The organism is Roseovarius sp. MBR-154 (assembly GCF_053628595.1).
On sequence record NZ_JBRJGR010000010.1, the window covers coordinates 53,728 to 109,466 of the forward strand.

Here is a 55,739-nt window from a genome sequence, read left to right on the forward strand (position 1 = left end):
TTTCATGCCCTCGTATTCCACCTCGATGCCGCCATCCTCGATCGCCGTCACTTCGACGGTGATGATCGAGCCGCGCTTCACACCACCCACGGCCTCGGCGAACTTGTCACCGCCAAGCGCCTTGATCGAGAGCGAGATGCGCTCTTTCTCGATATCGACCTCGGAGACGACCGCCTGAACCACATCGCCTTTCTTGTAGTTCTGGATCGCTTCCTCGCCGCGCTCGTCCCAGCTCAGGTCGCTGAGATGGACCATGCCGTCGATTTCGCCTTCGAGACCGATGAACAGACCGAATTCGGTGATGTTCTTGACCTCGCCCTCGACCTCGGTACCGGCGGGATGGGTCTCGGCAAAGACTTCCCACGGGTTGCGCATGGTCTGCTTGAGGCCAAGGCTGACACGACGCTTGGCGCTGTCGATTTCCAGCACCATGACTTCGACCTCTTGCGAGGTGGAGACGATCTTGCCGGGATGCACGTTCTTCTTGGTCCAGGACATTTCCGAGACGTGAACGAGGCCCTCGACACCGGGCTCCAGTTCGACGAAGGCACCGTAATCGGTGATGTTGGTCACGCGGCCGGTATGCACGGAATCGAGCGGGTATTTGGCAGCCACCAGATCCCACGGATCTTCCTGCAATTGCTTCATGCCGAGGCTGATGCGGTGCGTGTCCTTGTTGATCTTGATGACCTGAACCTTGACGGTCTCGCCAATCGACAGGATTTCCGAGGGATGGTTGACGCGGCGCCAGGCCATGTCGGTGACGTGCAGCAGGCCGTCGACACCGCCGAGATCCACAAACGCCCCGTATTCGGTGATATTCTTGACCACGCCGTCCACGGTCTGCCCCTCGGTGAGGTTGGCGATCACCTCGGCGCGCTGTTCGGCGCGGCTCTCTTCCAGGATGGCGCGGCGCGACACGACGATATTGCCGCGGCGGCGATCCATCTTGAGGATCTGGAAGGGCTGCTTGAGACCCATGAGCGGGCCTGCGTCACGCACCGGGCGGACATCGACCTGAGAGCCGGGCAGGAAGGCCACGGCACCGCCGAGATCGACGGTAAAGCCACCCTTGACGCGGCCAAAGATCGCGCCTTCAACGCGCTCTTCCTCGGCATAGGCCTTTTCGAGACGGTCCCATGCCTCTTCGCGGCGGGCCATCTCGCGGCTGATCACGGCTTCGCCGCGGGCGTTCTCTGCGGAGCGCAGGAAGACCTCGACCTCGTCGCCGACGGAAATGTCGGGCTGCTCGCCGGGATTCGCGAATTCCTTGAGATCGACGCGGCCTTCCATCTTGTAGCCGACGTCGATGATGGCTTGTCCCGCCTCGATGGCGATGACCTTGCCTTTGACAACCGTGCCCTCGTCGGGCGTGTCCATTTCGAAGCTTTCTTCAAGAAGGGCTTCGAAGTCCTCCATAGATACGTTTTGAGCCATGTGGTCTCTGGTTTCCTTTGAACGGTTTTCTGGCCGTGCGGTTGTCTCCGCCGGTCTTTGGGGGTTTCATTGGTCAGGCGGGTCACAAAACAAAGAGGGCCGGTGGTGCCGACCCTGCTCGATCTCAATGCTTCGTGGCGGTTTCCGCCTTGTTGACGCGCCGCGTATAGCGGGGGCAGGCGCGTAAATCAAGCGTCTAAAGGGCTATATACGTGCGGCCAGGCGGATTGACCTGCGAATTGGCATCCACGTGGCGCGTAAGGCTTGCTTGCGTGCCGGGCGTTCAACTAGTCTAAACCGGAAGGGCGAGCCTGCGGACAACCGGCGCACGCCCATCGCAGGGCGTGACCCTTGATGGAACTTGGCGGAAAGGACATCCCGGCATCATGACTCAGAGCGGTTTGCAGACGCATGATTTGAGGTGCGTATTCTGTTTCGGCCCGGTCGCCAGAGCGCAAGACGGATTGTCCTGCAAGGGCTGCAACACGTTTTTCCCGAAGTTTCGAAACGCCTTCTTTATCGGGGCATATGCTCCGGACGATGCGTTGGGTCTCATGGAGGTCGCGTCGAAAGTGACCTTCGAGATGGATATCGAGCAAACCAGGCGAAACCGTCAGAAAGCAGAAACGAATCTGGAGAAAAAGTATCGCGAGCAGCGTGAAGCGGCCGCTGCACCGAAACCGCAGGCTGCCGCCGGGAGCAGCGACATGGCGCAATCGGTTCGGTTCAACGAGTGGGTGGCATTTCATCTATTGACCGAGAACGTCGATCTGGCCGGAAAGAAAGTGCTCGATAACGGCGCGGGGCTGGGCGGCGACACGATCAGGCTGACGAATCGGGGGGCACATGTCACCTGTCTCGACTTCAATCCGGTGGCCGTGGATGTCGGGCAACAACTGGTGCCCGAGGCGCGGTGGCTGATCGCCACATCCAACACCCTGCCGTTCGAAGACGATGCGTTCGATGTCTCGGTGGCGAACGCCGCCTTGCACCACATGCACGATTTCCGCAGGTCCTTCAGAGAGATGCTGCGGGTCACCAGACCGGGCGGAACGATACTTCTCGTTTCCGATCCGTTCATGGACAGAAAGGATGCGCCGGACCAGCGCGAACAGGAAGAACTCAGGATTTTCGCGGAACATCCCATGGTTCTCAACGGCGTGAACGAGGGGGTCTTGCCGATCAACGAATATTACGAATGCGTGAGCCTTCTCGAAGACGCGCGCATTCTTACCTCGCGGATCAATGACCCCGCGATTGGCAACACCCCGACATTCTGGAGTGTGAGCGACGCGACACGGGACAAGCTGTATCGCAGCCGTGGCAATATCAGCGCGATCGGCACTGTTCCGCATGACAAGTCCTGCGGCAGACGGCCCGCCGATGACCTGATCGACGCTCGGGCGTTTTTCGAGACCATCGGCAGCCCGATCGAGAGTGCGGGCTTCCTGGTCAGATACATGGACAATGCCAATCTCGACCGCGCACCAAAAGCCGATATCTCGAAATTCGACCTCTTGAACGGGTGGATGCCCGCCGAGACGGGACCGAACACCTGGCGGGCCTATAACAGGGGCAGGTTGTTCTATTCCGCCGAGGCGCTGCGCGGCATGACGTCGATAAGGATCAAGCGACATGACAACGGCGCCGATCATGCCGCTCAGGTCGCCGTGCTGCTGAATGGCAAGGAGGTCAAATCCGAACCTGTCACCAATTCCAGGTGGATGCAGGTCATCCCGCAGGAGCTTGGTCAGCTGCAGGACAGGAACGTTCTGGAAATCGCCATCAAGGACGACAAGTTCAACAAGGGTGCGATCTGGGGCGAGTTGAACAGAAACCGGATCCTTGAGGTCGAATTCAAATGACGCCCGGTCGGGAACGGTCGTGATGACCGGCCGAGTGGTGCCGCAGTTGCCCCTGTTCCGATCTGCCCGACATCAGCGCCGCGCCATATCCACGATGGCGATGGCCTTCGCGGTTGCGTCTTCGATTGACATCGACGACGTGTCCAGCAGATGTGCATCCTCTGCCGGTTTCAGCGGGGCCGCCGCGCGGGCGCTGTCGCGGGCGTCGCGTTGGCGCAGGTCGTCCATGACCTCGTCGAGCGTGGCCGCGTGGCCGCCCTCGGTCAGTTCCTTGTGCCGCCGCCGGGCACGTTCGGCGTCCGAGGCGGTGACGAAGAGCTTCACCTCGGCCTCCGGGCAGATCACCGTGCCGATATCGCGGCCATCGAGCACAGCCCCGCCCGCGCGCCGGGCGAAGGCGCGCTGGAAATCCAGGAGCGCCTGCCGCACCTCGGGGATTGCGGCGACGCGGCTCGCGGCCTGGCTGACATCGGGCGTGCGCAGGTCGTCCGCCTCGAGATCCTCGGCGCGCAGGCTTTGCGCCGCCTCGACCGGATCGAGCCCGGTCAGCATACGCCGCCCGGTGGCCCTGTAGAGCAGCCCGGTATCGAGATGCGCAAAGCCGAAATGCGCGGCCAGTGCCCGCCCGATGGTGCCCTTGCCCGCCGCTGCCGGTCCGTCGATCGCTATGGTGAACGCCATGCCTGCCCTCGTCTTCTTTGGATCATCTTGCTAGCCGATCCGGGCCCGCGCCTCAAGCATCGCTTGACGCAGCGGCCCGGGCGCGGCATCACCCGGATATGCTGATCTACAAGATATTCCGTGGTCCCGAATGGGCCGATCTGCGCGAAACGGGCGAAAGCGCCGGCGCGCCGGTCGATCTCGCCGATGGCTATGTGCATTTCTCGACCGCCGAGCAGGCCGCCGAGACAGCCGCCAAGCACTTCGCGGGCGAACGCGGGCTGATGCTGCTGGCCATCGAGACCGAGCGTCTGGGCGAGGCCCTCAAATGGGAACCGTCGCGCGGTGGCGCGCTCTTCCCGCATCTCTATCGCGAGTTGCGGCTGTCCGATGTGGCATGGGCGCAGCCGCTGCCGTTGGAGAATGGCGTGCATCAGTTCCCGGCAGGTCTGGAATGACACCGCTGGAGCGGCTCGGTCTTGGCCTGCTGCATCGCTGTGACCCCGAAACCGCGCATGGTCTGGCGCTGCGGGCACTGCGCATGGGGCTGACACCCACCCCCGGCCCGGTCACCAGCACGCGACTCAGGACCGATCTGGCAGGGCTGTCGCTGCCCAACCCGGTGGGCCTTGCGGCAGGCTTCGACAAGAACGCCGAGGCGCTCGGGCCGCTGAGCGGCGCTGGGTTCGGGTTCATCGAGGTGGGGGCGGTCACGCCGCGCCCGCAGCCCGGCAACCCGCGCCCGCGTCTTTTCAGGCTGAGTGAGGACCGCGGCGTGATCAACCGTTTCGGGTTCAACAATCAGGGGATGGAGGCCGCTGCCGTGCGGCTGGCCAACCGCCCGCGCGACGCGGTGATCGGCCTCAATCTGGGGGCCAACAAGGACAGTGCCGACCGGGCCGAGGATTTCGCCCGGGTGCTGGCGCATTGCGGCGCGCATCTGGATTTCGCGACGGTCAATGTCAGCAGCCCCAACACCGAGAAACTGCGCGACCTGCAAGGGGCCGAGGCGCTGATGGGTCTGTTGAAAGGTGTCATGGAGGCGCGCGACTGGCTGCCGCGCCCGATCCCGGTTTTCCTCAAGGTCGCGCCGGATCTGAGTGATACGGAACTGTCGGCGATCGCCGATGTGGCGCGTGGCTCCGGCCTTGCCGGCATCATCGCCACCAACACCACGCTGGATCGCGAGGGGCTGCTAAGCCCGGAGGGCGATCAGGCGGGGGGGCTGTCGGGCCGGCCACTGTTCGAGAAATCGACCCGGGTGCTGGCGCGGCTGTCGCAGTTGACGGGGGGCGAGATGCCGCTGATTGGCGTGGGCGGTGTAGGCTCCGCCGAGGACGCCTATGCCAAGATCCGCGCCGGGGCGCATGCCGTGCAGCTTTACTCGGCGCTGGTTTATGAGGGGCTGTCCCTTGTCTCTGACATCGCCAAGGGCCTCGATGCGCTGCTCGAGCGCGACGGGTTCGCTACCGTGGCCGAGGCTGTGGGCACGAGGCGGGAGGATTGGCTGTGATCACCTATTGGCACAATCCGCGCTGTTCCAAATCGCGCGCCGGGCTGAAGCTGCTGGAAGAGCGCGGGGCCGAGGTGAGCGTGCGGCGCTACCTGGATGACGCGCCAAGTGAGGCGGAGCTACGCGATGTTCTGACGCGGTTGGACGTGACGCCCATCGAGATGATGCGCGCGGGCGAGGCGCGGTTCAAGGGGCTGGGTCTGAGCCGTGACAGCGCGCCCGACACATTGATCGCGGCAATGGCCGAACACCCGATCCTGATCGAGCGGCCCATCGGTCTTACCGACGATCAGGCGGTGATCGGACGCCCGCCGGAGCGGCTTTTGTCGCTGTTGTGATCGCGCGGGCGCGGCCCCCGTCCTGTCCGCCGTTACAGCACCCCGATATCGGCCAGTGCCGCCGAGAGTTCCGGTGGCAGGCTGTCATCGCCCGCCCGCGCCGGGCCGATATCTGCGGGCGCATCCGCCGCCGGCAGGTAGCGCCAGCCCTGAAACGGGCGGCGTTGCGCCGTGGTGGTGCGGACCAGCACCGGGTCGAGCACGATGGCGCAGCGGCGAACGCCGTCGCCGCCCGTGACCTCGTCCAGCCGCAGGATGCGCTGACGGCATTGCACAAGGCCCTGAATGACCCAGTAGATCGACCCGCCGTCGAGCAGCTCGGCCTCGCGCTTGGGCCACATCCGGGTGACATGGCAGGGATGGCCGTCCGGGGCCTTGGCACGCGGGGTCTGCTGCCAGTCCATCAGCCCTTCGACCGATTTGGTGCCGACGCTGAGTTTGATGAGATGCAGAGCCACGCGCGAATCCCTTGAGTTTCTCCATATATCGTAGCGGTCTCACCGGGCAGGGCAAGAGATGGTGGAAATCTCAAGGCGGGGGGGCTATTGTATCGGTCTGCCTCTGACGCAAGGGAATCGCCGCTCATGACCCGTTTTGCCGCCCCCATCGCGGAACAGATCTGGACTATGAAATACCGCTACATCGCTGAGGATGGCGGGGATGCCAGCGTCGAGGATACCTGGCGGCGCATCGCGCGGTCACTGGCAAAGGTCGAGGCCGAGCCGGAGATCTGGGAAGAGCGGTTCTATGATGCCCTCGAGGATTTCAGGTTCCTGCCTGCGGGCCGGATCACCGCCGGGGTGGGCACCGGGCGCAAGGTGACGCTGTTCAACTGTTTCGTGATGGGCACGATCCCCGACGATATGGGCGGCATCTTCGACAATCTGCGCGAGGCTGCGCTGACCATGCAGCAGGGCGGCGGCATCGGCTATGATTTCTCGACGATCCGGCCCAAGGGGGCGGTGGTCAAGGGTGTGTCGGCGGATGCCAGCGGGCCGCTCAGTTTCATGGATGTGTGGGACGCGATGTGCCGCACGATCATGAGCGCGGGCAGTCGGCGCGGCGCGATGATGGCGACGATGCGCTGCGACCATCCCGACATCGAGGATTTCATCGCCGCCAAGTCCGACGCCGCACGGCTGCGCATGTTCAACCTCAGCGTCCTCGTGACGGATGCCTTCATGGAGGCGGTCAAGGCCGATGGCAGTTGGGAATTGCAATTCGATGGCCGGGTCTATCATACCGTGCAGGCGCGCGACCTGTGGAACCGGATCATGCAGGCCACCTATGACTATGCCGAGCCGGGGGTGATCTTCATCGACCGGATCAATCAGGCCAACAATCTGGCCTATTGCGAGGAGATCGCGGCGACCAATCCCTGCGTCACCGCAGAGACCTGGGTCTCGACCGAGGAGGGCGCGCGGCAAGTTTGTGACCTGATCGGTCGCCGGTTCCGGGCGCTGGTCGATGGTATGGCGTATGATACCGGGCCCGAAGGCTTCTTTTCCACCGGGGTCAAACCCGTCCTGCGGCTGTCCACTGCGTGCGGGCGCAGCCTGAGACTGACCGCCGACCACCGCGTGCGCAAGGTCGTGGACAAGACCCGCTGGCGGCTCAAGAGCGATTGGGTCGCGGCGGGCGATCTGCGGCCCGGTGACGAGGTGATGCTGCACGATCACCGGTCTGCGGCACCTGTCGCGCAGCCCGAAGACGCGCGCGGCTATCTGCTGGGCGTGCTGATCGGCGATGGTGCGATCCGCGCCGACAAGACCCTCATCTCGGTCTGGCCCCGTGCCGCGTGTGGCAATGGCACGCCCCCGCCGAACCCGGTTATGGAGCACGTCGAGACGCTGCTGCGCACTCTGCCGCACCGCGCCGATTTCGCAGGCTGGCAAGAGGTGTTGGGCCGGGGCGAGCATCGCATCGGCACCGCCGCGCTCACCGCACTGGCGCGCGACTACGGGCTGCGTCAGGGGCACAAGACCCTGACCCCTGAAATCGAGGCCGCGGCCCCCGGCTTTTGTGCCGCCGTGCTGCGCGGGCTGTTCGATGCCGACGGCTCGGTGCAGGGCAGCCAGGCCAAGGGCGTCTCGGTGCGCCTTGCGCAAAGCGATACAGGTCTTCTCGAGGCGGCGCAGCGGATGCTGGCGCGGCTCGGGGTGCAATCAACCCTCTACCGCGACCGCCGTGCGGCAGGCGAGAGCACCCTGCCGGATGGCAAGGGCGGGCAGCGCGCCTATGCGGTCCGTGCGCAGCACGAGTTGGTGATTTCCGGCGGCAACCTGCCGGTCTATGCCGACAAGGTCGGCTTTGCAGATCTGGAGAAAGCACGGCGGCTGGAGGTCGCAATCAGCGGCTATCGCCGCGCGCTGAACCGTGAGCGTTTCACGGCCCAGGTGACCGAGGTGGCAGAGGATGGCGAGGCCGAGGTCTTTGACGTGTCGGTGCCCGGGGTCAATGCCTTTGATGCCAACGGGCTTTATGTCCACAATTGCGGCGAACAGCCCCTGCCGCCCTATGGCGCCTGCCTGCTGGGGTCGATCAACCTGGCGCGACTGGTGCGTGATCCGTTCGGCGATGGTGCGTCGATCGACGAGGAGGAACTGGCACGCCTGGTTGGGCTGGCCGTGCGGATGATGGACAACGTGGTGGATGCGTCGAACTTTCCGCTCGAGGCGCAGGCGCGCGAGGCGCAGGCCAAGCGGCGGATCGGGCTGGGGGTCACCGGGCTCGCCGATGCGCTGCTGATGTGCGGGCTGCGCTACGGGGCCGAGGATGCCGTGGCGCAGACCGAAAGCTGGCTGCGCGCGATTGCGCGGGCGGCCTATCTGGCAAGCACCGATCTGGCGCGTGAGAAGGGGGCCTTTCCGCTCTTCGACCGCGATGCGTTCCTGGCCTCGGGCACGATGCAGGCGATGGACGAGGACGTGCGCGCGGCGGTGGCCGAGCAGGGTATCCGCAACGCGCTGCTGACCTCGATCGCCCCCACCGGCACGATCAGCCTCTATGCCGGCAATGTCAGCAGCGGGATCGAGCCGGTCTTTGCCTATTCCTACACCCGCAAGGTCCTGCAAAAGGACGGCTCGCGCAGCGAGGAAGAGGTGGTCGATTACGCCGTGCAGATGTGGCGCGACCGGATGGGCGACGCGCCGCTGCCCGATCATTTCGTGAACGCGCAGACCCTCGCCCCCGAGGATCACGTCAAGATGCAGGCGGCGGCGCAGAAATGGGTGGATTCGAGCATTTCCAAGACCATCAACTGCCCCGAGGATATCGGTTTCGAGGCGTTCAAGAATGTCTACATGCAGGCCTATGAGACCGGCTGCAAGGGCTGTACCACCTACCGGCCCAATGACGTGACCGGCTCGGTTCTCAGCGTGAGCGAGAGCGCCGACAAGGTGCCCGGCGAGGGCGCGATGTCTGGCGAGGGCGGTGAGGTGATCTACATGTCCGACCCGCTCGACCGGCCCACCGAACTGGAAGGCGCGACCTACAAGCTGAAATGGCCCGACAGCAACCATGCGATCTATGTGACGGTGAACGATATCGTGCTGAACGGGCACCGGCGGCCCTTCGAGGTGTTCATCAATTCCAAGAACATGGAACATTACGCCTGGACCGTGGCGCTGACGCGGATGATTTCGGCAGTGTTCCGGCGCGGCGGCGATGTGTCATTTGTGGTCGAGGAGCTGAAGGCGGTGTTCGATCCGCGCGGCGGCGCGTGGATGAACGGCAAATACATCCCCTCGATTCTCGCCGCCATCGGCGGGGTGCTGGAACGTCACATGGTACAGATCGGCTTTCTCGCGGGCGAGGGGCTGGGTCTCAAGGCTGACCCGACTGCGCAGGTCGTCGGCTTCGACGCCCCGAAAGGCCCCGCCTGTCCCGCCTGCGGCAGCTACGACATGCGCATGATCGAAGGCTGCCGGACCTGCGCAAGCTGCGGACACAGCAAATGCGCGTGAGGGGCCGGGGCGGATGTTGAAATTGAAAGGACTAATTGTCCTTTTTGGATGGTTTTTTGGCCATTCTGATAAGCACAACGTGACCACCGAGACCACAAGCTTGGTCTCGTCTGTTCTTCGAAATAGACGACCATTTCACCCATTCAGCGGGAGCATTGAGTGAACCCGTGGTCTGCCCTGGGCACTGCGGGCTTTGACTTGCCGTTCAGGGCTGCCAGCGGATTTCAGAGCGTAATCCCGCCCGTGAAATAGAAGTGGCAAGCTGAATGTCCTGGACGTCTCCGTTATCGTTTGACTCCTCGTGGTGGCAGTTCGACTCTTGCTGAGTACATAGGTTCGCATTCACAGCGCGAAAAACGCTGTCGGCGCATTTCTTTCGACTTTTTGGACAGGCATGGGCTGTTAGGACTTGTCCGAAGACGATCAATCCCGCCAATACGGTGCCGCTCTGACAGGACTGCGACATCAGGCTTGTGCGATGCCGAAACGATCGCGTCTTTGTGCGCGCGACCTCCTTGGCCGCCTCGGCGTTGATGATCGCACGAAAAAAGCCGCGGTCCGAGAGACCGCGGCTTGTACGAGGATATCGTAGAGATTTACCGGAAGGCGACCAGCAAGTCGCTGATTCGCGCTCCGTACCACCGGACAGATGTGTCCACGCAGTAGCCTTTTCTGACGCTCAGGGCGTCATTGGCGTGGGTTGAGCGCGCCGCGAGCGCTGCGCGAATTGACCTCAGTGACCGCCGAATGCGGCGAACATCCGGAAGATCGGATCCGGATTGCCCGTGCAGATCGCAGAGCGCGTCGAACGCGGTCTCCTCGGCCAGAAGCCCGAGGAGATCGCAAAGCCCGGCACCGTGACGGCGCAGGAAGTCAAGCGCGTCGAGCGCGGCCTCGATGGCCTTGGTGGTCCCGTCATTGTCCGTGACGGGGGCTGAAGTGATGTGCATGTTTGCACTCCCGACATCCAGCCCGTGGCGTATGCCACGCGTTTCCTGCTGGTGTCAGATCGGCCTATGTCGGGGCGTGCGGCAGGTTGGTGTCGCGGCTCGGATGTTCTCCTCGGTGGTTGATGTCTCGGGGCTCGGCGCTGGTAATCTGGACATTGGCTCTTTCAGCCGAAGCAGAAGCAGAAATCCGTGGTCTTCCGGATTTTTTATGAAAGGGGTCGCACGCTTTCTGTTAGGACGTAGCGCGCCCGGAATTCTCAATATGCCGGGCGCGCAAGATCGCTCAGCCTACGTTGGCTTCTGCCTCCCGGGCCGCACGCAAGCCGTCGAGCAACTGACAACTCTCCTCGACGGCCGGATCGAGCGGATCGATCTTGCTGAATTGCGCGGCCTCGACGCGGTCGAAATCGTGGACATGGCGCAGGGCCAACAGGTCCTCCAGCGCGTCGAGTTCCCGGTTCAGCCGCCGTGTCAATGGCGGTGCGAGGGAGAAGTCCTCGATCAGACGCTGGGCGCGCTTGAGAGCTGCTTGCCCGCCGAGCAGACGGGCGGCACAGGCCAGTGCAGCGCAGTTGGCAACGATGAATCCCGCGCAGGGCGAGGGGCTGGCTATATCCTTGGGCATTTCAGATGGTCCTTCTCATCCGTGCCAACCCCCTGTGGGTCGGCGTCAGAACGCCGCCGCGCTGCCCATTTGCGCCGCGTCGGGGATGAGTTTGGCCATTGTTCGGTCAGACGAAGGAAGAACTTTTGCCGACCCATATGCGCGTGTCGTTCGGGACCTCTTGAGCGCCATCATCGGCATTGCCTAGCTTCGTGCAGCCAAGCGCCCGATTCCTTAGTTGCCGGGCAAACCGGCCCGGATTCTGTGGCGTCGACTAGACACCCATCTGACAAAACTCACCGCACCGGCAGTCCGGATCGCTGTTCGGGCACCTGATCAGGCCCCAAGCATGCCCGCGCCCGGAACGCAGAGTGACCGTCCACCCCAAGGCTTCCAGCTCACGCAAGACCGCCTCGATCTCCTTGGACTTGTGCGGTTTACGAGGCATTACATAGGCCTTTCGACTTAAGTTGTCAGTCGACAACTTTGAAATATGATGGCTGGCATGCTGAATTTACGACTGCTACTCCTCCGGAGAAGCCCCACAGCGCAGCGCTTTAAAGACCATGACGGGCTTGTGCAGACGATCCTTGCCGAGAAGGCCGAGACTCCGACAGCGGCAAACAACCTGCGCAAGCGGCTGATCCAGTTGATGGATTTCGCGATCACGCTGGACTGGCGCGGCGACAACCCGGCGCGGGCAACGAAGCCGTTCCGTGTGGGCGGTGACGGCTTCCACACGTGGGACGAGGACGAGTTGGCGCAATTCTTCAAGGTCCACAAGCCTGGCACGCTGGCGCATACGGCGGTGACGCTGATGCTCTACACAGGTGCGGCGCGGGTCGATGCGGTGAAGCTGGGGCCAAAGAACATCCGCAATGGCAAGATCGAGTACCGGCGGCAGAAGACGCAGCGCTCAGGCGGTGTGCTGGTGTCCGTGCCGATCCATCCAGACTTGGCCGAGGTGCTGGACAGATTGCCGAAGGACCGCCCGTTCTTGGCCACCCAGAAGGGCACCATGCGCTCTGCCGGAGGTCTGGGCAATCTCATGCAGCGTTGGACCGAAGACGCGAAACTGCCCCAGTGTTCCGCTCACGGACTTCGCAAGGCCTGTGCGCGCCGCTTGGCCGAGGCCGGGGCGACTGCGCACGAGATCGGCGCGGTCACCGGGCACATAACGCTGGCCCTCGTGCAGCGCTACACCGAGGCCGCTGGCCGTGAAGGTATGGCCGATTCCGCGATTGAGAAACTGATCGCCCGCCCGAATGGCGAGCGCAATTTGGCGGACCTTCCCAAGAGGTTCGTCAATTCTGACACCAACCCCAAGCAGGGAAAGGAAATTTGATTATCAGTGGTGAGCCGTGCAGGATTCGAACCTGCGACCCACTGATTAAAAGTCAGTTGCTCTACCAACTGAGCTAACGGCCCACTGAGGGCGGTATCTAGAAAGAGCGGGCCGGGGGGTCAACCCCGAAAGTGAGGCTTATTCAAAGGATCGTATGGATTCATCCCGAGCGCGGGTTTATATGCCCGGACATGAACGATATGCGCGAAACAGGGCTGGCTTTCATGAAGATGCACGGATTGGGCAACGACTTTGTCGTGCTCGATGCGCGCGAGCGTGTTCTGGTGCTGTCTGCGGCGCTTGTCGCGGGGATCGCGGACCGGCATCGTGGCATCGGATTCGATCAGCTTGCGGTGATAGGGGCGGGCGACGGGGTTGCGCATCTGACCTTCTACAATGCCGATGGCTCCACCTCTGCCGCCTGTGGCAATGCCACGCGCTGCATCGCGCGGCATCTGATGGCGGAGACCGGCCAGACCGCGCTGACGCTGAGCACGGCGCGCGGGGCGTTGCAGGCGGTCGATGCGGGAGGTGGGCTGACCTCGGTCAACATGGGGCAGCCACAGCTGGACTGGGCCGAGATCCCTCTGGCGGAGGCAATGGACACGCTGGAACTGCCCATAGAGGGCGGCCCCACCGCCACCGGCATGGGCAACCCGCATTGCACGTTTTTTGTCGAGGATGCCTGTGCCGTGCCGCTCGACCGGTTCGGGCCGCGCTATGAGCATCACCCGCTTTATCCCGAGCGCACCAATGTGCAGGTGGCGAGCATTGTCGCCCCCGATCATCTGCGCATGCGGGTCTGGGAGCGGGGCGTGGGGGTCACGCTGGCCTCCGGCTCCTCCTCTTGTGCCGTGGCCGTGGCCGCCGCGCGGCGCGGTCTGACCGGGCGGCATGTGCGGATCACCCTTGATGGCGGCACGCTCGAGGTCGAGTGGCGCGAGGATGGGGTTTGGATGACCGGCGAGACGGCGCATGTCGCGAGCGGCCATCTGACGCCCGAGTTTCTGGCGGGATTCCAATGACGGGCGCGCCACGATTCACCACATTGGGCTGTCGTTTGAACGCCTATGAGACTGAGGCGATGAAGGATCTTGCCGGGCAGGCGGGGCTGGAGAATGCCGTCGTGGTCAATACCTGTGCCGTCACGTCCGAGGCCGTGCGCAAGGCGCGGCAGGAAATCCGCCGGTTGCGCCGCGAATATCCGGGCGCGCGCCTGATCGTGACCGGCTGCGCGGCGCAGACCGAGCCCGAGACCTTTGCCGCGATGGACGAGGTCGATGCCGTCATCGGCAATACCGAAAAGATGCAGGGTGAGACATGGGGACGTCTCGCCGCGGATTTCATCGGCGACGCCGAGCGCGTACAGGTCAACGACATCATGTCGGTGACCGAGACGGCGGGCCACCTGATCGACGGGTTCGGCACGCGCAGCCGCGCCTATGTCCAAGTGCAGAACGGCTGCGATCACCGTTGCACCTTCTGCATCATCCCGTATGGCCGGGGCAATTCTCGCTCGGTTCCGGCGGGCGTCGTGGTCGATCAGATCAAGCGGCTGGTGGGCGCGGGCTATAACGAGGTGGTGCTGACCGGTGTGGACCTGACAAGCTGGGGCGCGGATCTGCCGTCGCAGCCGAAACTCGGCGACTTGGTGATGCGCATCCTGAAGCTGGTGCCGGATTTGCCGCGCCTGCGGATTTCCTCGATTGATTCCATAGAGGTGGATGACAACCTGATGCAGGCCATCGCCACCGAGCCGCGCCTGATGCCGCATCTGCATCTGAGCCTGCAGCATGGCGATGACCTGATCCTCAAGCGGATGAAGCGGCGGCATCTGCGCGATGATGCGATCCGTTTTTCCGAAGAGGCACGGCGCCTGCGTCCCGACATGACCTTCGGGGCCGATATCATCGCCGGGTTCCCGACCGAGACCGGGGCGGCGTTCGAGAACTCGCTGCGGCTGGTGGAGGAATGCCACCTGACCTGGCTGCATGTGTTTCCCTACTCGCCCCGTCCCGGCACTCCCGCTGCAAGGATGCCGCAGGTTCATGGCGCTGCGGTCAAGGACCGCGCGGCGCGGCTGCGCGCGGCGGGCGCGGCGCGGGTCGCGGCGCATCTGGCCGAACAGCAGGGGCGCCGCCACGCCATCCTGATGGAGCATCCGCGCATGGGCCGCACCGAGCAATTCACCGAGGTGGTCTTTGACAGCGACCGGCCCGAGGGTGCAATCGTCACAGCGACCGTGACCGGCCATACCGGCACGCAGTTGACCGCCGCCTGAGAGGCCCGTCGCGATGCACCCCAACCCCGCCTTTCGTCAGGCCGATACGGCCCGCAACATCGCCTTTGCGCGCGAGCAGGGCTTTGGCCTGCTGGCCGTGGCCACCGGGGAGGCCCCGCTGATCAGCCATATCCCGTTCCTGCTGTCCGAGGACGGCAACCGGGCGGAGTTCCACCTCGTGCGCTCCAATCCCATCGCGCGGCTGCTGTCTGCGCCCCTGCCTGCCCGGCTCGCGGTACAGGGGCCGCATTCCTATGTCTCGCCCGATTGGTACGGCGTCGAGGATCAGGTGCCCACCTGGAATTACATCGCCGTGCATCTGGTGGGCGAGATAAGCTTGCAGCCGCAGGAGCACATGCGCGACCTGCTCGACCGGCAGTCGGCAGAGTTCGAGACGCGGCTCGCGCCCAAGCAGGACTGGCGGGCAGAGAAGATGACACCCGAGGTGCTGGAGCGGATGATGCGGCAGATCGTGCCCTGCGCGATGCGGGTGGACGAGATCGCGGGCACCTGGAAACTGGGGCAGAACAAGCCCGAGGACGTGCGCCTGCGTGCCGCCGATCTACTGGAGTCGGCGGGGCAGGGGCGGGAGGTGGCGGCGCTTGCGCGGCTGATGCGCAAGCCGCCAGCCTGAGTGCTGCGCCTTGGCGGTCTGTGCGGGGTCGGCCGAAGCGGTGGAGATCGCCGATGAGCGGATTAGGCCGGCGGCTCCTGTGAGCGGATAGCGAGCTTGGCGCGGTATGAGAAGGGCGAACGTCAGCGCGCGCAGTATAGGATTGACCGCGGGGTCTGCGATCCTGCTGGCGTCACGCAGTTTTGGTGCCGCGTATCCGGCATCGGCACAGATGAGCCCCGAAGACGATCTGTCCGAGTGAGCGGGGTAAATGCGGGGCAAGGCATGTCGTTGGGGACTCTCGTCATGGGGCAGAACTCGTCGGATGCGTCATGTGCAACGCGGAAAGTCGCGTGGGCAGCGAGATTACGGTTTGACATTCAGGAGAAGTTATAAAATAACATTACATTACACTACATAAAATGTGAGGCTTCTCATGACCGACATGGACCCCCGCCTGCCCGTCACCGTGCTCTCGGGCTTTCTCGGAGCCGGCAAGACGACGCTGCTCAACCGCGTGCTGAACAACCGCGAGGGCCGCCGCGCGGCGGTGATCGTCAATGACATGTCCGAGGTGAATATCGACGCCGATCTCGTACGTGCCGAGACCGAACTGAGCCGCACCGACGAGACCCTGATCGAGATGTCGAATGGCTGCATCTGCTGCACCCTGCGCGACGATCTGCTGGCCGAGGTGCGCCGCCTCGCGGGGGAAGGCCGATTCGATTATCTGCTGATCGAATCGACCGGCATTTCCGAGCCTTTGCCCCTTGCCGCCACCTTCGAGTTTCGTGACGAGGCGGGCGAGAGCCTGTCGGATGTGGCGCGCCTCGACACGATGGTGACGGTCGTCGACGCGGTAAACCTGTTGCGCGATTTTTCCAGCCACGATTTCCTGCGCGACCGGGGCAAGACAATGGGGGACGCGGATGAGCGCACGCTGGTGCATCTGCTGACCGACCAGATCGAGTATGCCGATGTGGCGATCCTGAACAAGGTGAGCGACGCCGCACCGTATCAGCGCGACGCCGCGCGCAAGATCATCCGTAGCCTGAATGCCGATGCGCGGGTCATCGAGACCGATCATGGCGCCGTGGGCGCGGATGCGATCCTTGCCACGGGCCTTTTCGATTTCGACAAGGCGCATGAGCATCCGATGTGGGCGAAAGAGCTTTACGGGTTTGCCGATCATGTTCCCGAGACCGAGGAATACGGTGTCGCCTCTTATACCTACCGGGCGCGCGCGCCGTTTCATCCGCAGGCGATCCATGACGTGCTGAACGGCCCCCTGCCCGGCGTGATCCGGGCCAAAGGGCATTTCTGGATCGCCACGCGGCCCGATTGGGTGGCGGAATTTTCGCTGGCGGGCAGCCTGTCGAGCGTGACACCCTTGGGCACCTGGTGGGCGGCGGTGCCGCGCAAGCGCTGGCCGGATCACGCGCAGGCGCAGAACTATCTGCGCGCGCATTGGCAGGAGCCGTGGGGCGACCGGCGGCAGGAGATCGTGTTCATCGGGGCAGGCATCGACTGGCCCGCGCTGCGCGGCAGGCTCGACGCCGCGCTGATGCAAGATGAAGGAGTGGAGGATCTGCCCGATCCTTTCCCGCGCTGGCGGCGGGCGGAGGCGGCGGCATGACGCTGGAGCGTGAGATCCTGCACGGGGCGGCGATCGGCGTGGGGGTGGCGGACTGTGCCGACGACCTAGATGTGATCTCGCGGTCGGGGGTGGCAGCGGCGCTCTGGCAGCGGCGGGTTGATCCGGACTGGCAGGCGTGGGTCGACGGCCTTGCCCCCGCGACGTTGCCACAGCTACGCGTGATCCTGCGGCCCGACATGGTGCGGGATGCCGCGGGCGCCGCCTGCGATATGGCGGGATTGGACGAGAGCGCGGCTCGCACCTGGCTGGTCGAGGATATCGGTATGCTGGCGGATCACTTTGCCGGGCTGATGCAGGCGCGGTTCCTGCGGCTGCGGCTCGACGTGATTCAGACCGATGCCTGCCGCCGGTTCCATATCGACGCGGTCCCCGCGCGGCTGATCTGCACCTATCGCGGCACCGGCACGCAATACGGGGTCAGCGTAGATGGCGAGGTGCCGCACCGGGTATTCACCACGCCGACCGGCGTGCCGTTGGTGCTGCGCGGCACGCTCTGGCCGGGCGATCCGTCCTCGGGGCTGTTGCATCGTTCGCCGCCCATCGAGGGACGTGGTGAAACGCGGTTCTTGCTGGTGCTCGATCCGCTGGACGACCCGGAGGAGGCGATATGAGCGGCAGGACGACCGGGCGCACCAATGGACGGACCAGCCTGCGCCACCGTCGCCGGAGCCTCGACCCGATGCACGAGTTTGACCGCCTGCCGCCTGCGCTACGGGCGTGGCTGGCCCGGGCCTGCCTGCCGTGGGGGCCGCGTTCGGTTTTGCGGGCCTATCGGCATGCCCTGCGTCAAAACGCCGATGCAGCGCGCGCCCTGGAAGCACTGGACGGGATCGAAGCACGCCTGGTTGCGCGGGATGCCGCGCGGGTCTGGGGCAGGGCGCATCCCGCGGCTGCGGGTCCCGGCTGAGGCGGTCTATCCTGTCAGACCTGCCATGTCGCATATGATGCGCCATTCCTCGGCCGTCACCGGCTGCACCGACAGGCGCGAGTTGCGCACCAGCACCATCTCCGACAGGCGCGGATCGGCCTTGATCATGTCGAGCGTCACGGGCACCCGCGCCGCCTCCAGCGCCTTGATGTCGACGCACTCCCATCGCGGATCGTCGGTGGTGCTGTCGGGATGCGCCTCCGCGATCACCTCGACCGTGCCCACCACCGCCTTTTCCTTTTGCGAATGGTAGAAAAAGCCGCAATCCCCCACCGCCATCTCGCGCATGAAATTGCGCGCCTGATAGTTGCGCACGCCGTCCCATTCCTCGCCCGCGTCGCCCTTGGCTTGCTGGTCGGACCAGCCCCAGACCGACGGTTCGGACTTGAACAGCCAAAACCGCATCAGATCACTTTCTTCCACGGGATCAACTCGACGCCCGAAAACAGCTCCGCCTTGGCGTAGGGATCGTTATTGGCCCAGTCTTGGGCCTCTTGCATGTCCTGAACATCGAGGATGATGAGCGAGCCCACCATTTCCCCCTCTTCGTTCAGGAGCGGACCCGCCTGGCTGACAACGCCGGTCTCCTTGAGATAGGCGATATGGGCGTCGCGGTTGTCGAGACGGGTTTGCAGGGCGCCGGGGTGGTCGCGGGCAATCAGGGCAATCAGCATCATTCTTCCTTCAATGGTCGTGAAAGCAGCATATCCATCGCCTCGCTGACGCGCAATTCGCCAGTGACAAGCGCGGTGATGGCATGGGTGATCGGCATGTCGAGGCCGAGCGCATGGGCACGGGCCAGCACGGCGCGGGCGGTGGCGGCGCCTTCGACGGTGACGCCTGTGTCGAAATCCTCGCCGCGCCCCAGGCTCTGGCCGTAGCCGTAATTGCGCGACTGGCCACTGGTGCAGGTGAGCACCAGATCGCCAAAGCCAGATAGCCCCGCCAGCGTGTCGGGCTGCGCGCCGAGGGCATGGGCAAATCGGTGCATCTCGGCAAAGCCACGGGTCATCAGGGCCGCGCGCGCACTCTCGCCCAGCCCCGCCCCCATCACCGCACCGCAACCGATGGCAATCACGTTCTTGAGCGCGCCGCCCAGTTCCGCGCCGGTGGTGTCGGTGGTGCGATAAAGGCGCAAGGTGGGCGTGGTCAGCGTGGATTGCAATCTCTGGCCAATCACCGCGTCGGCACAGGCCAGCGTCAGCGCCGTGGGCAGCCCAAGCGCGATATCGCGCGCGAAACTGGGGCCTGTGAGGATCGCCGGAATGGCCTCTGCGCAGGTCTGCGCGATCAGGCCGGTCGGTCCAAGCCCGGTGGCAAGGTCCATCCCCTTGCAGCAGGCGACGAGGGGGCGTGCTCCAAGCCCGTGGTGATGCGCCGTCAGAAACCCGCCAAGCGTCTGCATCGGCATGGCCAGCAGGCAGGGCGTGTCCCCCCTCGGCACATCGCCCGAGATCACGGTGATCGCCTCGGGCAGGGGGATCTCCGGCAGGCGGCGCGCGTTGACGCGGCGTGCCTGCATCTCGGCGGCGTGATCGGCATCGCGCGCCCAGAGCGTGACGGGGCCGTTCTGCGCCAAGGTCACCGCCAGCGCCGTGCCGAATGCGCCTGCGCCGCAAATGAGCGTCATGCCTTTGCCCCCTTCTTGCCGCTGCCCAGCATCGAAGGGCTGGTATAATCCAGCGGCCAGCGCGGTCGCGCCGCAAGCGTCATGTCGTCGCGATGACCCTGGGCATAGAGTTCCGCCCCCGCATAGGCGATCATCGCCGCGTTGTCCGTGCAAAGCGCAAGGGGTGGTGCAAGAAACCGCCCGCCCGCCTCTGCCGCCACGTCCTTCAACGCCGCACGTATGGGGCCATTGGCGGAGACGCCCCCCGCAACAGCAATCAGGGGCACCGAAGGCGCCTCCGCCATGTAGATTCGCAGCGCCCGGCGCGTCTTTTCTGCCAGCACGTCGCAGACCGCCGCCTGAAACCCGGCACAAAGATCGGCGCGGTCCTGCCGCGTCAGCCCGGATTTCTCGGCCACAATCTGATCGCGGGCGCGCAGCAGGGCGGTCTTGAGCCCCGAAAACGACATGTCGCACCCCGCCCGGTCCAAGAGCGGACGGGGAAAGCGCAGGCGGCTCGCGTCGCCCGATGCGGCCTCCCGCTCCACGCTCGGCCCGCCGGGTTGCGGCAGGCCAAGCAATCGCGCGGTCTTGTCGAACGCCTCGCCCGGCGCGTCGTCGATGGTGCCGCCAAGCCGGGTGAAATCATCCGGCCCGCGCACGATCAGGAACTGACAATGCCCGCCCGAGACCAGCAGCATCAGGTAGGGATAGGCGACCCGGTCGGTCAGGCGCGGGGTCAGCGCATGCCCGGCCAGATGGTTGACCCCGATCAGCGGCAGACCCGCCCCGGCAGCGATCCCCTTGGCGCACATCACCCCGGCGATCACCCCGCCAATGAGGCCCGGCCCGGCGGTGACTGCGACGGCGTCCACATCGGCCAACCCCAGCCCCGCCTGCCCCAGCGCCTCACGCACGCAGATATCGAGCTTTTCGGCATGCGCCCGCGCCGCGAGCTCCGGCACGACGCCGCCGTAATCGGCATGCAGCATGGCCTGCCCATGCACCACCGAGGCGAGGATTTCGGGGGTCCCATCCGAACCTATGCGCACCAAGGCGGCTGCGGTATCGTCGCAGCTACTTTCGAGTCCAAGGAAGATCAGCGGCTTGCTCATCGCGCCCATGCGTTGCGTGACAGGTGCAAGGCAGGTAACACCGAATGAGGCAGCCAACAACTCTGGATGATCCATGCCCGTGACGATCCTCATCACCCGGCCCGAGCCGGAAGCGGGCCGTTTTGCCGCGCGGCTGCGTGAGGTGTGCGGGCCGGAGGTGAACGTGCTTTGTGCGCCGGTGATGCGGATCGAATTGCGCGGGGAATTGCCGCCGCTCGCGGGCGGTGAGGTCCTGATCTTCACCTCGCGGCACGGCGTGGACGGGTTCTGCCGCGTGACGGCACGGCGTGACTTCACCTGCTACGCAGTGGGCGAGGCGACGGCAGAGGCGGCGCGTGCGCAGGGCCTGACGGCGATTGCGTGCGGTGGCGATGCCGGGGCGCTGCTCGACCGGATTGCACGGGACAGGAGCGAGGGGCCATTTCTGCATCTGCGCGGGGCGCATGTGGCCGCGGATATCACCGGCGCGTTGCGGGCGGCGGGACATGACGCGCACGAGACGGTTGTCTATGATCAGCAGCCACAGGCCCTGAGCACGGAAGTGCATCGGCTTCTGGCCGGCAAAGACCCGGTGATCCTGCCCCTGATGTCACCGCGCAGCGCGCGGCTGGTCTTTGCGCAGGCGGGGCCGATCCACGCACCGCTCCTCGTCGCGGCAATCAGCCGCAAGGTCGCACAGGCCGTGCCGGAGGGGGCCGCCCATAGTCTGCGCATTGCCCGGAAACCCGATGTCGACTCAATGGCGCAAGAGGTGCACGATCTGGTGAAAGAAGCCAAGCGGCTTGAGGGTGGAAAACGGGCGCAGTAAGGTCAGGTTGACAGCTTGACGTGGTGAGATTCGAAAAGGTGGCGAGACGTGGCAACAAAAAAGACCCCTGAGACGGACGAGACCGAGGCGCAGGACAAGGCTGCCGAGGACGCGTCCGCGACCGAAACCGAGCTGCCGCCCTCCGAAACACCTGTGCCTGTGAGCGATACCCCCGAGGATACACCCGAGGCAGAAACCTCAGAGGACCCGTTTGACGCCGAGGTGGCGCAGGAGACGCCAGACTCCGAAGAAGAGCCACGCGAGCCGGAGACAGTGCCGGGCTCGGAGAGCGCGGATAGCACCGCCGAGGCCGCGCCCGACGACGCCACACCAGAGCAAGAGACCGCAGACGAGCGAACGGCCCTCCCCGAGGACGATGACCCGATGGCAGAGGTCGCGACCGTAGCCGAGGCCGAAGAGGCGCAGGCCGGTCAGCAGACCGACGAGGCCGAGACACCTGCTCCGGCCCCGGTGACAAAGACCGAACAGGTCACGATCCGGCAGGGTGGCTTTTGGTCGATGCTGCTTGGCGGGGTTGTGGCCGCAGGCATCGGCGTGATCGCCGCCCCTTATGTCCTGCCCGACCATCCGCTGAGCCCGGCCGAGGACGGCGTTGACCCCGCCGCATTGCAGGATCGCATCGCGGCACAGGAAACCGCGCTCGGCGATTTGCGGTCCACGGTCGAAGATTTCACCCCGGGCCCCGATCTGAGCGGCGAGGTAAGCGGGTTGGGCGAGACGCTAACCGGCCTCACCGACCAGATCAGCGACCTGGAAAGCCGCATTGCCGCGCTTGAGGATCGCCCCGCCCCCGAGATCGGGCGCAGCGATGTATCGGCGGAGCAGATCGAGGAACTGAGTGCGGCTTTGAGCGCACAGCGTGAGACGCTTGACGCACAGCGCGCCGAGATCGACGCCCTCAAGGGTGAGGCCGAAGCAGAGGAGGCCGCCGCGCGCGACAGCGCGCGCGCCACCTTGCGGCGTGCCGCATTGACCCGGGTGATGACCGCGCTCGACAGCGGCGATGAGTTCACTGCCGCGCTTGCCGATCTGCGCGACACCGGGGCGGAGATACCCGCCGCGCTTTCGGATGTGGCCGAAAACGGCGTGCCGACACGGGCTGAACTGACCGAGAGTTTCCCCGAGGCCGCGCGCGCCGCGCTCGCGGCAGTGCGCAGCGCCGATGGCGGAGCCGCGTCGAGCGTCGGCGGTTTCTTCAAGAGCCAGCTTGGCATCCGCTCGCTCGAGCCGCAAGAGGGCGATGACCCGGACGCGGTGCTGTCGCGCGCCGAGGCGGCGGTTCGCGACGGACGGCTGGGCGATGCGCTGGCCGAGATCGAGACCTTGCCCGAGGGCGCGCGCGCCGAACTGAGCGATTGGGCCGCCGAGGCCGAGCGCCGGAACGCGGCCCTGTCGGCGGCCAACGCGCTGGCCGACACGTTGAATTGAGTTAGAAAAGGCGATCCATATGCTCTGGTCGATTATCAAGATAGCCGTTTTCATCGCCCTGGTGGCCGCGTTGGCGTTCGGCGCAAGCTTTCTGCTGGAGCTTGAGGGCGGTGTGCGCATCGTCATGGCCGGGGTCGAGATCAACCTGACGCCGATCAAGGCGGTGATCGCGCTGGTCATTCTGGTGCTGGCGATCTGGGCGCTGATGAAGTTGGCGGCGATGCTGGTCGCGGTCCTGCGCTTCATCAACGGGGATGAGACAGCGCTGTCACGCTATTTCGACCGCAATCGACAGGAAAAGGGCTATCGGGCGCTGAGCGAGGGCATGCTGGCGCTGGCCTCGGGCGAGGGCAATGTGGCGATGGCCAAGGCCGCCAAGGCCGAAGGCTATCTGCGCAAGCCCGCGCTCACCGACCTGATTACCGCGCAGGCCGCCGAAATGGCGGGCGACAAGACCAAGGCGGAACAAGCCTACAAGCGGCTGCTGACCAATGAGAAAACCCGCTTTGTTGGCATCCGTGGCATCCTGCGCAAGCGGCTGGAAGAGGGCGATACCGAAACGGCGATGAAACTGGCGCAGACCGCCTTTGCGCTCAAGCCGCGCCATGCGGAGGTGCAGGACACGCTCCTGCAATTGCAGGCCGGGGCGGGCGACTGGAAAGGCGCCCGCGCCACGCTCAATGCCAAGCTGAAATACGGCAATCTGCCGCGTGACGTGCACAAGCGGCGCGACGCCGTGCTGGCCCTCTCGGAGGCGCGCGACGTGCTGGACGAGGGCAAGAGCATCGAGGCGCGCGAGGCGGCGATCGAGGCGAACAAGCTCTCGCCCGACCTGATCCCGGCGGCGGTTCTGGCGGCGCGCGGCTATGTCGAGCAGGACAAGAAGCGCAACGCCGTGCGGGTGATCAACAAGGCATGGCTGGTGCGCCCGCATCCCGATCTCGCCGCCGCCTTCGCCGCGATCGAACCCGAGGAAAGCCCGAGACAGCGACTCAAGCGGTTCGGCAAGCTGCTGAAGGTGCATCCCGACAATCGCGAGACGCGGCTGCTCGAGGCGGAACTGAACCTCGCCGCCGAGGATTTCCCGGCGGCGCGGCGGGCGCTCGGTGATCTCGCCGAAGTTGAGCCCGATGCCCGCGCGCTCACCATCATGGCCGCCATCGAGCGCGGCGAGGGTGCGCCCGACGCGGTGGTCAAGGGCTGGCTGGCGCGCGCGCTCAGCGCGCCGCGCGGGCCGCAATGGGTGTGTGACAAGTGTCAGCATATCCATGCCGAATGGGTGCCCTCCTGCGAGAATTGCGGCACATTCGACACGCTCAGCTGGCGCGCGCCGCCCAATTCGCCGATGGCCACGCCCACCGGGCTCGAAATGCTTCCGCTGATCGTCGGCACGGTCGAGGACAAGCGTGAGGACGAGTCCGACGAGGACGTGGTCGAGGCCGAGGTGGTTGAAGACGGCGAGACGTCAGAAATGTCGCCCAAAGAAGACGCCAGGAGCTGACGCGCCTCGCGCCTGCCTCACACATGCCGGAGACCCCGATGTCACACCTGCACTTCGCCGACAGCCTGTCGCGGCTCGGCACCGAATCGGCCTTTACCGTGCTGGCGCGCGCGCAGGCTCTGGCGGCGCAGGGCCAGGACATCATCAATCTCGGCATCGGCCAGCCCGATTTCCAGACCCCGCCGCATATCGTCGAAGCCGGGATCAAGGCGCTGCGCGACGGTCATCACGGCTATACCCCCGCCAACGGCATCCCTGCTTTGCGCGAGGCCGTGGCCGCCGATCTGCACGCCCGCCACGGGGCCGAGGTGAACCCCGACAACGTCGTGGTGGTGCCCGGCGGCAAGCCGACCATGTTCTTTGCCGTGCTGATGTTCGGCGAGCCGGGGGCCGAGATCATGTATCCCGACCCCGGCTTTCCGATCTACGAATCGGTCATCCGCTATTCCGGCGCCACCCCGGTGCCGATCGCCCTGCGCGAGGAAAACAGCTTTGCCTTCGACGCCGAAACCGTGCTGTCGCAGATCACGCCGAAAACCCGCCTGATCATCATCAACAGCCCCGCAAATCCCACCGGCGGCGTCACCCCGCGCGCAGAGGTCGACAAATTTGTGGCCGGTCTGGCGGACCATCCCCACGTGGCGGTGCTCTCCGACGAGATCTACAGCCGCATGCTCTATGACGGCCGCGAACATGTGAGCCTGCTGCAATACCCCGAGATCCGCGACCGGCTGATCCTGCTCGACGGCTGGTCCAAGACCTATGCGATGACCGGCTGGCGGCTGGGCTACGCCGTCTGGCCCGACGCGGCGGTGGGGCACGCGACGCGGCTCTGCATCAACGATCATTCCTGCGTCAACGCGGCGTCGCAATATGCCGGGCTTGCCGCACTGACCGGGCCGCAGGATGCGGTGGACGAGATGATGCGCCATTTCGATGCCCGGCGGCGGCTGATCGTCGAGGCGCTGAACAGCCTGCCGGGCCTGCGCTGCACCGACCCGGGCGGCGCGTTCTACGCCTTCCCGAATATCGAAGGCACTGGAATGACTTCGGCGCAGGCGCAGGACCGGTTCCTCGACGAGGCCGGCGTGGCGACGGTGGCAGGCACCTCCTTTGGCCGCCACGGCGAAGGTTATCTGCGCTTCTCCTACGCCAATTCCGCCGAGAATATCGAAACCGCCATCGAGCGCATTCGCGGCATTCTCTGAGCCGGGCCGCCTGATCCCGCAAGATCGCCTCGTCCGTGCCGTCAGATTTGGTATACCAAAGCTTGACCACGTGCCGGGATTGCGCGACGTTTGCCGGAGACCCGGCTCAGTTCTGGAGAAATGCCCGTGCAAACCGTCCGCCTCTCGCCCGAAGATAATGTCGAGACCGCCGCCGTATCGCTCTTGCCCGGTGCGGCAGGGGCGGTGGAGGCCATTCCGCGCGGTCACAAGATCGCCGTGCAGGACATCGCCAAGGGAGAGGCGGTGCGCAAATATGCACAGGTGATCGGCTATGCCGCCTGTGACATCGCGGCTGGAAGCCACGTTCACACCCACAACCTGGAATTCCGCAATGTCGATGCGGCCTATGAGTTCTCGACCAACCTGCGCCCGGCCAGCCAACCGGACAAGACCGACACCTTCATGGGCTATCGCCGGGCCACCGGCCGCGTCGGCACGCGCAACTATATCGCGGTGCTCACCTCGGTGAACTGTTCGGCCACGGCGGCGCGCAAGATCGCGGCGCATTTCACGCCCGAGCGGCTGGCGGCCCATCCCAATGTCGATGGCGTGGTGGCCTTTGTGCATGGCACGGGCTGCGCCATGGGCGGCGATGGCGAGGGGTTTGCCGCGCTGCAACGGGTGCTCTGGGGCTATGCGCGCAATCCCAATGTGGGCGGCGTGCTGCTGGCCGGGCTGGGCTGCGAGATGATGCAGATCGACTGGCTGATCGAAGCCTATGGGCTGACACCCGGCCCGACATTCCAGACGATGAACATACAGGATGTGGGCGGGCTGCGGCGCTCGGTGGAGCTGGGCATCTCGAAGATCGAGGCGATGCTGCCGGAGGTCGATGCGGCGCGCCGAGAGACGTGCCCGGCATCGGAGCTGATGGTGGCCCTGCAATGCGGCGGCTCGGATGCCTGGTCGGGGATCACCGCCAATCCCGCCGTGGGCCATGCCTGCGATCTGCTGGTGGCGCAGGGCGGCACCGGGGTGCTGGCCGAGACGCCTGAAATATACGGCGCGGAGCATCTCTTGACCGCGCGCGCCGCGACCCGCGAGATCGGCGAAAAGCTGATCGGCCTTATCCGCTGGTGGGAAGATTACACCGCCCGCAATCGCGGCTCGATGGACAACAATCCCTCGCCGGGCAACAAGGCCGGAGGGCTGACCACCATTCTGGAAAAATCGCTCGGGGCGGCGGCCAAGGGGGGAACGACCCCGTTGATGGGGGTCTACAACTACGCTGAGCCGGTGACGGCCAAAGGCTTCACCTTCATGGACAGCCCCGGCTACGATCCGGCCTCGGTCACCGGGCAGATCGCCTCGGGCTGTCAGATCGTCTGTTTCACCACCGGGCGCGGATCGGCCTTTGGTGCCAAACCCTCGCCCTCGATGAAGGTCGCCACCAATTCGCAGATGTATGCGCGGCTGTCGGAGGATATGGACGTCAACGCGGGCGTGATCTTGTCGGATGGCCGCTCGGTCGAGGAGGTCGGGCGCGAGATCTACGCGATGTGGCTGCGCATGGCCTCGGGCGAGCGGACCAAGTCAGAGGCGCAGGGGCTGGGCGATGACGAATTCGTGCCCTGGCAGATCGGGGCGGTGATGTAGCGCAGACGGGCGGGCCGGTCAGACTGCCAGCGCCTCGATCTCGCGGGCGATATCATCGGCAAGGCGTTGCGTGGTCCCGCCTGCATCGCTGCGTTGCGCATAGGCGCGCAGGCCAAAGATCGAGGCCTGCAACCGCGCCGCCAATCGCTCCGGATCCGAACCGGGCGGGATCTCGCCCGCGCGGCGCGCGTCGCGGAACGCATCGGCAAAACCGGCCTCGACCTCGCGCATCATACGCTCGACAGTGCGGCGCAAAACCGGATCGTCATCGGGTGTCTCCAACAGGGTCTTGACCATCATGCAGGCGCGCGACGGGGGATTGCCGGACATCAGGCGGCCAATCATGCGCACATGTGCTGCCAGCCCCGCGATCGGCGACGGTGCCCTGGCCAGCGTTTCGGCGAGGTTCCTTTGCCCGATGCTGGCATAACGGTCGAGTGCTGCGCAAAACAGCGCCTCCTTGGAGCCGAAGGCGGCGTAGATCGAACCGGGGCGCATGTCGAGCACCCGCTCGAGATCCTTGAGCGAGGTAGAGTGATAGCCGCGCGCCCAGAACAGCTCCATTGCCGCCTGCAATACCGTGTCCCGGTCATAGCCGGTCGTTCTGCCCATGCCTGACACCTCGATCTCAATTGAGTGATCGCTCAAGAATTATCTTGTATACTCGCCCGAGTAAAGGTAGGAAAGATAATTGAGCAATCACTCAAGAATTTACATCACCATCCACAAGGAGAACCGCATGCCCAGCTTTGACCTGCACACGATCGAAACCGCCCCCGAAGAGAGCCGCCCGCTGCTCGAAAACTCACAGAAATCCTTTGGCCGCATTCCAGGTTTGCATGCCGTGATGGCCGAGGCCCCGGCGCTTCTGGAGGCCTATCAGCAACTGCACCAGATGTTCGCCGAGCAGACCAGCTTCGACAAGGACGAACTGACCGTGGTCTGGCAGACCATCAATGTCGAGCATAACTGCACCTATTGCGTGCCCGCCCATAGCGGCATCGCCAAGCGGATGAAGGTCGACGACGCGATCAACGACGCGCTGCGCGATGAGACCCCGCTGCCCAATGCCCGGCTCGAGGCGCTGCGCGACTTCACGCTGGCCGTCACCCGTGGCCGTGGCCATGTCGACGAGGCCGAGTTGCAGGCTTTCTTTGACGCGGGCTTCACCAAGCGTCAGGTGCTCGAGGTGATCCTTGGCCTGTCGCAAAAGGTCATGTCGAACTACACCAATCACCTGGCCGAGACGCCGGTGGACGAGGCCTTCAAGAGCTTCGCCTGGGAAAAGGCGCGCAAGGACGCCGCCTGAACGCACATCCGACAGGCCGCCGCCTGTCGCCATGTCTGACAAAACCGGCCCGGTGTCTTGTGACGCCGGGCCGTCATTTGCTAGGCTTGCACGGCTGCACGCATCCCCCGGACCGGAGACCGACCACATGCCAGGCCCCTTGCACGGATTTCGGGTCATCGACCTGACCACGATGATCTCGGGCCCGCTGGCCACTATGACGCTCGCCGACCAGGGCGCAGAGGTTATCAAGATCGAGCACCCCGACGGCGGCGATCTCAGTCGGCAGGTGACCGGGCGGCGGGGCGGGTTCTCGGCCTCGTATCTCAACAACAACCGCGGCAAGAAATCGGTCACGCTCAATCTCAAGCACCCGCGCGGGCTCGAGGCGGCGCTGCGGCTTTGCAAAACTGCGGATGTCTTCGTGCAGAATTTCCGCCCCGGCGTGGCCGAACGAATCGGTCTGGGCGAGGCGGCGGTGCACGCGGTCAGCCCCGATATCATCTACACCTCGATCGCGGGGTTCGGGTTCGAGGGCGATTGGGCGGGCAAGCCGGTTTACGATCCGCTCATTCAGGCGCTGTCGGGGCTGGCGAGCGTGCAGGGCGGCGCCGATGCTGCGCGCCCCCGGCTGGTGCGCACGATCCTGCCCGACAAGCTGACCGCTATCCAGACCGCGCAGGCGATCACTGCCGCGCTGCTGGCGCGTTCCCGCACCGGCGAGGGCAGCCATGTGCGGGTCTCGATGCTCGACACCGTGCTGGCCTTCCTGTGGAGTTCCGACATGGCGGGCCACACCTTTGTCGGGGACGAGGCCCAGCCCGACAAAAGCGCCGAGGCGCAGAGCTTTGTCGAACTGATCTATCAGACCGCCGATGGCTGGATGGCGGTCTCGGCGCATACCGACAGCACATGGAAGGGGCTTTCGGCGGCGGTCGGGCGGCCCGAGTGGCTGGAAGACCCACGCTTTGCCACCGTGGCCGCGCGCGAAGACAACAAACCCGCCCGGCTGGAACTGACGCAGGAGGCGCTGCGCACCGACACCACCGACAACTGGATGCAGCGATTGAGCGACCATGACGTGCCCTGCGCGCCGGTGCTGACCCGCGATCAGGTTTACCGGCACCCGCAGGTGCAGGCCAATGGCATCGTGATCGAGCAGGACCACCCGCAGGCAGGCCCGATCCGCCAGACCCGCACGCCCGCAAGGTTCTCCGCCACCCCGCCCGAGGCACCGCAACCCGCCCGCCGTCTGGGCGAGGATACCCGCGCGGTGCTCGGGCAGGCGGGCTATGATGACGCGGCAATCGCCGAGATGATCGCCGAGGGTATCGCCACCGACACGCAGGAGAGCCCGGCATGATCGACCTCTATTTCGCGCCCACGCCCAACGGCTGGAAGGCCGCGATCATGCTCGAGGAAACCGGGCTTGCCTATCGCCCGATCCTGATGCGGCTGAGCGAGGGCGACCAGTTCACGCCCGAGTTTCTGGCGATCAGCCCCAATGCCAAGATGCCCGCCATCGTGGACCATGCGCCGGGGGCGGATTGGGGCGACGACCCCGTGACGATGTTCGAATCCGGGGCAATCCTACTCTATCTCGCCGAAAAGACCGGGCAATTCGCCCCGCCCAAGACAGATCTGCGCGCCCGCAAGGAGCTGATGGAATGGCTGTTCTGGCAGGTCGGCAATCAGGGGCCGATGGCAGGCCAGCTCAGCCATTTCCGCAACTATGCGCCCAAGGATGACCGCACCTATGGCTTCAGGCGTTACCTTGGCGAATACGACCGAAACCTCGGCGTGCTGGAAAACCGTCTTGAAGGGCGCGATTACATTCTGGGCGACTATTCCATCGCCGACATGATGGCCTTTCCCTGGGCCTTCATCGCCAAGCCGCTCGGTGCCTCGCTCGACGCCTTCCCCCGCGTCGCCGATTGGCGCGCCCGGATCAAGACGCGCCCGGCGGTGCAGCGCGCCATCGACCTGCACAAATCCGAACAGAATGGCGGGCGGCACCGGGTCGACAACAATACCGTGCTGTTCAGCCAATCCGCCGCCTCGCTGCGGCCAAAGGCGGGCAGATCCCCCGATTAAAGCCGGTCATGCAATGTCGAGCAGCACCGCGCCCGCACGCCCCGGCTGCATCACCGTGTCATGGGCTGTGGCACAGTCCACGAGGGCAAACCGCGCGTGAATGGCGGGGCGCAGCGTGCCTGCCTCGATGGCCTTGGTGAGCTGCGTGATGGCGGCCTGCCGTTCGGCCTCGGGCAGGATGTAGATCAGCGCGATGTCGATCTTCAGCGCCTTGAAAAGATAGGGCCCGAACGGGATCTGCGGGGTCATGTCCTTGAAGGATCCATAGGTGGCGATGGTGCCGTTCGGGGCCATCACCTCGGGCAGCAGCGCGACATTGACCCCGAATTCCACCTCGACAGCGCGGTCGATGCCATGCCCGCCCGTCGCGTCGAGGATTTTTTCGGCCAGTTCCGGATCGGCATAGTCAAAGACCTGCGCCGCCCCCGCCGCGCGCACCCGCTCCATCGCGGAGGCCGAACAGGTGGCGATGACCTCCGCACCCGCTGCGCTGGCAAGCTGCACGGCGTTGTGGCCGACAGCCCCCGCCCCACCCGACACCAACAGCCTTTGCCCGGCCACGTCGCCGCCACCAAAGACGGTATGCGCCGCCGTCAGGCCCGGGATGCCGAGACAGGCGCCGATGTCGAATTCCACCCCCTCGGGCAGCGCAACGGCCTGCGCCGAGGGCAGCGCGATATACTGCGCCGCCGTGCCGAAGGCCCGCTGCCACTGACCGTTCCAGATCCAGACGCGCGTGCCGATGCGCGCGGCGGGCACGCCCTCGCCGACCGCCTCGATCACCCCGGCGCCGTCGGAATGCGGAATGATGCGGGGAAAGGCGGGCTTGGTCACACCGGGGCGCGCCCCGGCGCGGGCCTTGGCATCCGACGGGTTCACCCCCGAGACATGCAACCGCACCAGAACCTCGCCCGGACCCGGGTCGGGCGTCGGTATCTCGCAGGACGTGAGAACCTCGTGGGGTGGGCCGAAACGGCTGTAACTTATGGCGTGCATGGGTGTGTATCCGATCAGGTGGCAAAATTTCGGGCATCGCCCCGGCACCGGCTGGCCGATGCCGGGAGAGGGCAGGCCGCGCGGACGGTGCCCCGATGCGCTCTGCCCGGCAGTCTTGCAGCGGCCCCCGGATTTGTCCACCGGCAAGTCACCGCGCCGCCCGCGTCGTTCCGCGCAGGATGCATTCGAGCGGGCACCTGATCCGGAAATGCTCCTCGGTGGCCCCGGTGATCAGCGCCGTGAACCGCTCGCCCGCGATCTCTCCGATGGCGCGCGCGGGGATGCGGATCGTGGTCAGGCCGGGCTCGATCTCGCCTGATCCCTTGAAATCGCCGATCCCGATGACCGACACGTCACCGGGCACCCCAAGGCCGCAGCTTTGCGCGCCGTAGATCACGCCTTGCGCGATGACGTCATTGCCACACAAGAGCGCGGTCGGACGGTGGTCGCGCCGCAAGAGGCCCTGCGCCAGCTCCTTGGCCTGTGCGATGCTATAGGGCACCTCCCACTGCCACTCCTCGATCGGCGGGATGCCTGCGGCCAACAGCCCCTCACGCGCGCCCGCGAGCCGGGTGCTGGCGCGGTCATTGCCGTCGGGCGGTGGAAATATCAGCCCGATTTCGCGATGCCCAAGCCCGAGCAGATGCTCGGCCGCAAGCCGCCCCGCCTCGCGATTGTCCGCGCCGACACAGGGCAAGACGGCATCGGGCGCGTAATTCCACAGTGCCATCGCCGGGAGTCCCTGCTGCTCCAGCAAGCGCAGGCTGGCCGGTGCGTGTTCCAGCCCGACAACCGCGATCCCGTCCACCCGATGCTCCATCAACTTGCGCATCATCGCGTATTCGCGGTCAAGGTCATAGGAGTGCGAGGCGATCAGCAGGGAAAAACCGGCGCGGTCGATGGCCTCCGAGAAGGACTGGATCACCTCGGCAAAGATGGCGTGGTCGATGGTCGGCACGATCAACCCGACCGTGGCGCTGCGCCGCCCATGCATCGACTGGGCCGCGCGATTGCGGATATAACCCAGCCTTTCCACCGCGCGGGTGATCCGTTTCCGGGTGGCCGGGCTGACCAGCGCGGGATGGTTGAAACTGCGTGACACGGTGGAGGGCGATACCCCGGCGGCCTTCGCAACGGCCACGATATCCACTTTTCCGTTATCTATATCAGACACCTGGACCGCGTTCCCGACCGTTTATGAAAACATTTGCATTCCTATTTTCATCACGTAGCGTGAATGGTCAACTGGTCTGTGCCACCCGAAAGAGGAATGTCAGATGATCGCACAGGATGATATCGCCGCTGTCGAGCGGGTCATGGACCGGGCCCGCACGGCGCAGCGCGCCTTTGAAGCCGACGGCTCGCAAGAGCGCTATGACCGGGCCGCGCAGGCTGCGGCCTGGGCGATCATGGAACCCGGTCGCAACCGCACGCTGGCCGAACTCTCGGTCGCGACGACGGGGCTGGGTAACGTGCCCGACAAGATTACCAAGAACCACCGCAAGACCCTCGGCCTGATGCGCGATATCGCCAAGGCGCAGACTTTTGGCGTGATCCGCGACGATCCGGCCACCGGCATCACCGAGATTGCCCGGCCCATCGGGGTGATCGGGGCGGTCGTGCCCTCGACCAATCCCGGTGCCACCCCCGCCAACAACATCATCAATGCGCTGAAATGCGGCAATGCCATCGTGCTGTCGCCCTCGCCCAAGGGGGTGCCCACCTGCGAGCGGCTGCTGCAGCATATCCATGCCGAGTTTGCCAAGATCGGGCTGGATCCCGATCTGGTACAGATGCTGCCCGCCCCCGGCTCAAAGGCCAAGACACAGCGCATGCTGGAGATGTCGGATCTGGTCGTCGTGACCGGCAGCCAGGACAATGTGCGCCGCGCCTATAGCTGCGGCACCCCGGCCATCGGGGTGGGCGCGGGCAATGTCACCGTCATCGTCGACGAGACCGCCGATCTGGCGGCAGCGGCGGCGCGGATTGCGGCCTCCAAGACCTTCGACAATGCGACCTCCTGTTCCTCGGAGAACGCGGTCGTGGTTGTCGATGCGGTCTATGATGAGTTCATCGCGGCGCTCGCGCAGGAGGGCGGGGCGCTTGTCCCCGAGAGCGCGGCACCGGGCATCACCGCGCGCCTGTGGTCCGACGGACATCTCAACCGCGCGGTGATCGCGCAGGACCCCGAGCGCATGATCGAGGCGCTGGGGCTCGCCGGGCAGGTGCCCCGGGGCACCCGCTTCGTCGCCGTGGAGACGCGCGGCATCGGCTCAGATCATCCCTTGTCGGGCGAAAAGCTCAGCCTGGTCCTGGCGCTCTACCGCGCCGCCGATTTCGAGGCGGCGACCGCGACGGTCGCACGCATCCTGACGCATCAGGGGGCCGGTCATTCGGTGGGCCTGCACAGCGCCGACGACGCCCGCGCGCGCCATCTCGGGGCGACGCTGCCCACCTGCCGGGTGATCGTCAACCAGCCGCATGCCTTCGCCACCGGCGGGGCCTTCAACAACGGCATGCCGTTCTCGCTGTCGATGGGCTGCGGCAGTTGGGGCGGCAATTCCATCGACGACAACCTGCATTGGCGGCATTTCCTGCAAACCACCAAAATCGTTCGCGAAATCCCGCCGCAGGAGCCGACCCTGGACGAGATCTTCGGCAGCTATTGGGAGCAGGCCGGCAAATGACGCTGCGCCACGACCAGCCGCCCGAGCGAACCCTGCGCGATTGGATCGACGCCCGCGCCGGGGCGGGCGGGCCAGCCATCTCCTTCCCCGACGAGGGCACGGCAATCGACTGGCCCGCGCTGCGCAGGCGCGCGGCGGAGATCGCCACCATGCTGACCGCGCACGGGATCGCGCGCGGCGAGAGCGTGGCGATCCTGCATCCCAACGGGCAGGCCGGGATCGAGGCACTGCTGGGCACGCTCTACGGCGGCTTTCGCGCCACCATGATCAACCTCGCGGCCGGGCCCGAGGCGATCGGCTATGCTCTTCACCATTCCGGCGCGAGGGTGGCGCTGGTGCATCCTTCGCAGGAGGCGTTGTTCGCCACCACCAATCCCGGTGGGTGCATCGCCGCTCTCGACCCGGACGGCGGCGCAGGGGATGTGCCGCTGCACCCGGTCGCGCCCGGTGATCACGCGCTGCTGATGTATACCTCGGGCACCACCGGGCGGCCCAAGGGCGTGGTGCATAGTCAGTCGAGCTTGCTGGCCGGGGGCTGGACCACCGCCGTTGCGCATGATCTGGGTGCCAAGGATACCGGGCTCTGCGTGCTGCCGGTTTATCATATCAACGGGCTTTGCGTGTCGATGATGGGATCGCTTGTGTCGGGCGGGCAACTGGCGCTCTGCAGCCGTTTTTCCGCCAGCCGCTTCTGGGCGCAGGCCGCCGAGACGCGGGCGACCTGGTTCTCGGCGGTGCCCACCATCATCTCGCACCTGTTGCACGGCGACACCGAACCCTGTCCCGAAACACGCGCCCGCCTGCGCTTCGGCCGCTCGGCCTCCGCGCCGCTGCCGGTCGAGGTGCATTCCGCCTTCGAGGCGCGCTTTCGCGTGCCCCTCATCGAGACCATGGGCCTCACCGAGACGGCGGCGCAGATCCTGTCGAACCCGCTGCCGCCGGCCACCCGCAAGATCGGCTCGCCGGGCGTCGCCATCGGCAACCGCGCCGAGGTGGCGGGGCCCGACCTGCGCCCGCTGCCGCCGGGCGAGGAGGGCGAGATCATCGTTAAGGGCCCCAACGTCATGCTGGAATACCTGCACAATCCCGAGGCCACGCGCGAGAGTTTCACCCCCGACGGCTGGCTGCGCACCGGCGATCTGGGGCGGCGCGACGCGGAGGGGTATTTCTATGTCACCGGACGGCTCAAGGAGTTGATCATCAAGGGCGGCGAGAACATCGCCCCCCGCGAGATCGACGAGGTGCTCTATGCCCATCCCGACGTGGTGGAGGCCGCGGCCTTTGCCTGTCCGTGTCCGCACTACGGCGAGCGGGTCGAGGCGGCGGTGACGCTGCGTGCGGGTTCTACTCTGACCCAGGAGACGCTGCTGGAGCTGTGCCGCGCGCGTCTGGGGGCGTTCAAATCACCCGACCGGGTGCATGTGCTTCCCGAACTGCCCAAGGGTCCCTCGGGCAAGATCCAGCGCGTCAAGCTGCCGGAGGTGCTGGCAGGTGCCCCGGACAAGGCCTCATGAAACCGGGCTCAGTCCGAGGATTTCGCGCGCCTGCGCGGGGCTTGCCACCGGCCGCCCGTACCGCGCGCACAGTTCGGCCGTGCGCGCCACCAGCGCCGCGTTCGATGGGGCCAGCCGGTCGCGGTCGAGGCGCACATTGTCCTCGAACCCGGTGCGGCAATGGCCGCCCTCCGCGATGCACCATTCGTTGACCACGATCTGCCCGGGGCCGATCCCGGCGGCGCACCATTCGGCATCCGGCACCAGGCGGTTGACGGTGCGGATGTAGAAATCGAACACCTCGCGATCCACCGGCATGGCGTTCTTCACCCCCATCACAAACTGGATGTAGAGGCTGCCCGGAATGCGCCCGTCGCGGTTCATCGCCGCGGCGTGAAAGATATGGCCGAGATCGAAGGCCTCGATCTCGGGCTTGATGCCGTAGGTCCGCATCTCTCCGGCCAGCCAGTCGATCAGTTCGGGCGCGTTCTCGTAGACGCGGCCGGGAAAGTTGGTCGATCCGGTGGTGAGCGAGGCCATGTCGGGCCGCAGACTCAGCATCGCGCCACGCTCGCGCCCCGTGCCGGTGCGCCCGCCGGTCGAGAACTGCACGATCATGCCGGGACAGTGCCGCTCGATCCCTTGCTTGAGGCGGGCGAATTTCTCGGGGTCGCTGGTCGGGCTCTCGTCCTCGTTGCGGACATGGCAATGGGCGATGCTGGCCCCCGCCTCAAAGGCCTCATGGATCGACTCGACCTGTTCGGGAACGGTGATCGGCACCGCCGCGTTGTCCTTCTTGCGCGGCACGGCGCCGGTCATGGCGACACATATGATGCAGGGTTTGCTCATGGGGGTCCTCCGTTCAAAGGTCGATCTCGGGGCGGGTGTCGTGAAAGGCGGGCAGATCGGCGCAGGCTCGCGACAGTGCGCGCAGCGCTGGGAATCCCTCCAGATCGACCATCTCGGCCATCGCGACGGCAAGGAAGTCATGCGCCACGACGGTTGAGATGACCGGCTGCGAGATCGGGGGCGGCAGGGCGCTGTCGGCGAAGTGATCCTCCAGCCAGACAAGGCCCGACATCACCTGCCCGATATTATGCTCGATCCACGGTTGGTGGATCTTTTCCTCGGGCCGCATCACGCGCTCGTACCGGGCCGCGGCGGCCTTGTCCATGACGCCCAGGGCCACGGCGGTGACGCGCAGCGCCCCGCGCCGTTCGGGGCCGCCCGTGGGCAGCAGCGCGCGGTCCGGGCCCACGATCCGGTCGATCTCGTCGAGGATGGCGCTGCTGTCGAAGATCATCTCGCCGTCGTCGAGGATCAGCGCCGGTACGCGCCCCACCGGGTTCAGACGGCGCAACTCCTCCAGATCATGCCAGGCAGTGAGCGGGCGGCGCTCGAAGGGCAGACCGAGCAGCGCGAGCGACACCGCGACGCGGCGGGTGAAGGGCGACAGGTAGCGGCCGATCAGGATCATGGCTTCTCGCTTTCGGTTGCGGTCACGCCCGGGCCTCCGCCCGGCGTCGTGCGGCGACAAGGCAGGCGGCAAACCCCAGAACCAAGGCACCGCAAAGCATCAGATCGAGTGCGACCGGTCGGCCATGTTGCGTGAGCGTCACATATCCGAGCGCGACCACGAGGTAGAAATAGCCACGCCCGGCCCATCCCAGCGGCAGGAAGCAATAGCCGAACGCCGCGATGGCCCCTGCAAGCTGCGTGGCGAGCACCTCGAGCACTGGCACGATCACCGTGGCATCGATATCGGGAAAGCTCAGCAATGGCTTGTTGAAGACGAAGGCGAAGGGGATGATGAAGGTGGTGCTGGCGATTTGCAGCGAGCGGATCGCCGTGGTCCAGAACGAGGCCCGCGCCAGCTTCGCCGCCGCCAGCACCGAGACCGCCACCGGTGGCGAGAGAGTGGAGAAGACGGCGAAGTAGAACACGAAGAAATGCGCGCTGAGCGGATCGACCCCCACCTCCTGCAGGAACGGCACCACCGCCAGCGACGCCACCACATAGGCAATCGGCGTGGGCAACCCCATGCCCAGCACCAGTGACAGCAGCATCGCCCCGATCAGCAGCAGGATCTCGCTGTCGGGCAGGGTGGTGGCCAGTAGCGTTGCCAGCCGTCCCGACAGGTTGGTGCTGGTCATGACCTGCCCCAAGGGGCCGATGGCGAGAATGAGCAGCGACAACAGCGTGGTCAGCACCAGCCCCTCGCGCACCGAGGCGACAAGCTCGGCCCATGACGGCCGGTAGGGCCCCTGAAGCTGCGACAGAACCAGCGCGGCGGCGATCCCCGCCAACGCGGCATAGCCCGCCGAGCGAAAGCCCAGCAACAGCCAGATGACCAGCACGAAGGAGACAAGGAACGTCGGTGCCATGCGCCGGATCAGCCGCCCGTCCACCGGCTCGTCGAGCCGTGGCAGATCACGTCGCAACGAATAGACCCCGATGGAAAAGAGCACCCCGGAGAGATAGAGCAGCCCGGGGATCAGCGCCGCCAGCGCCACCTCGACGTAAGGCAAGCCCAGAAAGGCCGCGATCAGGAACCCCGCGAGCCCCAGCACCGGCGGCAGGATCTGCCCTGCCGAAGAGGCCGAGGCCTCGATCGCCCCCGCCATCGGCGCGCCGAAGCCGTGGCGCTTCATCATCGGGATGGTGAACCGACCGCTGAGCACCACGTTGGACACCGCCTGCCCCATCACCGCACCGATGGAGCCGCTGGCGATCACCGCAGGCAGCGCCGCGCCGCCGCGCACCGACCGCCCGGTGGCCTTGCCGATCTCGATGGTCAGGCGCAGCATCCCGGTGCCCAGCAGGGTGGTGCCGAAGATGATCAGCAGGAATATCTGGTCGGCGGCGACGCCCGAGAACAGGAAAAACCCCTGATTGGTGTTGAGCGACACGTAGTTCATCACGAAGCCGTCGGAATAGCCGGTGTGGCGCAGCAGGCTCACGGGGATATGCTGGCCGAAAAAGAAATAGAGGATCGCGCCCGCGCAGAGCGAGGACAGCAGCAACCCCCAGTGAAACCAGGTCAGGTAGATGATGCTGCCCATGATCAGGTAACCGGCCCAGAGGGTCACCGGGTCGAAGAACGGCGCGTTGATCACCATCCATTCGAGATGCCACCAGAAATAGCCCAGACCGCCAAGGCCCGAACCCATCGCCAGCAGGACCAGAACACGGTGCAGGGCGGGGGCGCGCACCCGGTGCCCGGCCTCGCCCTCGATCTCGGCGGGGGCGTCGATCTCGCTCAGCGCCAGCAGGCCGCTCATGCCGACGATGGCCATGGCGAAATTCACGTAAAAGACCGGACCGCGCGACACCAGCCCGAAGACCGACAGCGCCAGATAGGCGATGAGGCCGAGGCCCGCGATCCAGATCGCGGCCTCGACCACGCGGCTCAGCCCGGATCGGCCTGCCCTTGGCAAACGCTCTGAAGACATGGATCACGCCCCGTCATGTCGCTGTGTGCATGGGGCAGGGGGCGGCGATGCACCGCCCCCTGCGGATCGAACGCCTGTCCGTCCCGGTCAGTCGCCGGGATAGGTCATCGGCTCGAACTCGGTCCGACGCTCCCACAGGCCAAGCTCCTTGTAGGCGCGGATGGCACCGGGATGGGCGTTCTCGTCGCTCAGCCCCGAGATCATGTTGGCCTCCGACCAGAACTTCCAGAATCCCTGACCGCTCTCGCGCAGGCCGGGGCCGTGCTTGTGCACGCCCATGACCAGCTGATAGGCGACATCCTCGGGAAAATCCGGGTGCACCGCCGCAAAGATCCGGTTGGACCCGGCAAGGAAATCCTCGGTCTGTCCGGGCAGGCTGCCCGCGGGCACGGTCATCCGGCCATAGGTCATGCCGAATTTCTCGTTCACCGTGTCGATGGCCTCGTCGGTCAGGCCGAGATAGCGGATCTGCTGCCCCGAGGCGTGCAGCTTGCTGGTCAGGTCGTTGGTCCACCAGATCGTCTGGTCGCCATTGGTCACGAGCGCCACCAGCGCCGCATCGGTGGTGCCGTCGATCAGCTCCTGCGTCATCACCGCCGGGGTGACGAAGCGGATATCGCTGTTCTCGTCGGTGATGCCGTAGCCATGCTCAAGATAGAGCGCCGCCGACATGCCCCAGTCGCTCTGCGTCGGCAGGCCGATGGAGATGCTCTTGCCCTTGAGATCGGCGACCGACTTGATCTCGGGGTCAAAGGTCACGAAGAACTTGCCCTGCGCCACCACCCCTTCACCATAGAGCAACTGAAACTTGATCGGCACTGGCTGCGGCACGAATTTCGCGAACTCCTCGCGCCCGCCCTGAAACGCAGCCTGAATCACCGTGTCCTCGGTGCCGAAGACGGTGGTCGTCCAGCGCCGTTCTTCGGCCATGGCGCGCACGTTGAACATGAAGCCCGGCGTCTCCTGCGCGGCGGGCAGCACCTCCGAGCCGTCCCGCGCCATGCGCGCGGCCAGCACGGTGTTGGTCTGCACCGCGCCGCAGCCCAGCGGGCAGGCCAGGAACGGCACCACGGTTTCGGCGGCGGCGATACCCGCCGTCAGCGTCGAGGCCGCGAATGTCGCGGCGGCGGCCAGAGACCGCATCCTTCCGAACTTGAAATGTTTCATCTAGTCCTCCCTTGGTTGGCTATGTGCCGGTCGGTCTTGACGCCGCCAGCAGCTTTGATTGTCTTCCATGCAACTCCTCCGGCAGCCCTCCTCCTGCACGCGCTATTTCAGCGTTCTGCCGCCATCGACATAGACGGTCTGTCCGGTGATGAAGCGGCCTCCCTCCGACATCAGCAACAGCACGGTCGCGATCAGATCCTCACACTCGCCGAACCGGCCCATCGGAATCTGCGCCAGCGCCTGCGCGGTCATCTCGGGATCGGCGAGGATCGTCGCTTCGGTCAGCGGTGTTCGGGTCACGGCGGGGCCGATGGCGTTGACGGTGATCCCGGTCCGCGCCCATTCCAGCCCAAGCAGCTTGACCAATTGCGCCAGCGCCGCCTTGCTGGTCGAATAGGCGGCGTATTTCTCGTTCACCACCCGGCTTGAGACCGAGGCCAGATGCACGATCCGCCCGCCGGTGTCCTGTTCGGCCATGACCCGCGCGGCGCTGCGCGACAGCAGGAACGCCCCGGTCACGTTCACCGCCATTGTCTCGGCGAAATCCTCTGCCGAAAGCTCCAGCGCCGGGGCGAAACGGGCGATGCCCGCGCTGTTGAGAACGGCGTCGATCCGCCCGCCGTGCCGCCGTGCAACTGCAATCGCAGCGTCCACGCTCTCGGGGTCGGTCACGTCGAGCGCGCAGGCAAGATGCCCCTCGCCGGGCAATGTGCCGACGGCCTCAAATGCCTCGTCCGCCAGCCGGTCTGTCAGCACGATCCGCGCCCCGCGCGCCGCCAGCCCCGATGCCAGCCCGCGCCCCAGCCCCCGGGCCCCTCCGGCGACAAGGACCACATGGCCCGAGACATCGAACACCGGCTCAGCCATTTTCTACATCACCGCGCCGCGACCCGAGGGATCGTTCGGCTTGTGGTGCAGCATCCGGCGGGCATAGTCGATATCGGCCACCTCGCGGCCCAGCTCATTGACGATGCGGGCGGCGCGCTCGACCAGTTGGCGGTTGGTCTCGGCCAACTCGCCCTTGGCGTAGAACACCGTATCCTCGAAACCGGTGCGCATGTTGCCGCCCATGGCGACGGTCATGGTCGTCAGCGGCAATTGCGACCGGCCCACCGAGACGATCTGCCAGTTCGAATTCTCCGGGATCGCATCAAGCATCGTCAGCAGGTATTTCGGCTCTGCCGGGATGCCGCCATTGATCCCCATGACAAAGCTGAAATGCATCGGATCGGAGATGATCCCCTCGTCGCGCAGTTGCAGCATGTTGAAGATATGGCTGACATCGTAGACCTCCAGCTCGTTCACGATGCCACGCTCGCGGCAGCCGGTGATGAACTCGCGGTTCCAGGCCTTGGAATTGTTGAACAGGAATTCCGCATCCTTGTGCTGGAAATGGAACGTGCCCGCATTGACCGTCAGCATGTCCGGGGCGGGATCGAGATCGAGCAGCGCCATGCGCTGTTCCTGGGAGAAGCCCGACCAGACGCCGTTGCCCTCGCGGCGGATGCCGATACCGTTGCCGACCTGAGTGATCATGTCGGGGCAGCGCTCCTTGATGCCCGCGATCACCTCGCCATAGATCACCGGATCGGCGCTGGTGCGGCCTTCCTTGTCGCGGACATGGATATGGGCGATGGTCGCCCCCGCCTCGTAGCAGTCGGCGAATGTCGCGATGATATCCTCGGGCTGCTCGGGCAGGCGCGGATTGGCCTCCCTGCCGTGTAGCCCGCCGGTCGGTGCAATCGTCAGCACCACCTTGTCGGTGGATTGAAGTACCGGTTTCATTCACGTCCTCCCCGAAATCACGAACCGCGCGCGTCTCCCCTTGTCGCGTCAGCCCGGCTTGATGCTGAACAGAACCTGTCCGAACTCGACCAGTTGGGCATTCTCGGCGCCGATGCTCTCGATCACGCCGTCGGTGTCCGCATGGATGGTGGTGAACAGCTTCATCACCTCGATCACGCAGAGCGGATCGCCCTCTCGGACCGTGCTGCCAACCTCGACAAAGGGCGGCGCCTCGGGTGACGGCGCCCGATAGAAGGTGCCGACCACGGGCGCGCGCACGGTGGCCGCGCCATCATCCTGAACCGGTGATGTATCCGGCGCGGTCGCGGCTGGCGTTGCCGGGCGGGCCTCCGGCGCGGCGGGGGCGGTCGGTGCGGTCGGCATTGCGCTCTCGCTCGTCCTATGTCCCGCGCCGCGCCGATGCACGACCAGCTTGATATCCTGCGTCTCAAGCACGACCTCCTCGCAGGAGGACGAGTCGATGATGCTCAGGATCTCTCCGATCTCTTTAAATCCGGGCATGGTCGTTTTCACCGTCTTCGGCCTCATCCATCGCCCAGGTCGCCGAAATCTCTTCCGCCGCCGCCAGCAGGCGCGGGACATGCTCGACCGCCACGCGCATCGGCATGCGCGCCTGCGGGGCGGACACCGCGACCGCCGCGCAGACCTTGCCGCGCGCATCGCGCACCGGAACCGCCGCGCAGATCACACCGGCCAGAAATTCCTGATTGTCGACGGAATAGCCCTGCGTTCGGATCTGGGCGAATTGTTCCTCGAGCGCCGGGATCTCGGTCATCGTCGTGTCGGTATAGGCATGCAGGTCCGAGAGGGACAGCAGATGCTCGCGCCGCCGCTTGGGCTGATGCGCCAGAAGCATCTTGCCCATCGAGGTGCAGTGGAGCGGCACGCGCGAACCGACCTCGTAGCGCAACCCGAACGGCCAGGAGGCCTCGACCCGGTCGGCATAGAGCAGCGCCCCGCCCGATATGATGCCGAAATTGCAGGTCTCACCGGTCGCCGCCGACAGCCGTTCGAGGATCGCGTGCTTGGAGCCATGCCGCACCGCCGTCTGGAACACGTTGAGCGCGAAATTGAACAGCCGCGGGCCGGGCACATATCCCCGGCTGCCCGCCTCCTGCACCAGCAGGCCATCCATGTCCAACTGGTGCACGATGCGATGCACCGTCGGGGTCGGAATGTCGAGCAGCACCGCGATCTCGGACACGGTCAGCGGACGGCCCGAAGAGCCCACGCATTCCATCACGGCAAAGGTCTTTTGCGACACGCTGGAGCGATCGCCGAGCGGATTGGCAAGGGTCAGTGGGGCCGTCATGCAGTCTTCCTTCAGGTCGAGAGAATCTTCACTTTATCAAAATCCGGAATGAAATTTTTTACAAGATGAAATTTCGCTTGCCAATCTGCCAGAACTTGAGAGGCTATGAGCCGTGACAGCAAAAGGACCGGCAGCACCGTGAAGAAAGTCCTGATCGCGAACAGAGGGGAAATTGCCTTGCGGGCGGTGCGCGCCTGCAATGCGCTCGATATCCGGTCGGTCGCCGTCCACTCGGAGCCGGACGCCGCCGCGCCGCATGTCTGGGCCGCGAGCGAGGCGGTCTGCATCGGCCCCGCATCCAGCACGCAGAGCTATCTCAATGCCGATGCGCTCTTGCATGTCGCCTGTGCGACGGGTTGCGACGCGGTCTATCCGGGCTACGGCTTCCTTGCGGAAAATGCCGATTTCGCAGAGCGTTGTGCGGCCGAAGGGCTGATCTTTATCGGCCCTGATGCCGACACCATCCGCCTCATGGGTGACAAGGCGGCGGCCCGCAGCACCGCGCAAAAGCACGGCGTGCCGGTGGTGCAAGGTTCCGACGGCGCGGTCCGTGAGACTGACGATATCGCGGGTCTGGTCGCGCAGATCGGCTTTCCGGTGCTGATCAAGGCCAGTGCCGGGGGCGGCGGGCGCGGCATGCGAATCGCCCGCTCCGCCGAGGAGTTCGACGCGCTTTTCGCGCAGGCCAGCCATGAGGCGGAGCAGGCTTTCGGCGATCCTGCGGTCTATCTGGAGCGGTTCGTGTCGAATGTCCGCCATATCGAGGTGCAGGTTTTCGGCGACGGCAAGGGCAATGCCGTCCATGTCGGAGAGCGCGATTGCACCGTGCAGCGGCGTCACCAGAAACTGGTTGAAGAGGCCCCCTCGCCGGTGCTGAGCGAGGCGGAGCGCGCGCGCATCCACGACAGCGCCCTGCGCTTGACCGCAGGGGTCAACTATCGCGGCGCGGGCACGGTCGAATTCATCTTCGACGCCGAGACGCGCGAGTTCTTCTTTATCGAGATGAATACCCGCATTCAGGTGGAGCATCCGGTTTCGGAAATGCTGACCGGCGCCGATCTTGTGGCCGAACAGTTCCGCATCGCGCGCGGCGAGGCGATCTCGGTCGGGCCGCCCGCCGCCGACTGTGGCCATGCCATCGAATTCCGCATCAACGCCGAATCGTTCCGGCATGAGTTCCGCCCCTCGCCGGGCCGGATCACCCGGTGGGAGCCGCCACGCGGGCCGGGCATTCGTGTCGACGGCTTTGTCGCGACTGGCAGCACGGTGCAGCCCTATTACGATTCGATGCTGGCCAAGCTCATCGTGCATGGCACTGATCGCGACCACGCCCTCGACCGCGCCCGCGCAGCACTCGCCGCGTTCCGGGTCGAGGGGATCGACACCACCATCGACCTGCACCGCGCCCTCGTCCGCGACCCGGAATTCGCGGCGAGCGCGATACACACCAAGTGGGTCGAGGAAAGCTTCTTGCCGCAGTTGTTCGAGAGGGAAACATGAGCCGCACGATCCGCCTTGTCGATGTCACCCTGCGCGATGCGCATCAATGCCTCTGGGCCACGCGCATGACCACCGCCATGATGCAGGAGATCGCCCCCCGGCTCGACCGCGCCGGATTCGAGGCGATCGACCTTGTCGGCGGTGCGGTGTTCGATGTCTGCGTGCGCTACCTGCGCGAAGACCCGTGGGAGCGCATGCGCATCCTCAATCAATGGGTCACCGAAACGCCACTGATCATCCACACGCGGGGGCAGAGCCTTTTCACCTTCGAGTTTTTCCCCGACGACATCGTGGAACTGGCCGCCGAACGCTTTGCCGCCAACGGTATGCGCTATCACACGCCCTATGACGCGCTCAACGACATGCGCAATCTCGAAATTCCGATCCGCGCCGCCAAGAGCCACGGCCTGCATGTCGTGGGCGGGCTGGTCTATACCTACAGCCCGGTGCACACCGATGCCTATTACCAGAAGAAGGCGAAGGAGTTGATCGCGCTGGGCGTCGATGGCATCTTTCTCAAGGATGCCAGCGGTCTCTTGCGGCCTGAACGTGTCGCCACGCTCGTCCCGGCGCTGAAATCGGTGATGGGCGCGATGCCGTTGCAGATCCACACGCATTGCAACTCGGGCCTTGCCCCCTATGTGGTGCTACAGGCGGTCGAGCACGGGGTCGACGTGGTCCATACCGCCACCTCGACGCTCGCCAATGGTGTCAGCCACAGCCCCACCGAGCGGGTCACGCAGAACCTGCGGCGGCGCGGCTACGGCGTGGATATCGACCTCGGACCGGTGGAGGAGGCCGCCGAACGTCTGGCCTTCATCGCCGAGGCCGAGGGCAAGCCGGTGGGTGAGGTGCGCGAATACGATGAATTCCACTATTGCCACCAATGCCCGGGCGGGATGGTGTCGAACCTCGCCTATCAGCTTGAAGGCATGGGGCTTCAGGGGCGGCTCAATGAAATCCTCGAAGAGGCCTGGCATGTGCGCGAGGATCTGGGTTATCCGATCATCGTCAGCCCCTTCGCGCAATATGTCGTGACCCAGGCGATTCTCAACGTCATGGGCCGGGATCAGGGCCGCGCGCGCTATGAGACCGTCCCGGACGAGGTGCTGCTCTATGTGCGCGGTGGCTATGGCGAGATCGCGGGCACAATCGACCCGAACCTCTATGACAAGATCACCCGCGGCAAGGAGCCGATTACCGAGCGCCCCGGCCTGCTGGTGCCGCCCGCCATCCAGCGGCTGCGCGATCAGCGCGGTCCGTTCCAGAGCGATGACGACCTGCTGCTGGCGGCCTTCTACGACGATGGGCAATATCGCGCGCTCAAGGCTGCCGGGCCGATCCGCACCGATTATCCTCTGGGCGAGACACCCTTGCTGACGCTGATCAAGGGCATCGCGGCGCGCCCCGAAATCACCGGCTTTCACTATTTCGAGAAAACGCTGCGGGGCTGACCGCTCCGGCAGCAGGTTGCGCTCTCAGGGGGTGATCACGGTGCGGCCTGATCCACCGCACCGCTAAAGCGTCTTGCGCATCACGATGGCATCCACCGAAGTGGCCCCCGCGTGCGCGTAATACCCGACGCGTCGGCTGATTTCGGCATAGCCTGCAGCGTCATACAGCCCTCGGGCCGGTGCATTGTCCGCGGCAACCTCCAGAAACGCCGTCACCGCGCCGCGCGCCTGTGCCTCGGCCTCGAAACCGGCAAGGCAGGCCCGCCCCAACCCCTTGCGCCGCTGCGCCGGATCGCAGGCCAGCGTCAGCAGTTCCGCCTCTTCCGCGATCACCCGGCCAAGCGCGAAGGTGCGAGCGTCTCCCACCGCAAAGACCAGCGGGCTGTCCAGCAGACCGGCGAATTCCGCCACCGACCAGCCCCGCCCCTGACCGGCAAAGGCGCGGGCATGGCAGGCGGCCATCTCGTCAGGCGTCATCGAGGATTACGGGCGGCGCGTCCCTCGCCGGGGCCGCGTCGGCAGGCCGCACGTAAAGCGGCGCCGGGGACGGGCCGTTGCCGGGCGCGCGGGCCGCCAGCAGCGCGATCCGCTCGGCCAGATGCGCCGGGGCAGGGGGCAGTACCGCATCCGCGATATCAGCCATCGCCACCAGGTCCGGCGCGTGGCCCGCGCGCTTCACATAGCCCTGACCGCGCGGCGCGGGCACGCAGGGCGTGCCGCACTCATTGCCTGCACGGATCGCCTCCAGCGTGCTGATCCCGATCGCGGGAATGCCAAGGCTCAGCGCGAGGCCGCGCGCGGCGGCCACCGAAATTCGGATGCCGGTGAAATTGCCGGGGCCGATGCCGACCCCGATCCGGGTCAGATCGCCCCAATGGGCAGCGCCCTCGGCCAGCACCTCTTCCAGCAGCGGCATCAGGCGTTCGGCCTGCCCGCGCCCCATGTCCTCGGCGCGGGCCACCAGAACTCGGTCGCCGCACAGCAAAGCGGCCGCGCAATGCGCGGCCGATGTGTCAAACCCCAGGACAAGCGGCTCAGACACCGACAGGGCGCACCTCTGTCACCTCGGGGATATAGTGGCGCAGCAGGTTCTCGATCCCCATCTTGAGCGTGATGGTCGAGGAGGGACAGCCGGCGCAGGCCCCCTGCATATGCAGGTAGACCACTCCGCGTTCAAAGCCGTGAAAGGTGATGTCGCCACCGTCCTGTGCCACGGCAGGGCGCACGCGGGTATCGAGCAGTTCCTTGATCTGGCCGACGATCTCTGAGTCCTCGCCGCTATGTTCGGCATGGCCCGACGCGCCGCCGCCCTCGCCGATCATCACAGGTTGTCCGGATTGGTAATGCTCCATGATGGCGCCAAGGATCGCGGGCTTGATATGATCCCACTCGATCGCCTCACCCTTGGTGACGGTCACGAAATCGTTGCCCAGAAACACACCCGCGACACCCGGCACCTTGAAGATGCGTTCGACCAGCGGCGACACCTCCGCCCCTTCGGCGGTCGGGAAGTCGGCGGTACCGGCATCGAGCACGGTCTGCCCGGGAAGGAATTTCAGCGTGGCGGGATTGGGAGTGGATTCGGTCTGGATGAACATGGCGCGGCCCTTTCGTGCTTGCTCCCAGATATGCGCCCCCCATTGGCGCAAGTCAAGGATTGGAACGATTCTAAACTGCGGCGCTCTGGTGGGGCAGAGGGGTCCCGGCTTGGGTCGTGGTCAGCGACACATGCCTCACTTGGCCTTGAGCGACCATAGCACCACGCCAGAAGGTGCCGCGGGGCGGCCCGGCGATGCGCGGCACCTTCTACGGGTCATTCAAAGACCGCTCCGGGCCGCACGGCACATGTGTTACCACCGCGTTGCCCTGATTTTCAGGGTCCAACCATCCAGCCTTTGCGCGCCTGCTCGTGATCGCCGGAATTGCACATCCGCGCCCCTCAGGTGATCGCTTCCAACCGTTCCTTGCTCAGGTCGCCGGGCACTATGGTAATCGGAATGGGCAGGGTGCCCGCGTTCTTGGTCAATTGCGTGACCAGCGGTCCCGGCCCCTTCTTGCCGGTGCCTGCCCCCAGCACCAGGACACCGATATCGGGGTCGTCATGGACCTGCGAAACGATCTCCGACACGGCTTCGCCCTCGCGAATCACCAGTTCGGGATCAATTCCTTGCTTGTCGCGCATCCATTTCGCGAAGACTTCGAAATGCGCCTCGATCCGCTCGCGGCTTTCCTCACGCATGATGTCACCGACGCCGATCCAGTGGTTGAATTCCTCTGGCGGGATCACGGCGAGAATCGCAACGCCACCCTGCGTGCGTGCCGCCCGCATCGCGGCAAAGCGCATCGCGTTCAGGCATTCGCGGCTGTCATCCAGCACGACAAGAAACTTGCGCATCGCTTATATCTCCCTCAGGCGCGCATCATGACGTGGAAATCCGGATGGGGCAATAGAGCCCGTTCAGGCGCACGAGTTTGAGTATTTTTCCAAGAAGAAACAGGGTTTGGCAGGCAAATCGGCTGTCAGTCGAAGGTGCCCGCGACGCGCCCGAGCAACATGAAGGCACGCGCCGTGCGGGTCTCGGATAGGGCCGAGATCTCGGTATCCGTCGCGGTCTCGGTGAATTGCGAGACCATCCGGTCGAAGAGCCGCAGGAAGTGATGCGCTGCGTCGCGAAAGATCGTGTCCTGCTTCATCCGTGCCGCCGTCAGCGCCAGCGACGACCGGTCCCGCACGCCGCCAAGCGCGGCCACCGTGCGCCCGCGCTCGCCGCCCGCGAATCGGCGCCAGATCTCGGGGCGGGCCATATCGGGGCGCAGGTCGTCCATGTAGATGCCATCCTGCGACATCAGCGTGAGTATGTCTTGCGCGGCCCGGATGAGCTGCGCCGTGGGGCGGTCCTTGAGCGCCCGGCGCAGCGCCGCGAACCCGGCCTTGTCATCGGGATTTTCCGGGAAATTCAACGCCCTGACGAAATCCGACCGCTCCAGCGGTGGCTGGATCTCCTCGGCGGGGGTGCCAAGCGGCAGCGCGACCTGATCTTCGGTCGGAGACGGGGCCGGGGCAAGCACCGGGCGCGGCTCGCTCTCGTGATTGCGCACTGAGGAAAATGTCGCCAGCGTGCTCTCGGTCTTGCGCTGTGCTGCCACGATCTCGTCGAGCTTCTGACTCACGGTCTTGTCCACGGTCTGTCCAAGCGACTGGTTCTGCTTGAGATAGGCCTCGCGGATCGCGTCGATTGCGGCATGGAGCCGGGCGCTTTCCTCGCGCATCACGCGGCTTGCCCGGGCCGTCATGGCCCCGACCCAGAGCATCGCCACGGGCAGGAAGACGGCCACCAGCACGATCACGAATTGCAATGCGCTGCCGGTCGGATCCTGCGGTGCCAGGACGAGAAAGAACACACCCGCTCCCATCAGCCAAGCCACAGACACCACCAGCGCAAGCACCTCGATGGCGCTCAGCCGGTCCGGTGTCGGCCTGTCGTGAGGCCCCGTCAAGCGGGCGTTCTGCGTGTTCTGGGGCATGATATGGGGCCTGTCAGATATAGGCCACCTTTATCACCTCATACGCGCGATCACCACCGGGAGTGCGCACTTCGACGCTATCGCCCTCTTCCTTGCCGATCAGGGCGCGGGCGATCGGCGATTTTATGTTCAATAGACCCTTTTCGATATTGGCCTCATGCTCGCCCACGATCTGATAGGTCTTTTCCTCGTCGGTATCCTCGTCGACGAGCGTGACGGTCGCGCCGAACTTGATCGAGCCGGAAAGCTTGGCGGGGTTGATCACCTCGGCGAGGCTCAGGATCCCCTCGATCTCCTTGATCCGGCCCTCGATGAAGGACTGCTTCTCCTTGGCCGAATGATATTCGGCATTCTCGCTCAGATCACCATGTTCGCGCGCCTCGGCGATGGCGCGGATGATGGCGGGGCGTTCGATCGACTTGAGCTGCTTGAGCTCTTTTTCCAGCGCGGCATGGCCGCCGGCAGTCATCGGAATCTTATCCATATCTCACGTCCATTGTCAGAAGCGGGGCCGCGCATGTGCTGGCCCCGTCGGTCTCGTTTCGGAATTTCGATCAGCTTGCACGAAGCCGGGCTTCGATTGCAATAGGGGATCGCGCAGGCGGGCGAATTCGGGCGCAGGCCCGTGACAAATTGCCGGTTTCAAGCGGTTTTAACGTCGTGTTTCAATTGACGCTCGACGCGCGGGCGGGCTAGTCACTCATCGCAAGATTGTTGCGTGGCGGCACAGGCCCGTGGCGCGCCCCGGAAAAAGGATGATGTCGATGACGGATGTGACACGCGAAGCGATGGAATATGATGTCGTGATCGTGGGGGCCGGGCCCGCCGGGCTTTCCGCTGCGATCCGGTTGAAGCAGCTCGATGCCGAGTGCCAGGTCGTGGTACTGGAAAAGGGCTCCGAGGTGGGCGCGCATATCCTGTCGGGCGCGGTGCTCGATCCCTGCGGTCTCGACGCGCTGATCCCCGACTGGAAAGACAAGGGCGCGCCGGTCAACACGCCTGTGCGCGAGGATAATTTCTACATGCTGGGTGAAGGCGGCAAGGTCCGCATCCCCAACTGGCCGATGCCGCCGCTGATGAACAACCACGGCAATTACATCGTCTCGATGGGCAATGTCTGCCGCTGGATGGCCGAACAGGCCGAGGAACTTGGCGTCGAGATTTTCCCCGGCATGGCCTGCTCGGAAATGGTCTATGGCGACAACGGCGAGGTGAAAGGCGTCGTGGCCGGTGAGTTTGGCAAGAACGAGGACGGCACGCCCGGCCCGAACTATGAGCCGGGGATGGAGCTGCACGGCAAATACGTGTTCCTGTCCGAGGGCGTGCGCGGCAGCCTTGCGAAGGAGGTGATCGGCAAATACGACCTTTCCAAGGGCCATGAGCCGCAGAAATACGGCCTCGGCATGAAAGAGATATGGGAGGTCGACCCCGCCAAGCATCGCGAGGGCAGCGTCACCCATACGATGGGCTGGCCTCTGGGCAGCAATGCAGGCGGCGGCTCGTTCATCTATCATCTCGAGAACAATCAGGTCTATGTCGGCTTCGTGGTGCATCTTAATTACCAGAACCCGCATCTTTACCCTTACATGGAGTTCCAGCGGTTCAAGCATCACCCGATGGTCGCGGAGCTGCTGAAAGGCGGCAAGCGCGTGGCGTATGGCGCGCGCGCCATCACCGAGGGCGGCTATCAGTCGATGCCCAAGATGGTGGCCCCGGGTGTGGCGCTTCTGGGCTGTTCGGTCGGCATGGTCAACGTGCCGCGCATCAAGGGCAACCATAACGCCATGCTCTCGGGCAAGGCGGCGGCGGAGGCGGCGCATGCGGCGATCAAGGCGGGGCGCGCCAGCGACGAACTCAACGATTACGAGACCGAGGTGCGCACCGGCGCAATCGGCAAGGACCTGAAAAAGGTCCGCAACGTCAAGCCGCTCTGGTCCAGATACGGGCTGCTGGCCTCGCTTACCGTGGGCGGGTTCGACATGTGGACCAATACCGCAGGCTTCAGCCTTCTGGGCACGCTCAAGCATGGCAAGACCGATGCCGAGGCCACCGGGCTGGCCGAGACCCACAAGACGATCGACTACCCCAAGCCCGACGGCAAGCTCAGCTTTGACCGGCTGACCAATGTCAGTTTCTCGATGACCAATCACGAGGAAAGCCAGCCCGCACATCTGACGCTCAAGGACCCGAACGTGCCGATCAGCGTCAATCTGCCGAAATACGCAGAGCCCGCGCAGCGCTATTGCCCGGCGGGTGTCTACGAGGTGGTGCACGAAGAGGGCAAGGAGCCGCGCTTCGTGATCAACTTCCAGAACTGCGTGCATTGCAAGACCTGCGACATCAAGGATCCCAGCCAGAATATCCATTGGGTGACGCCGCAGGGGGGCGATGGGCCGAACTACCCGAATATGTAACCATCCCGTGAGATCGGCAATGCGGCGCGGCAAATGGGCCGCGCCGCATTGCCTTGGCAGGTCAGCCATATTACCTTTACCGGACATTTCCGCGATAAAAGGCAGGTCAGCGTGAACATCAGAACCCTATCGGCCCTCGCATTCGGCGTCTTCCTGCAGGTGGCACCCCTGCCGGTCACGGCACAGGAGCCGTCCGGCGCATATCTTGCGGCGCGGCAGGCGCAGACGGCGGGCGATTTCGCGGCAGCGGCGGAATATTTCGCCCAGGCCATCGCGCAGGACAGCTCGAACCCTGCAATGCTGGAGAACGCGACAATCGCCTATCTGGCGCTTGGCCAGCTTGACCGCGCCGTCGCCGTCGCCCGCAAGATCGAGGCGGACGGGCTGCGCAGCCAGGTGGCGCAGATCGCGCTTCTGGCCGAGGAGGCGCGCAAGGCGGAGTGGGACGCGCTGCTTGCCCGGCTGCAGGACGGGCGCGGCGCGGGCGATCTGGCGGATGGGCTGATCACCGCCTGGGCCTATCTCGGCAAGGGCGACATGACCGAGGCGCTCGCGCGGTTCGACACGGTCGCCGAGGAAGGCGGGCTGCGCAGTTTCGCGCTCTACCAAAAGGCGCTGGCGCTCGCCTCCGTCGGCGATTTCGAAGGCGCTGATCAGGTGTTTTCCGGCGATGAGGATGGCCCGGTCCAGCCGACCCGGCGGGGCGTCATCGCCTGGGCGCAGGTGCTCAGCCAGCTGGGCGAGCAGGAGCGCGCCCTGGCCGTTATCGACGACACGTTCGGCAACGATCCCGATCCCGGCATAGCAGCGCTGCGGGCGACGCTGGCGGATGGCGAAACCGTACCCTTCGACCTGATTTCCGGTCCGCAGGACGGGGTAGCGGAAGTGTTCTTTTCGCTCGCCCGCGCCCTGATGCAAGAGGCCAATGACGAGTTCGTGCTGATCTACGCGCGCACCGCCGAGCTGATCAAGCCGGATCATATCGACGCAATCATCACCGTGGCGGAGCTGCTTGAGGATATGGGGCAATTCGATCTCGCCATTGCCGCCTACAAGCAGGTGCCCCGCGATGATCCATCCTACCATCTCGCCGAGCTTGGCCGCGCCGAGGCGCTGCGCCGGTCCGAGAAACCCGACGCGGCGGCAGAGGTGCTCGACCAGTTGGCGCAATCCTATCCCGATCTCGCGAATGTGCATGTCGCCGCCGGGGATCTGCAACGCGCGCAAGAGAATTACGCGGCGGCGGTCGAGGCCTATGACCGCGCCATCGCACTGCTGGAAGAGCGCGACAATCCGCAATGGTTCGTCCATTACGCCCGCGCAATCAGCCACGAGCGGCTGGACCACTGGCCCGAGGCCGAGGCAGATTTCCGCCGCGCGCTGGAGCTGAATCCGGATCACCCGCAGGTGCTCAACTATCTCGGCTATTCGATGGTGGAAAAGCGCATCCATCTCGACGAGGCGCTTGGCATGATCGAGCGCGCCGTCGCGGCACAGCCCAATAGCGGCTATATCGTCGACAGCCTCGGCTGGGTTTATTACCGTCTCGGCCGCTATGACGAGGCCATCGTGCAGATGGAACGCGCCGCCGAGCTGATGCCGACCGACCCGGTGGTCAACGATCATCTGGGCGATGTGCTCTGGGCGGTCGGGCGCAAGGGCGAGGCGCGGTTTCAGTGGCGGCGCGCCCTGTCGCTGCATGAAAGCGAGCCGTCGCCCGATCTTGAAGCCGAGCGCGTGCGCCGCAAGCTTGAGGTCGGGCTCGATCAGGTGCTGGAGGAAGAAGGGGCCGAGCCTCTGAGGGCCGTGAATGCCGTCCCGGCCAATAACTGAGTTTGCCCCGGCCAAGGTCAATCTGACACTAAATGTCACGGGCTGCCGGGCGGATGGCTATCACCTGCTCGATTCGCTCGTGATGTTTGCCGATATCGGGGATCGCGTGACGGTGCGGCCCGGTGCGGCATGTCTGCGGGTTACGGGCCCGATGGCCGCAGGCGTGCCGGATGGCCCCGAGAACCTCGTGCTGCGCGCTGCCGCGCTTATGCGCGCAGAGGCCGACATCACACTCGACAAACATCTCCCCGCCGCTGCCGGCATTGGTGGCGGATCGAGTGATGCCGCGGCCTGCCTGCGCGCGCTTGCGCGTCTCACAAGCGCACGCCTGCCCGATGACGTGCTAAGCCTCGGGGCCGATGTGCCGGTCTGCCTGCTGGCCCGCGCCGCCCGGATGCGCGGCATCGGCGAGGAGGTCACGCCGCTGGCGCGCCTGCCCGTGCTGCATGCGGTGCTGGTCAATCCGGGCGTCGCCGTCTCGACCCCCGCGATCTTCAAACGGCTGACAAGGCGCGACAATGCGGCGATGCCCGCGCGTCTGCCGGGCTGGCACACGGCCGAAAACCTGATCCTATGGCTGGCCACACAGCGCAACGATCTGGAGGCTCCGGCCATTGCAGAGGCCCCGGTGATCGCGGATATTTTGCAGAAACTCTCGGCGACCTCAGGCTGCGCGTTCGCCCGCATGTCCGGCTCTGGTGCCACCTGTTTCGGGCTCTATCCCGACCCACAATCCGCGCAACAGGCCGCCCACACGCTGCGCCGCGACAACCCCGATTGGTGGGTCATGCCGACCCGGCTCAGTTGATCCGCGCCACCACGTAATCCGCCAGACCGTCGAGCATGTCGCGCACAGGGTGGGTGGGCAGCGTCTCCAGCGACGCGCGCGCCTTGGCGACCCATGCCCGTGCATCTGCACGCGTCTGATCGAGCGCGCCATGCGCCTGCAACAACCCGAGCGCATGCTCCAGATCGCCGTCGCGCTGATCGCCCTTTTCGATGCACCGCTTCCAGAAGGCGCGTTCCTCGTCCGAGGCCGCCGCCACCGCCTTGATCACCGGCAGGGTCAGCTTGCGCTCGCGGAAATCGTCGCCGACATTCTTCCCGGTCGCCTTTGCGTCGCCCTCGTAATCGAGCAGGTCATCGACGATCTGGAACGCGACCCCGAGCGCGTCGCCGTAATCAAAGAGCGCCTGCACCTGAGCCTCGGGCGCGCCCGCGATGACGCCGCCCACCTCGGTCGCCGCCGAAAAGA

Annotated in this window: 53 protein-coding genes, 1 tRNA gene and 1 pseudogene (2 of these 55 only partly in view); 27 read left to right on the forward strand and 28 right to left on the reverse strand. The window is 65.4% G+C overall.

Translation table 11 applies throughout. From position 1 onward, the window contains the following. Positions 1–1,464: pseudogene (rpsA, locus tag ACSSV4_RS13485) on the reverse strand (30S ribosomal protein S1); its annotated part reaches 243 nt to the left of the window's first position; the annotation flags it as partial. A gap of 680 nt (positions 1,465–2,144) precedes the next feature. Here rpsA and ACSSV4_RS13490 point away from each other — a divergent pair. Next, the gene (locus ACSSV4_RS13490) at positions 2,145–3,302 is read left to right on the forward strand and encodes a class I SAM-dependent methyltransferase (protein WP_454275639.1); all 1,158 of its coding nucleotides are present in this window, start codon (positions 2,145–2,147) and stop codon (positions 3,300–3,302) included. Between the two features lie 72 nt (positions 3,303–3,374). On the opposite strand, the gene ACSSV4_RS13495 is transcribed toward ACSSV4_RS13490, so the two are convergent. After that, on the reverse strand, positions 3,375–3,983 hold the full coding sequence (locus tag ACSSV4_RS13495; RefSeq protein ID WP_454275640.1) for a (d)CMP kinase: 609 nt from the start codon (positions 3,981–3,983) through the stop codon (positions 3,375–3,377). A 98-nt stretch (positions 3,984–4,081) separates the two neighbouring features. Here ACSSV4_RS13495 and ACSSV4_RS13500 point away from each other — a divergent pair, with 98 nt between their 5' ends. Genes ACSSV4_RS13500 through arsC form a run of 3 tightly spaced genes read left to right on the forward strand, consistent with a single transcriptional unit; the run spans position 4,082 to position 5,813 of the window. Further along, on the forward strand, positions 4,082–4,420 hold the full coding sequence (locus ACSSV4_RS13500; protein WP_454275641.1) for a DUF952 domain-containing protein: 339 nt from the start codon (positions 4,082–4,084) through the stop codon (positions 4,418–4,420). After that, positions 4,417–5,475: a quinone-dependent dihydroorotate dehydrogenase gene (locus ACSSV4_RS13505; protein WP_454275642.1), complete on the forward strand. Its 1,059-nt coding sequence runs from the start codon at positions 4,417–4,419 to the stop codon at positions 5,473–5,475. Before ACSSV4_RS13500 ends, ACSSV4_RS13505 begins: the two co-directional genes overlap by 4 nt. Further along, the gene (gene arsC / locus ACSSV4_RS13510; protein ID WP_454275723.1) at positions 5,472–5,813 is read left to right on the forward strand and encodes an arsenate reductase (glutaredoxin); all 342 of its coding nucleotides are present in this window, start codon (positions 5,472–5,474) and stop codon (positions 5,811–5,813) included. The genes ACSSV4_RS13505 and arsC overlap by 4 nt, the downstream gene beginning before the upstream one ends. A 32-nt stretch (positions 5,814–5,845) precedes the next feature. Here the strand turns inward: arsC and ACSSV4_RS13515 are convergent, their stop codons facing one another. Beyond that, positions 5,846–6,271: a DUF1489 family protein gene (locus tag ACSSV4_RS13515; RefSeq protein WP_454275643.1), complete on the reverse strand. Its 426-nt coding sequence runs from the start codon at positions 6,269–6,271 to the stop codon at positions 5,846–5,848. A gap of 126 nt (positions 6,272–6,397) precedes the next feature. Here ACSSV4_RS13515 and ACSSV4_RS13520 point away from each other — a divergent pair, with 126 nt between their 5' ends. Beyond that, positions 6,398–9,778, forward strand: coding sequence for an LAGLIDADG family homing endonuclease (locus ACSSV4_RS13520; protein ID WP_454275644.1), 3,381 nt, complete (start codon positions 6,398–6,400; stop codon positions 9,776–9,778). A gap of 596 nt (positions 9,779–10,374) precedes the next feature. On the opposite strand, the gene ACSSV4_RS13525 is transcribed toward ACSSV4_RS13520, so the two are convergent. Both ACSSV4_RS13525 and ACSSV4_RS13530 read right to left on the reverse strand, forming a co-directional pair. Then, positions 10,375–10,728, reverse strand: coding sequence for a hypothetical protein (locus tag ACSSV4_RS13525; protein ID WP_454275645.1), 354 nt, complete (start codon positions 10,726–10,728; stop codon positions 10,375–10,377). Between the two features lie 283 nt (positions 10,729–11,011). Next, positions 11,012–11,353, reverse strand: a complete 342-nt coding sequence (locus ACSSV4_RS13530) for a hypothetical protein (RefSeq protein WP_454275646.1) — start codon at positions 11,351–11,353, stop codon at positions 11,012–11,014. 475 nt (positions 11,354–11,828) lie between these two features. Here ACSSV4_RS13530 and ACSSV4_RS13535 point away from each other — a divergent pair, with 475 nt between their 5' ends. Beyond that, on the forward strand, positions 11,829–12,677 hold the full coding sequence (locus tag ACSSV4_RS13535; protein ID WP_454275647.1) for a tyrosine-type recombinase/integrase: 849 nt from the start codon (positions 11,829–11,831) through the stop codon (positions 12,675–12,677). A gap of 7 nt (positions 12,678–12,684) precedes the next feature. Here ACSSV4_RS13535 and ACSSV4_RS13540 read toward each other — a convergent pair. Beyond that, positions 12,685–12,760, reverse strand: a tRNA-Lys gene (locus tag ACSSV4_RS13540). Positions 12,761–12,868: 108 nt separating this feature from the next. Here ACSSV4_RS13540 and dapF point away from each other — a divergent pair. The 6 genes from dapF to ACSSV4_RS13570 all read left to right on the forward strand — a co-directional run bounded on the left by dapF (position 12,869) and on the right by ACSSV4_RS13570 (position 18,135). Beyond that, positions 12,869–13,702: a diaminopimelate epimerase gene (gene dapF, locus ACSSV4_RS13545; protein ID WP_454275648.1), complete on the forward strand. Its 834-nt coding sequence runs from the start codon at positions 12,869–12,871 to the stop codon at positions 13,700–13,702. Next, positions 13,699–14,958 carry a tRNA (N(6)-L-threonylcarbamoyladenosine(37)-C(2))-methylthiotransferase MtaB gene (gene mtaB, locus ACSSV4_RS13550; RefSeq protein WP_454275649.1) on the forward strand — a complete coding sequence of 420 codons (1,260 nt, stop codon included), beginning with the start codon at positions 13,699–13,701 and terminating at the stop codon, positions 14,956–14,958. The genes dapF and mtaB overlap by 4 nt, the downstream gene beginning before the upstream one ends. 13 nt (positions 14,959–14,971) lie before the next feature. Then, the gene (locus tag ACSSV4_RS13555; RefSeq protein WP_454275650.1) at positions 14,972–15,592 is read left to right on the forward strand and encodes an FMN-binding negative transcriptional regulator; all 621 of its coding nucleotides are present in this window, start codon (positions 14,972–14,974) and stop codon (positions 15,590–15,592) included. Positions 15,593–16,016: 424 nt separating this feature from the next. After that, positions 16,017–17,207 carry a GTP-binding protein gene (locus ACSSV4_RS13560; protein WP_454275724.1) on the forward strand — a complete coding sequence of 397 codons (1,191 nt, stop codon included), beginning with the start codon at positions 16,017–16,019 and terminating at the stop codon, positions 17,205–17,207. Continuing rightward, positions 17,204–17,839 carry a DUF1826 domain-containing protein gene (locus ACSSV4_RS13565; protein WP_454275651.1) on the forward strand — a complete coding sequence of 212 codons (636 nt, stop codon included), beginning with the start codon at positions 17,204–17,206 and terminating at the stop codon, positions 17,837–17,839. The genes ACSSV4_RS13560 and ACSSV4_RS13565 overlap by 4 nt, the downstream gene beginning before the upstream one ends. Further along, positions 17,836–18,135: a DUF6525 family protein gene (locus tag ACSSV4_RS13570; RefSeq protein WP_454275652.1), complete on the forward strand. Its 300-nt coding sequence runs from the start codon at positions 17,836–17,838 to the stop codon at positions 18,133–18,135. Before ACSSV4_RS13565 ends, ACSSV4_RS13570 begins: the two co-directional genes overlap by 4 nt. A gap of 6 nt (positions 18,136–18,141) precedes the next feature. On the opposite strand, the gene ACSSV4_RS13575 is transcribed toward ACSSV4_RS13570, so the two are convergent. Genes ACSSV4_RS13575 through tsaD form a run of 4 tightly spaced genes read right to left on the reverse strand, consistent with a single transcriptional unit; the run spans position 18,142 to position 20,880 of the window. After that, entirely contained in the window at positions 18,142–18,561 is a 420-nt protein-coding gene (locus ACSSV4_RS13575; protein WP_454275653.1) for an EVE domain-containing protein, read from the reverse strand. Then, positions 18,561–18,830: a YciI family protein gene (locus ACSSV4_RS13580; protein ID WP_454275725.1), complete on the reverse strand. Its 270-nt coding sequence runs from the start codon at positions 18,828–18,830 to the stop codon at positions 18,561–18,563. The genes ACSSV4_RS13575 and ACSSV4_RS13580 overlap by 1 nt, the downstream gene beginning before the upstream one ends. Further along, the gene (locus ACSSV4_RS13585; protein ID WP_454275654.1) at positions 18,830–19,786 is read right to left on the reverse strand and encodes an NAD(P)H-dependent glycerol-3-phosphate dehydrogenase; all 957 of its coding nucleotides are present in this window, start codon (positions 19,784–19,786) and stop codon (positions 18,830–18,832) included. The genes ACSSV4_RS13580 and ACSSV4_RS13585 overlap by 1 nt, the downstream gene beginning before the upstream one ends. After that, positions 19,783–20,880, reverse strand: a complete 1,098-nt coding sequence (gene tsaD / locus ACSSV4_RS13590; RefSeq protein WP_454275655.1) for a tRNA (adenosine(37)-N6)-threonylcarbamoyltransferase complex transferase subunit TsaD — start codon at positions 20,878–20,880, stop codon at positions 19,783–19,785. The genes ACSSV4_RS13585 and tsaD overlap by 4 nt, the downstream gene beginning before the upstream one ends. A 73-nt stretch (positions 20,881–20,953) precedes the next feature. Here tsaD and ACSSV4_RS13595 point away from each other — a divergent pair, with 73 nt between their 5' ends. The 5 genes from ACSSV4_RS13595 (at position 20,954) to ACSSV4_RS13615 (ending at position 27,463) form a co-directional block, all read left to right on the forward strand. Beyond that, positions 20,954–21,688 carry a uroporphyrinogen-III synthase gene (locus ACSSV4_RS13595; protein ID WP_454275656.1) on the forward strand — a complete coding sequence of 245 codons (735 nt, stop codon included), beginning with the start codon at positions 20,954–20,956 and terminating at the stop codon, positions 21,686–21,688. Positions 21,689–21,736: 48 nt separating this feature from the next. Continuing rightward, positions 21,737–23,137, forward strand: coding sequence for a COG4223 family protein (locus ACSSV4_RS13600; RefSeq protein ID WP_454275657.1), 1,401 nt, complete (start codon positions 21,737–21,739; stop codon positions 23,135–23,137). A 19-nt stretch (positions 23,138–23,156) separates the two neighbouring features. Further along, positions 23,157–24,638, forward strand: coding sequence for a heme biosynthesis HemY N-terminal domain-containing protein (locus ACSSV4_RS13605; protein WP_454275658.1), 1,482 nt, complete (start codon positions 23,157–23,159; stop codon positions 24,636–24,638). Positions 24,639–24,676: 38 nt separating this feature from the next. Next, positions 24,677–25,846 (forward strand): pyridoxal phosphate-dependent aminotransferase, encoded by a 1,170-nt coding sequence (locus ACSSV4_RS13610; protein ID WP_454275659.1) that lies wholly within the window; start codon positions 24,677–24,679, stop codon positions 25,844–25,846. Positions 25,847–25,972: 126 nt separating this feature from the next. Next, complete coding sequence (locus ACSSV4_RS13615; RefSeq protein WP_454275660.1) at positions 25,973–27,463, forward strand: UxaA family hydrolase; 1,491 nt, start codon at positions 25,973–25,975, stop codon at positions 27,461–27,463. 18 nt (positions 27,464–27,481) lie between these two features. On the opposite strand, the gene ACSSV4_RS13620 is transcribed toward ACSSV4_RS13615, so the two are convergent. Next, positions 27,482–28,075 carry a TetR/AcrR family transcriptional regulator gene (locus tag ACSSV4_RS13620; protein ID WP_454275661.1) on the reverse strand — a complete coding sequence of 198 codons (594 nt, stop codon included), beginning with the start codon at positions 28,073–28,075 and terminating at the stop codon, positions 27,482–27,484. A gap of 127 nt (positions 28,076–28,202) precedes the next feature. On the opposite strand from ACSSV4_RS13620, the gene ACSSV4_RS13625 reads away from it, so the two are divergent. From ACSSV4_RS13625 to ACSSV4_RS13635, 3 genes are all read left to right on the forward strand, one after another. Then, entirely contained in the window at positions 28,203–28,772 is a 570-nt protein-coding gene (locus ACSSV4_RS13625; protein ID WP_454275662.1) for a carboxymuconolactone decarboxylase family protein, read from the forward strand. Between the two features lie 127 nt (positions 28,773–28,899). Beyond that, complete coding sequence (locus ACSSV4_RS13630) at positions 28,900–30,114, forward strand: CaiB/BaiF CoA transferase family protein (RefSeq protein WP_454275663.1); 1,215 nt, start codon at positions 28,900–28,902, stop codon at positions 30,112–30,114. Then, positions 30,111–30,845, forward strand: coding sequence for a glutathione S-transferase N-terminal domain-containing protein (locus ACSSV4_RS13635; RefSeq protein WP_454275664.1), 735 nt, complete (start codon positions 30,111–30,113; stop codon positions 30,843–30,845). The genes ACSSV4_RS13630 and ACSSV4_RS13635 overlap by 4 nt, the downstream gene beginning before the upstream one ends. Before the next feature lie 6 nt (positions 30,846–30,851). Here ACSSV4_RS13635 and ACSSV4_RS13640 read toward each other — a convergent pair whose 3' ends face one another. Continuing rightward, positions 30,852–31,841, reverse strand: coding sequence for an NADPH:quinone reductase (locus ACSSV4_RS13640; protein ID WP_454275665.1), 990 nt, complete (start codon positions 31,839–31,841; stop codon positions 30,852–30,854). 148 nt (positions 31,842–31,989) lie between these two features. After that, positions 31,990–33,015 carry a LacI family DNA-binding transcriptional regulator gene (locus ACSSV4_RS13645; protein ID WP_454275666.1) on the reverse strand — a complete coding sequence of 342 codons (1,026 nt, stop codon included), beginning with the start codon at positions 33,013–33,015 and terminating at the stop codon, positions 31,990–31,992. A 103-nt stretch (positions 33,016–33,118) separates the two neighbouring features. Here ACSSV4_RS13645 and sauS point away from each other — a divergent pair, with 103 nt between their 5' ends. Continuing rightward, entirely contained in the window at positions 33,119–34,528 is a 1,410-nt protein-coding gene (gene sauS / locus ACSSV4_RS13650; RefSeq protein WP_454275667.1) for an acylating sulfoacetaldehyde dehydrogenase, read from the forward strand. Then, the gene (locus ACSSV4_RS13655) at positions 34,525–36,042 is read left to right on the forward strand and encodes an AMP-binding protein (RefSeq protein ID WP_454275668.1); all 1,518 of its coding nucleotides are present in this window, start codon (positions 34,525–34,527) and stop codon (positions 36,040–36,042) included. Before sauS ends, ACSSV4_RS13655 begins: the two co-directional genes overlap by 4 nt. Here the strand turns inward: ACSSV4_RS13655 and ACSSV4_RS13660 are convergent. The 8 genes from ACSSV4_RS13660 to ACSSV4_RS13695 all read right to left on the reverse strand — a co-directional run bounded on the left by ACSSV4_RS13660 (position 36,037) and on the right by ACSSV4_RS13695 (position 43,758). Then, positions 36,037–36,870, reverse strand: coding sequence for a 3-keto-5-aminohexanoate cleavage protein (locus ACSSV4_RS13660; protein WP_454275669.1), 834 nt, complete (start codon positions 36,868–36,870; stop codon positions 36,037–36,039). The two genes, ACSSV4_RS13655 and ACSSV4_RS13660, sit on opposite strands and share 6 nt — an antisense overlap. A 13-nt stretch (positions 36,871–36,883) precedes the next feature. Further along, positions 36,884–37,498: a glutathione S-transferase family protein gene (locus tag ACSSV4_RS13665; RefSeq protein ID WP_454275670.1), complete on the reverse strand. Its 615-nt coding sequence runs from the start codon at positions 37,496–37,498 to the stop codon at positions 36,884–36,886. Between the two features lie 22 nt (positions 37,499–37,520). Beyond that, the gene (locus ACSSV4_RS13670) at positions 37,521–39,473 is read right to left on the reverse strand and encodes a TRAP transporter permease (RefSeq protein ID WP_454275671.1); all 1,953 of its coding nucleotides are present in this window, start codon (positions 39,471–39,473) and stop codon (positions 37,521–37,523) included. 87 nt (positions 39,474–39,560) lie between these two features. Then, positions 39,561–40,640, reverse strand: a complete 1,080-nt coding sequence (locus ACSSV4_RS13675; protein WP_454275672.1) for a TAXI family TRAP transporter solute-binding subunit — start codon at positions 40,638–40,640, stop codon at positions 39,561–39,563. A gap of 102 nt (positions 40,641–40,742) precedes the next feature. Further along, the gene (locus tag ACSSV4_RS13680) at positions 40,743–41,507 is read right to left on the reverse strand and encodes an SDR family NAD(P)-dependent oxidoreductase (RefSeq protein WP_454275673.1); all 765 of its coding nucleotides are present in this window, start codon (positions 41,505–41,507) and stop codon (positions 40,743–40,745) included. A 3-nt stretch (positions 41,508–41,510) separates the two neighbouring features. After that, positions 41,511–42,425 (reverse strand): 3-keto-5-aminohexanoate cleavage protein, encoded by a 915-nt coding sequence (locus ACSSV4_RS13685; protein WP_454275674.1) that lies wholly within the window; start codon positions 42,423–42,425, stop codon positions 41,511–41,513. Positions 42,426–42,473: 48 nt separating this feature from the next. After that, a complete protein-coding gene (accB, locus tag ACSSV4_RS13690; protein WP_454275675.1) occupies positions 42,474–42,947 on the reverse strand; it encodes an acetyl-CoA carboxylase biotin carboxyl carrier protein in 474 nt (157 codons plus the stop codon). Then, on the reverse strand, positions 42,934–43,758 hold the full coding sequence (locus ACSSV4_RS13695) for an IclR family transcriptional regulator (RefSeq protein ID WP_454275676.1): 825 nt from the start codon (positions 43,756–43,758) through the stop codon (positions 42,934–42,936). Before ACSSV4_RS13695 ends, accB begins: the two co-directional genes overlap by 14 nt. Positions 43,759–43,863: 105 nt before the next feature. Here ACSSV4_RS13695 and ACSSV4_RS13700 point away from each other — a divergent pair, with 105 nt between their 5' ends. Both ACSSV4_RS13700 and ACSSV4_RS13705 read left to right on the forward strand, forming a co-directional pair. Next, positions 43,864–45,258: an acetyl-CoA carboxylase biotin carboxylase subunit gene (locus tag ACSSV4_RS13700; RefSeq protein ID WP_454275677.1), complete on the forward strand. Its 1,395-nt coding sequence runs from the start codon at positions 43,864–43,866 to the stop codon at positions 45,256–45,258. Next, on the forward strand, positions 45,255–46,712 hold the full coding sequence (locus ACSSV4_RS13705) for a pyruvate carboxylase subunit B (RefSeq protein ID WP_454275678.1): 1,458 nt from the start codon (positions 45,255–45,257) through the stop codon (positions 46,710–46,712). The genes ACSSV4_RS13700 and ACSSV4_RS13705 overlap by 4 nt, the downstream gene beginning before the upstream one ends. 63 nt (positions 46,713–46,775) lie before the next feature. Here ACSSV4_RS13705 and ACSSV4_RS13710 read toward each other — a convergent pair whose 3' ends face one another. From ACSSV4_RS13710 to greA, 6 genes are all read right to left on the reverse strand, one after another. After that, positions 46,776–47,189, reverse strand: coding sequence for a GNAT family N-acetyltransferase (locus ACSSV4_RS13710; RefSeq protein WP_454275679.1), 414 nt, complete (start codon positions 47,187–47,189; stop codon positions 46,776–46,778). Next, positions 47,179–47,754 (reverse strand): tRNA (adenosine(37)-N6)-threonylcarbamoyltransferase complex dimerization subunit type 1 TsaB, encoded by a 576-nt coding sequence (gene tsaB / locus ACSSV4_RS13715; RefSeq protein ID WP_454275680.1) that lies wholly within the window; start codon positions 47,752–47,754, stop codon positions 47,179–47,181. The genes ACSSV4_RS13710 and tsaB overlap by 11 nt, the downstream gene beginning before the upstream one ends. Next, positions 47,747–48,310 carry a NifU family protein gene (locus ACSSV4_RS13720; protein ID WP_454275681.1) on the reverse strand — a complete coding sequence of 188 codons (564 nt, stop codon included), beginning with the start codon at positions 48,308–48,310 and terminating at the stop codon, positions 47,747–47,749. The genes tsaB and ACSSV4_RS13720 overlap by 8 nt, the downstream gene beginning before the upstream one ends. A 341-nt stretch (positions 48,311–48,651) precedes the next feature. Then, positions 48,652–49,107 carry a universal stress protein gene (locus ACSSV4_RS13725; RefSeq protein ID WP_454275682.1) on the reverse strand — a complete coding sequence of 152 codons (456 nt, stop codon included), beginning with the start codon at positions 49,105–49,107 and terminating at the stop codon, positions 48,652–48,654. Between the two features lie 125 nt (positions 49,108–49,232). Then, on the reverse strand, positions 49,233–50,237 hold the full coding sequence (locus ACSSV4_RS13730) for a hypothetical protein (RefSeq protein WP_454275683.1): 1,005 nt from the start codon (positions 50,235–50,237) through the stop codon (positions 49,233–49,235). A gap of 13 nt (positions 50,238–50,250) precedes the next feature. Next, positions 50,251–50,721, reverse strand: coding sequence for a transcription elongation factor GreA (gene greA / locus ACSSV4_RS13735; protein WP_454275684.1), 471 nt, complete (start codon positions 50,719–50,721; stop codon positions 50,251–50,253). Positions 50,722–51,001: 280 nt separating this feature from the next. On the opposite strand from greA, the gene ACSSV4_RS13740 reads away from it, so the two are divergent. From ACSSV4_RS13740 to ACSSV4_RS13750, 3 genes are all read left to right on the forward strand, one after another. Next, a complete protein-coding gene (locus tag ACSSV4_RS13740) occupies positions 51,002–52,651 on the forward strand; it encodes an electron transfer flavoprotein-ubiquinone oxidoreductase (protein ID WP_454275685.1) in 1,650 nt (549 codons plus the stop codon). A gap of 111 nt (positions 52,652–52,762) precedes the next feature. Next, the gene (locus ACSSV4_RS13745; RefSeq protein WP_454275686.1) at positions 52,763–54,484 is read left to right on the forward strand and encodes a tetratricopeptide repeat protein; all 1,722 of its coding nucleotides are present in this window, start codon (positions 52,763–52,765) and stop codon (positions 54,482–54,484) included. After that, positions 54,477–55,292 (forward strand): 4-(cytidine 5'-diphospho)-2-C-methyl-D-erythritol kinase, encoded by an 816-nt coding sequence (locus ACSSV4_RS13750; protein WP_454275726.1) that lies wholly within the window; start codon positions 54,477–54,479, stop codon positions 55,290–55,292. Before ACSSV4_RS13745 ends, ACSSV4_RS13750 begins: the two co-directional genes overlap by 8 nt. Here the strand turns inward: ACSSV4_RS13750 and ACSSV4_RS13755 are convergent. After that, on the reverse strand, positions 55,285–55,739 hold the final stretch of the coding sequence (locus tag ACSSV4_RS13755; protein ID WP_454275687.1) for a polyprenyl synthetase family protein. It continues 547 nt past the right edge of the window; only the last 455 of its 1,002 coding nucleotides appear in the window; its start codon lies beyond the right edge, outside the window — the gene reads right to left on this strand; its stop codon occupies positions 55,285–55,287. The two genes, ACSSV4_RS13750 and ACSSV4_RS13755, sit on opposite strands and share 8 nt — an antisense overlap.

Coding starts and splice junctions, on each gene's coding strand:
- ACSSV4_RS13730 (WP_454275683.1), bottom strand. CDS start 50,237: ATGCCCCAGAACACGCAGAACGCCCGCTTGACGGGGCCTCACGACAGG.
- dapF (WP_454275648.1), top strand. CDS start 12,869: ATGAACGATATGCGCGAAACAGGGCTGGCTTTCATGAAGATGCACGGA.
- ACSSV4_RS13660 (WP_454275669.1), bottom strand. CDS start 36,870: ATGAGCAAACCCTGCATCATATGTGTCGCCATGACCGGCGCCGTGCCG.
- ACSSV4_RS13555 (WP_454275650.1), top strand. CDS start 14,972: ATGCACCCCAACCCCGCCTTTCGTCAGGCCGATACGGCCCGCAACATC.
- ACSSV4_RS13665 (WP_454275670.1), bottom strand. CDS start 37,498: ATGATCCTGATCGGCCGCTACCTGTCGCCCTTCACCCGCCGCGTCGCG.
- accB (WP_454275675.1), bottom strand. CDS start 42,947: ATGCCCGGATTTAAAGAGATCGGAGAGATCCTGAGCATCATCGACTCG.
- ACSSV4_RS13610 (WP_454275659.1), top strand. CDS start 24,677: ATGTCACACCTGCACTTCGCCGACAGCCTGTCGCGGCTCGGCACCGAA.
- ACSSV4_RS13655 (WP_454275668.1), top strand. CDS start 34,525: ATGACGCTGCGCCACGACCAGCCGCCCGAGCGAACCCTGCGCGATTGG.
- ACSSV4_RS13740 (WP_454275685.1), top strand. CDS start 51,002: ATGACGGATGTGACACGCGAAGCGATGGAATATGATGTCGTGATCGTG.
- ACSSV4_RS13570 (WP_454275652.1), top strand. CDS start 17,836: ATGAGCGGCAGGACGACCGGGCGCACCAATGGACGGACCAGCCTGCGC.
- ACSSV4_RS13685 (WP_454275674.1), bottom strand. CDS start 42,425: ATGAAACCGGTACTTCAATCCACCGACAAGGTGGTGCTGACGATTGCA.
- ACSSV4_RS13720 (WP_454275681.1), bottom strand. CDS start 48,310: ATGTTCATCCAGACCGAATCCACTCCCAATCCCGCCACGCTGAAATTC.
- ACSSV4_RS13635 (WP_454275664.1), top strand. CDS start 30,111: ATGATCGACCTCTATTTCGCGCCCACGCCCAACGGCTGGAAGGCCGCG.
- ACSSV4_RS13495 (WP_454275640.1), bottom strand. CDS start 3,983: ATGGCGTTCACCATAGCGATCGACGGACCGGCAGCGGCGGGCAAGGGC.
- ACSSV4_RS13640 (WP_454275665.1), bottom strand. CDS start 31,841: ATGCACGCCATAAGTTACAGCCGTTTCGGCCCACCCCACGAGGTTCTC.
- tsaD (WP_454275655.1), bottom strand. CDS start 20,880: ATGAGCAAGCCGCTGATCTTCCTTGGACTCGAAAGTAGCTGCGACGAT.
- ACSSV4_RS13530 (WP_454275646.1), bottom strand. CDS start 11,353: ATGCCCAAGGATATAGCCAGCCCCTCGCCCTGCGCGGGATTCATCGTT.
- ACSSV4_RS13675 (WP_454275672.1), bottom strand. CDS start 40,640: ATGAAACATTTCAAGTTCGGAAGGATGCGGTCTCTGGCCGCCGCCGCG.
- ACSSV4_RS13585 (WP_454275654.1), bottom strand. CDS start 19,786: ATGACGCTCATTTGCGGCGCAGGCGCATTCGGCACGGCGCTGGCGGTG.
- ACSSV4_RS13680 (WP_454275673.1), bottom strand. CDS start 41,507: ATGGCTGAGCCGGTGTTCGATGTCTCGGGCCATGTGGTCCTTGTCGCC.
- ACSSV4_RS13625 (WP_454275662.1), top strand. CDS start 28,203: ATGCCCAGCTTTGACCTGCACACGATCGAAACCGCCCCCGAAGAGAGC.
- ACSSV4_RS13670 (WP_454275671.1), bottom strand. CDS start 39,473: ATGTCTTCAGAGCGTTTGCCAAGGGCAGGCCGATCCGGGCTGAGCCGC.
- mtaB (WP_454275649.1), top strand. CDS start 13,699: ATGACGGGCGCGCCACGATTCACCACATTGGGCTGTCGTTTGAACGCC.
- ACSSV4_RS13725 (WP_454275682.1), bottom strand. CDS start 49,107: ATGCGCAAGTTTCTTGTCGTGCTGGATGACAGCCGCGAATGCCTGAAC.
- sauS (WP_454275667.1), top strand. CDS start 33,119: ATGATCGCACAGGATGATATCGCCGCTGTCGAGCGGGTCATGGACCGG.
- ACSSV4_RS13595 (WP_454275656.1), top strand. CDS start 20,954: ATGCCCGTGACGATCCTCATCACCCGGCCCGAGCCGGAAGCGGGCCGT.
- ACSSV4_RS13620 (WP_454275661.1), bottom strand. CDS start 28,075: ATGGGCAGAACGACCGGCTATGACCGGGACACGGTATTGCAGGCGGCA.
- ACSSV4_RS13630 (WP_454275663.1), top strand. CDS start 28,900: ATGCCAGGCCCCTTGCACGGATTTCGGGTCATCGACCTGACCACGATG.
- ACSSV4_RS13695 (WP_454275676.1), bottom strand. CDS start 43,758: ATGACGGCCCCACTGACCCTTGCCAATCCGCTCGGCGATCGCTCCAGC.
- ACSSV4_RS13705 (WP_454275678.1), top strand. CDS start 45,255: ATGAGCCGCACGATCCGCCTTGTCGATGTCACCCTGCGCGATGCGCAT.
- ACSSV4_RS13500 (WP_454275641.1), top strand. CDS start 4,082: ATGCTGATCTACAAGATATTCCGTGGTCCCGAATGGGCCGATCTGCGC.
- ACSSV4_RS13560 (WP_454275724.1), top strand. CDS start 16,017: ATGGACCCCCGCCTGCCCGTCACCGTGCTCTCGGGCTTTCTCGGAGCC.
- ACSSV4_RS13605 (WP_454275658.1), top strand. CDS start 23,157: ATGCTCTGGTCGATTATCAAGATAGCCGTTTTCATCGCCCTGGTGGCC.
- ACSSV4_RS13490 (WP_454275639.1), top strand. CDS start 2,145: ATGGCGCAATCGGTTCGGTTCAACGAGTGGGTGGCATTTCATCTATTG.
- ACSSV4_RS13525 (WP_454275645.1), bottom strand. CDS start 10,728: ATGCACATCACTTCAGCCCCCGTCACGGACAATGACGGGACCACCAAG.
- ACSSV4_RS13520 (WP_454275644.1), top strand. CDS start 6,398: ATGACCCGTTTTGCCGCCCCCATCGCGGAACAGATCTGGACTATGAAA.
- ACSSV4_RS13580 (WP_454275725.1), bottom strand. CDS start 18,830: ATGCTGATTGCCCTGATTGCCCGCGACCACCCCGGCGCCCTGCAAACC.
- ACSSV4_RS13710 (WP_454275679.1), bottom strand. CDS start 47,189: ATGACGCCTGACGAGATGGCCGCCTGCCATGCCCGCGCCTTTGCCGGT.
- greA (WP_454275684.1), bottom strand. CDS start 50,721: ATGGATAAGATTCCGATGACTGCCGGCGGCCATGCCGCGCTGGAAAAA.
- ACSSV4_RS13700 (WP_454275677.1), top strand. CDS start 43,864: ATGAGCCGTGACAGCAAAAGGACCGGCAGCACCGTGAAGAAAGTCCTG.
- ACSSV4_RS13565 (WP_454275651.1), top strand. CDS start 17,204: ATGACGCTGGAGCGTGAGATCCTGCACGGGGCGGCGATCGGCGTGGGG.
- ACSSV4_RS13505 (WP_454275642.1), top strand. CDS start 4,417: ATGACACCGCTGGAGCGGCTCGGTCTTGGCCTGCTGCATCGCTGTGAC.
- ACSSV4_RS13535 (WP_454275647.1), top strand. CDS start 11,829: ATGGCTGGCATGCTGAATTTACGACTGCTACTCCTCCGGAGAAGCCCC.
- ACSSV4_RS13575 (WP_454275653.1), bottom strand. CDS start 18,561: ATGCGGTTTTGGCTGTTCAAGTCCGAACCGTCGGTCTGGGGCTGGTCC.